This is a genomic window from Pseudoalteromonas sp. SG44-5, from assembly GCF_014164175.1.
In the GTDB taxonomy this organism is placed as follows: Bacteria; Pseudomonadota; Gammaproteobacteria; order Enterobacterales; family Alteromonadaceae; genus Pseudoalteromonas; species Pseudoalteromonas nigrifaciens.
The window spans coordinates 1-55,375 of record NZ_JACJES010000020.1; the positions used below are offsets into that span (position 1 = coordinate 1).

At 40.6% G+C, this 55,375-nt stretch carries 47 protein-coding genes, 1 tRNA gene and 2 pseudogenes; 21 read left to right on the forward strand and 29 right to left on the reverse strand.

Features of this window, described 5'->3' with window-relative positions; translation table 11 throughout:
* Positions 1-871, reverse strand: a pseudogene (locus H5079_RS15050) (signal recognition particle-docking protein FtsY); the annotation flags it as partial.
* A 207-nt stretch (positions 872-1,078) separates the two neighbouring features.
* On the opposite strand from H5079_RS15050, the gene rsmD reads away from it, so the two are divergent.
* From rsmD to H5079_RS15120, 14 genes are all read left to right on the forward strand, one after another.
* On the forward strand, positions 1,079-1,684 hold the full coding sequence (rsmD, locus tag H5079_RS15055; RefSeq protein WP_011327064.1) for a 16S rRNA (guanine(966)-N(2))-methyltransferase RsmD: 606 nt from the start codon (positions 1,079-1,081) through the stop codon (positions 1,682-1,684).
* Positions 1,685-1,829: 145 nt separating this feature from the next.
* On the forward strand, positions 1,830-2,045 hold the full coding sequence (gene rpsU / locus H5079_RS15060) for a 30S ribosomal protein S21 (protein ID WP_002957797.1): 216 nt from the start codon (positions 1,830-1,832) through the stop codon (positions 2,043-2,045).
* 19 nt (positions 2,046-2,064) lie between these two features.
* The gene (locus tag H5079_RS15065) at positions 2,065-2,511 is read left to right on the forward strand and encodes a GatB/YqeY domain-containing protein (protein WP_041454325.1); all 447 of its coding nucleotides are present in this window, start codon (positions 2,065-2,067) and stop codon (positions 2,509-2,511) included.
* A gap of 225 nt (positions 2,512-2,736) precedes the next feature.
* On the forward strand, positions 2,737-4,488 hold the full coding sequence (gene dnaG, locus H5079_RS15070; RefSeq protein WP_011327062.1) for a DNA primase: 1,752 nt from the start codon (positions 2,737-2,739) through the stop codon (positions 4,486-4,488).
* A 125-nt stretch (positions 4,489-4,613) separates the two neighbouring features.
* A complete protein-coding gene (gene rpoD, locus H5079_RS15075; RefSeq protein ID WP_011327061.1) occupies positions 4,614-6,461 on the forward strand; it encodes an RNA polymerase sigma factor RpoD in 1,848 nt (615 codons plus the stop codon).
* Positions 6,462-6,542: 81 nt separating this feature from the next.
* Positions 6,543-7,424 (forward strand): 50S ribosomal protein L11 methyltransferase, encoded by an 882-nt coding sequence (gene prmA / locus H5079_RS15080; RefSeq protein ID WP_089367657.1) that lies wholly within the window; start codon positions 6,543-6,545, stop codon positions 7,422-7,424.
* A gap of 280 nt (positions 7,425-7,704) precedes the next feature.
* Positions 7,705-8,676, forward strand: coding sequence for a tRNA dihydrouridine synthase DusB (gene dusB / locus H5079_RS15085; RefSeq protein ID WP_172459251.1), 972 nt, complete (start codon positions 7,705-7,707; stop codon positions 8,674-8,676).
* Between the two features lie 19 nt (positions 8,677-8,695).
* Positions 8,696-8,986 carry a DNA-binding transcriptional regulator Fis gene (fis, locus tag H5079_RS15090; protein ID WP_011327058.1) on the forward strand — a complete coding sequence of 97 codons (291 nt, stop codon included), beginning with the start codon at positions 8,696-8,698 and terminating at the stop codon, positions 8,984-8,986.
* Positions 8,987-9,459: 473 nt separating this feature from the next.
* On the forward strand, positions 9,460-11,046 hold the full coding sequence (gene purH / locus H5079_RS15095) for a bifunctional phosphoribosylaminoimidazolecarboxamide formyltransferase/IMP cyclohydrolase (protein ID WP_086996647.1): 1,587 nt from the start codon (positions 9,460-9,462) through the stop codon (positions 11,044-11,046).
* Between the two features lie 103 nt (positions 11,047-11,149).
* Positions 11,150-11,974 (forward strand): class I SAM-dependent methyltransferase, encoded by an 825-nt coding sequence (locus H5079_RS15100; RefSeq protein ID WP_182684419.1) that lies wholly within the window; start codon positions 11,150-11,152, stop codon positions 11,972-11,974.
* A 16-nt stretch (positions 11,975-11,990) separates the two neighbouring features.
* On the forward strand, positions 11,991-13,280 hold the full coding sequence (gene purD / locus H5079_RS15105) for a phosphoribosylamine--glycine ligase (protein ID WP_011327055.1): 1,290 nt from the start codon (positions 11,991-11,993) through the stop codon (positions 13,278-13,280).
* Positions 13,281-13,563: 283 nt separating this feature from the next.
* Complete coding sequence (locus H5079_RS15110) at positions 13,564-14,790, forward strand: RNA-guided endonuclease TnpB family protein (RefSeq protein ID WP_182684402.1); 1,227 nt, start codon at positions 13,564-13,566, stop codon at positions 14,788-14,790.
* Positions 14,791-14,845: 55 nt separating this feature from the next.
* Positions 14,846-15,019, forward strand: a complete 174-nt coding sequence (locus tag H5079_RS15115) for a hypothetical protein (protein ID WP_162010629.1) — start codon at positions 14,846-14,848, stop codon at positions 15,017-15,019.
* Positions 15,020-15,041: 22 nt separating this feature from the next.
* Positions 15,042-15,851, forward strand: coding sequence for a DUF2797 domain-containing protein (locus H5079_RS15120; protein WP_182684403.1), 810 nt, complete (start codon positions 15,042-15,044; stop codon positions 15,849-15,851).
* On the opposite strand, the gene H5079_RS15125 is transcribed toward H5079_RS15120, so the two are convergent.
* The gene (locus H5079_RS15125; RefSeq protein ID WP_182684405.1) at positions 15,848-18,376 is read right to left on the reverse strand and encodes an EAL domain-containing protein; all 2,529 of its coding nucleotides are present in this window, start codon (positions 18,374-18,376) and stop codon (positions 15,848-15,850) included. The two genes, H5079_RS15120 and H5079_RS15125, sit on opposite strands and share 4 nt — an antisense overlap.
* Positions 18,377-18,458: 82 nt before the next feature.
* Here H5079_RS15125 and H5079_RS15130 point away from each other — a divergent pair, with 82 nt between their 5' ends.
* A complete protein-coding gene (locus tag H5079_RS15130) occupies positions 18,459-18,749 on the forward strand; it encodes a DUF4144 family protein (protein ID WP_011327050.1) in 291 nt (96 codons plus the stop codon).
* Here H5079_RS15130 and H5079_RS15135 read toward each other — a convergent pair.
* The 6 genes and pseudogenes from H5079_RS15135 to H5079_RS15160 all read right to left on the reverse strand — a co-directional run bounded on the left by H5079_RS15135 (position 18,732) and on the right by H5079_RS15160 (position 23,507).
* Positions 18,732-19,652 carry a histone deacetylase family protein gene (locus tag H5079_RS15135; RefSeq protein ID WP_182684407.1) on the reverse strand — a complete coding sequence of 307 codons (921 nt, stop codon included), beginning with the start codon at positions 19,650-19,652 and terminating at the stop codon, positions 18,732-18,734. The genes H5079_RS15130 and H5079_RS15135 overlap by 18 nt on opposite strands.
* Positions 19,653-19,768: 116 nt before the next feature.
* Complete coding sequence (locus H5079_RS15140; RefSeq protein WP_182684408.1) at positions 19,769-21,310, reverse strand: serine hydrolase; 1,542 nt, start codon at positions 21,308-21,310, stop codon at positions 19,769-19,771.
* Between the two features lie 21 nt (positions 21,311-21,331).
* Positions 21,332-21,826: a gamma-glutamylcyclotransferase family protein gene (locus tag H5079_RS15145; RefSeq protein WP_011327047.1), complete on the reverse strand. Its 495-nt coding sequence runs from the start codon at positions 21,824-21,826 to the stop codon at positions 21,332-21,334.
* A gap of 67 nt (positions 21,827-21,893) precedes the next feature.
* Positions 21,894-22,240, reverse strand: a pseudogene (locus tag H5079_RS15150) (LysE family translocator); the annotation flags it as partial.
* Positions 22,241-22,253: 13 nt separating this feature from the next.
* Positions 22,254-23,027 (reverse strand): hypothetical protein, encoded by a 774-nt coding sequence (locus H5079_RS15155; protein ID WP_182684409.1) that lies wholly within the window; start codon positions 23,025-23,027, stop codon positions 22,254-22,256.
* A 3-nt stretch (positions 23,028-23,030) separates the two neighbouring features.
* Complete coding sequence (locus H5079_RS15160; RefSeq protein ID WP_083497484.1) at positions 23,031-23,507, reverse strand: CreA family protein; 477 nt, start codon at positions 23,505-23,507, stop codon at positions 23,031-23,033.
* A 254-nt stretch (positions 23,508-23,761) separates the two neighbouring features.
* Here H5079_RS15160 and H5079_RS15165 point away from each other — a divergent pair, with 254 nt between their 5' ends.
* Positions 23,762-24,091, forward strand: a complete 330-nt coding sequence (locus H5079_RS15165; RefSeq protein WP_011327042.1) for a 5-carboxymethyl-2-hydroxymuconate Delta-isomerase — start codon at positions 23,762-23,764, stop codon at positions 24,089-24,091.
* 351 nt (positions 24,092-24,442) lie between these two features.
* Here the strand turns inward: H5079_RS15165 and H5079_RS15170 are convergent.
* From H5079_RS15170 to H5079_RS15180, 3 genes are all read right to left on the reverse strand, one after another.
* Positions 24,443-24,519: transfer RNA gene (locus H5079_RS15170), tRNA-Ile, on the reverse strand.
* A 305-nt stretch (positions 24,520-24,824) separates the two neighbouring features.
* Positions 24,825-24,983, reverse strand: a complete 159-nt coding sequence (locus H5079_RS15175) for a YqaE/Pmp3 family membrane protein (RefSeq protein WP_011327039.1) — start codon at positions 24,981-24,983, stop codon at positions 24,825-24,827.
* Between the two features lie 75 nt (positions 24,984-25,058).
* Positions 25,059-25,622, reverse strand: coding sequence for a BON domain-containing protein (locus tag H5079_RS15180; RefSeq protein WP_182684410.1), 564 nt, complete (start codon positions 25,620-25,622; stop codon positions 25,059-25,061).
* 314 nt (positions 25,623-25,936) lie between these two features.
* On the opposite strand from H5079_RS15180, the gene H5079_RS15185 reads away from it, so the two are divergent.
* Together H5079_RS15185 and suhB are read left to right on the forward strand one after the other, a co-directional pair.
* Positions 25,937-26,602: a LiaF domain-containing protein gene (locus H5079_RS15185; protein ID WP_182684412.1), complete on the forward strand. Its 666-nt coding sequence runs from the start codon at positions 25,937-25,939 to the stop codon at positions 26,600-26,602.
* A 270-nt stretch (positions 26,603-26,872) separates the two neighbouring features.
* Entirely contained in the window at positions 26,873-27,676 is an 804-nt protein-coding gene (suhB, locus tag H5079_RS15190; RefSeq protein WP_011327036.1) for an inositol-1-monophosphatase, read from the forward strand.
* 71 nt (positions 27,677-27,747) lie between these two features.
* Here suhB and H5079_RS15195 read toward each other — a convergent pair whose 3' ends face one another.
* The 6 genes from H5079_RS15195 to queA all read right to left on the reverse strand — a co-directional run bounded on the left by H5079_RS15195 (position 27,748) and on the right by queA (position 35,157).
* Positions 27,748-29,526, reverse strand: coding sequence for a GGDEF domain-containing protein (locus H5079_RS15195; RefSeq protein ID WP_220489003.1), 1,779 nt, complete (start codon positions 29,524-29,526; stop codon positions 27,748-27,750).
* 123 nt (positions 29,527-29,649) lie between these two features.
* Entirely contained in the window at positions 29,650-30,597 is a 948-nt protein-coding gene (secF, locus tag H5079_RS15200) for a protein translocase subunit SecF (RefSeq protein WP_011327035.1), read from the reverse strand.
* 9 nt (positions 30,598-30,606) lie between these two features.
* Positions 30,607-32,466, reverse strand: a complete 1,860-nt coding sequence (gene secD / locus H5079_RS15205) for a protein translocase subunit SecD (RefSeq protein ID WP_011327034.1) — start codon at positions 32,464-32,466, stop codon at positions 30,607-30,609.
* Positions 32,467-32,485: 19 nt separating this feature from the next.
* Positions 32,486-32,821, reverse strand: a complete 336-nt coding sequence (gene yajC / locus H5079_RS15210) for a preprotein translocase subunit YajC (protein WP_011327033.1) — start codon at positions 32,819-32,821, stop codon at positions 32,486-32,488.
* 26 nt (positions 32,822-32,847) lie between these two features.
* The gene (gene tgt / locus H5079_RS15215; protein WP_011327032.1) at positions 32,848-33,975 is read right to left on the reverse strand and encodes a tRNA guanosine(34) transglycosylase Tgt; all 1,128 of its coding nucleotides are present in this window, start codon (positions 33,973-33,975) and stop codon (positions 32,848-32,850) included.
* 150 nt (positions 33,976-34,125) lie between these two features.
* A complete protein-coding gene (queA, locus tag H5079_RS15220; RefSeq protein ID WP_011327031.1) occupies positions 34,126-35,157 on the reverse strand; it encodes a tRNA preQ1(34) S-adenosylmethionine ribosyltransferase-isomerase QueA in 1,032 nt (343 codons plus the stop codon).
* Between the two features lie 200 nt (positions 35,158-35,357).
* Between queA and H5079_RS15225 the strand changes: the two genes are divergently transcribed.
* Positions 35,358-37,889, forward strand: coding sequence for an EAL domain-containing protein (locus H5079_RS15225; protein ID WP_182684414.1), 2,532 nt, complete (start codon positions 35,358-35,360; stop codon positions 37,887-37,889).
* A 196-nt stretch (positions 37,890-38,085) separates the two neighbouring features.
* Positions 38,086-38,298 (forward strand): hypothetical protein, encoded by a 213-nt coding sequence (locus tag H5079_RS15230; protein WP_011327029.1) that lies wholly within the window; start codon positions 38,086-38,088, stop codon positions 38,296-38,298.
* On the opposite strand, the gene H5079_RS15235 is transcribed toward H5079_RS15230, so the two are convergent.
* The 7 genes from H5079_RS15235 to H5079_RS15265 all read right to left on the reverse strand — a co-directional run bounded on the left by H5079_RS15235 (position 38,295) and on the right by H5079_RS15265 (position 46,942).
* Entirely contained in the window at positions 38,295-39,233 is a 939-nt protein-coding gene (locus H5079_RS15235; RefSeq protein ID WP_086994795.1) for a hydrogen peroxide-inducible genes activator, read from the reverse strand. The genes H5079_RS15230 and H5079_RS15235 overlap by 4 nt on opposite strands.
* A gap of 82 nt (positions 39,234-39,315) precedes the next feature.
* Positions 39,316-40,584 (reverse strand): inorganic phosphate transporter, encoded by a 1,269-nt coding sequence (locus H5079_RS15240; RefSeq protein ID WP_041454322.1) that lies wholly within the window; start codon positions 40,582-40,584, stop codon positions 39,316-39,318.
* Positions 40,585-40,623: 39 nt separating this feature from the next.
* On the reverse strand, positions 40,624-41,301 hold the full coding sequence (locus H5079_RS15245) for a TIGR00153 family protein (protein ID WP_011327026.1): 678 nt from the start codon (positions 41,299-41,301) through the stop codon (positions 40,624-40,626).
* Between the two features lie 148 nt (positions 41,302-41,449).
* On the reverse strand, positions 41,450-42,151 hold the full coding sequence (gene phoU, locus H5079_RS15250; protein ID WP_011327025.1) for a phosphate signaling complex protein PhoU: 702 nt from the start codon (positions 42,149-42,151) through the stop codon (positions 41,450-41,452).
* Between the two features lie 42 nt (positions 42,152-42,193).
* Complete coding sequence (gene pstB, locus H5079_RS15255; RefSeq protein ID WP_011327024.1) at positions 42,194-43,021, reverse strand: phosphate ABC transporter ATP-binding protein PstB; 828 nt, start codon at positions 43,019-43,021, stop codon at positions 42,194-42,196.
* A gap of 22 nt (positions 43,022-43,043) precedes the next feature.
* Entirely contained in the window at positions 43,044-44,693 is a 1,650-nt protein-coding gene (pstA, locus tag H5079_RS15260) for a phosphate ABC transporter permease PstA (protein WP_011327023.1), read from the reverse strand.
* 14 nt (positions 44,694-44,707) lie between these two features.
* The gene (locus H5079_RS15265) at positions 44,708-46,942 is read right to left on the reverse strand and encodes an ABC transporter permease subunit (RefSeq protein WP_182684415.1); all 2,235 of its coding nucleotides are present in this window, start codon (positions 46,940-46,942) and stop codon (positions 44,708-44,710) included.
* Positions 46,943-47,299: 357 nt separating this feature from the next.
* On the opposite strand from H5079_RS15265, the gene H5079_RS15270 reads away from it, so the two are divergent.
* On the forward strand, positions 47,300-47,806 hold the full coding sequence (locus tag H5079_RS15270; protein ID WP_011327021.1) for a glycine cleavage system protein R: 507 nt from the start codon (positions 47,300-47,302) through the stop codon (positions 47,804-47,806).
* Between the two features lie 266 nt (positions 47,807-48,072).
* On the opposite strand, the gene H5079_RS15275 is transcribed toward H5079_RS15270, so the two are convergent.
* The 5 genes from H5079_RS15275 to H5079_RS15295 form a co-directional block, all read right to left on the reverse strand.
* Positions 48,073-48,528: a hypothetical protein gene (locus H5079_RS15275; protein WP_011327019.1), complete on the reverse strand. Its 456-nt coding sequence runs from the start codon at positions 48,526-48,528 to the stop codon at positions 48,073-48,075.
* A 141-nt stretch (positions 48,529-48,669) separates the two neighbouring features.
* Entirely contained in the window at positions 48,670-51,786 is a 3,117-nt protein-coding gene (locus H5079_RS15280; RefSeq protein ID WP_182684417.1) for an efflux RND transporter permease subunit, read from the reverse strand.
* An 8-nt stretch (positions 51,787-51,794) separates the two neighbouring features.
* Entirely contained in the window at positions 51,795-53,543 is a 1,749-nt protein-coding gene (locus tag H5079_RS15285; RefSeq protein WP_182684418.1) for an efflux RND transporter periplasmic adaptor subunit, read from the reverse strand.
* A complete protein-coding gene (locus tag H5079_RS15290) occupies positions 53,533-54,858 on the reverse strand; it encodes a TolC family protein (RefSeq protein ID WP_011327016.1) in 1,326 nt (441 codons plus the stop codon). The genes H5079_RS15285 and H5079_RS15290 overlap by 11 nt, the downstream gene beginning before the upstream one ends.
* A 91-nt stretch (positions 54,859-54,949) precedes the next feature.
* Positions 54,950-55,321 carry a hypothetical protein gene (locus H5079_RS15295; protein WP_011327015.1) on the reverse strand — a complete coding sequence of 124 codons (372 nt, stop codon included), beginning with the start codon at positions 55,319-55,321 and terminating at the stop codon, positions 54,950-54,952.
* Positions 55,322-55,375: the final 54 nt, after the last annotated feature.

A 55,375-nucleotide genomic window follows, 5' to 3' on the forward strand; every position in this document is an offset into this window, starting at 1 on the left:
GCTCAGCTTCAGCTTCAGCTTGCTCTGCTGCAATACGTGCTTGCTCTAAACGCTCAGCTTCTGCTTGCTCTGCTGCAATACGTGTTTGCTCTAAACGCTCAGCTTCTGCTTGCTCTGCTGCAATTCGTGCTTGTTCTAAACGCTCAGCTTCAGCTTGCTCTGCTGCAATACGTGCTTGCTCTAAACGCTCAGCTTCTGCTTGCTCTGCTGCAATACGTGTTTGCTCTAAACGCTCAGCTTCAGCCTTTTCCACTGCCGCTTTTTCTTGCTCAAGGCGCATCTGCGCTTCTTGCTCTGCTAAACGCTGCTGTTGCTCTAGCTGTAATGCATGAGCATCTGCTTGCTGTTTTGCGAGTAACTCAGCATTGGCTTTTTCAATCGCTAGCTTTTCAGCTTGCTCTCTCTGTGCTTGCTCGGCTGCAAGCTTTTGCTGCTCTAAATTCTCAGTTTCAGCTTGCTCTGCTACAATACGTGCTTGCTCTAAACGCTCAGCCTCTGCTTGTTCTGCTGCTGCTTTTTCTTGCTCAAGGCGCATCTGCGCTTCTTGTTCTGCTAAACGCTGCTGTTGCTCTAGCTGTAATGCATGAGCATCTGCTTGCTGTTTTGCGAGTAACTCAGCATTGGCTTTTTCAATCGCTAGCCTTTCGGCTTGCTCTTTTTGGACTTGCTCCGCTGCTATTTTTTCTGCAGCCTCTTGCTCCGCTTTTTCAGCGGCCAGTCGCTGTTGCTCTAAATGCTCTGCTTCAGCTTTTTCTGCTGCTAAGCGCGCTTGCTGTTGGTTATCGGCCTCTTGGGCACTTTGTTCCGCTTGTTGTTTTTTATCTGACTTACCAAAACCTAACCAAGACAGTAATTTACTTTTTTTTGCCATACTTGCTAATAACCACTTATAAAATTCTGATAAACTAACGATAATAATAGTATGTGCGTTAACTGCTATTTTAAACTGTTTAAAGGCACAATCTATTGTCCAGGATGCTTATACTACCACTTTTAATGCAGTTGAAAAATAATACGCTATGATATGATTGCAATATTATCTGAGCTAGATAGCAGATACCAATTTTTAGTGAGCTAAATGAGAAAAAAAACAACGCAAAATAAAGTAACTAGCAAATCCAGCGATGGCTTTATTAGAGTGATCAGTGGCCAATTTAGAGGCCGAAAGCTGCCCGTCAAAGACGTACAAGGGCTGCGCCCAACAACTGATCGTATAAAAGAAACTGTGTTTAATTGGTTAATGCAAGATACCCGAGAGGCAAATGTGCTCGACTGTTTTGCCGGTTCTGGCGGTTTAGGTTTTGAGGCACTGTCGCGATTTGCTAAAAGCGCTACTTTTGTTGAACTTGACGCTGCTGCAGCAAAGCAAATTGAGCTAAACATTAGTACTTTAAAGCTGCAAAACGCACACGTAAAACATACCAATACACTGGCATTTTTAGAGCAAATTAATAGTAATGAGCCATTTAATCTAGTTTTTGTTGACCCGCCATTTCGTAAAAACTTGGCACAATCGAGCGCTGATTTACTAGAAAACAATCAATGGCTAAGCAGTGACGCTTTAATTTACATTGAGGTGGAAAGCGAGTTAAGCACCTTTACTGCACCAATCAACTGGTTGTTAATTAAAGAAAAAAAGGCTGGGCAAGTTTTTTGTCGTTTGTATCAACGCCAAGTAAATTAACACTGTTTTAGATGCCAGCTTTCTGTTAATATTATCCTTTACATGTGGTGTTGCTTCGGATTACAATACCGCACCATTTTTGAACCACTTGATCAATGTTTGATCAACTTGAGCAACGCTCATAATTTAGGTAGGTGAATTTTTAATGCCAGTAATTAAAGTAAGAGAGAACGAACCGTTTGACGTAGCACTTCGTCGCTTCAAGCGTTCATGTGAAAAAGCAGGAATCCTTTCAGAAGTTCGTCGTCGCGAGCACTATGAAAAACCAACAGCTGAGCGTAAGCGTAAAAAAGCTGCTGCAGTAAAACGTCACATGAAAAAACTTTCTCGTGATAACGCACGTCGCGTTAAATTATACTAATATATTAGGTCTTGTATAAATGAGCCTTTTAATAACGCTAAAAGATGCGCAAAAAGATGCGATGAGAGCCAAAGACAAATTACGTCTTAACCCTATTCGCATGGTACTTGCTGAAGTCATGAAACGTGAAAAAGACGAGCAAATAACACTAGACGACGCAGGTATTACCTCCGTTATAGTGAAGCTTGTTAAACAACGTCGTGACTCTTACACTCAGTACAAAGATGCTGGGCGTGATGATTTAGCTGATATTGAAGCCAATGAAATAGTAGCACTTGAAACTTTCTTACCTCAAAAATTGAGTGAAGAAGAAATAATTGCTCTCATTGATGCGGCTATTGCTGACACTAACGCAGCAGGTATGCAAGACATGGGTAAAGTAATGGGTATAATCAAAAGCAAAGCTGAAGGTCGCGCCGATATGGGCAAAATCTCTGGTTTAATTAAGCAACGATTAACAGCCTAGTACTCCCACATACATTAAGTATGATTGAAGTAAACCGAGCCTAGAGCTCGGTTTCTTTGTTTTTGTATCCGATTTGTGTTCAAATCTACAAACGTGCTATTTGCACCCGCCCTATTTAATAGCAATTAATATATGCGTATAAAATCGCTTGGTTTTATTTGTAGGGTTATAAATTTAATCTCGCTTTCATTGTTATTCTAATTATCTCAGGACGTTATTTTACTAATGGCTGGAAAGATCCCACGTAATTTTATAGATGACTTGCTTGCCAGAACCGATATTGTCGACCTGATAGACTCAAAAGTCGGTCTTAAAAAAGCCGGTAAAGACTACCAAGCTTGCTGCCCTTTTCATAACGAAAAATCGCCTTCGTTCACCGTCTCCCAAGATAAACAGTTTTATCACTGCTTTGGCTGTGGCGTTAACGGTAATGCTATTTCGTTTGTTATGGAATACGAAAAACTTGAGTTTGTTGATGCTATTGAAGAGCTTGCAAGTTTACTTAATTTAGAAGTTCCCCGTGAGCAAGGTAGCGGCTCGGCACCTGAGCGTACTGCAGCGCAAAAACGCTCTGATTACGATTTAATGCTCCATACTGCAAGGTTTTATCAACACCAGTTAAAGCACCATAGTAATTCTGCCGCTGTTATTGAATACGTTAAAGGCCGGGGCTTAAGCGGCGAAATAGTTAAAAAGTTCATGATAGGTTATGCACCAAGTGAATGGGATGGTTTGTGCCTACAACTTGGCCGTAACAAAGAACAAAAAGAGCAATTGGTAGAGCTAAAACTCGCCTCAGAAAAAACACCTGGCAGACAGTTTGACTTTTTTCGCGATCGATTAATGTTCCCTATTCGCGATAAACGTGGCCGCGTAGTTGCCTTTGGTGGGCGCGTAATGCAAGCCGATCAAGGCCCTAAATATTTAAACTCGCCAGAGACACGTATTTTTCATAAAGGCTTTGAACTCTATGGTTTATATGAAGCTAAACAAGCACACAAAAAGCTCGACCATGTACTGATTGTTGAAGGCTATATGGATGTGGTGGCGCTGGCAGAGCAAGGTATTGAATATGCCGTTGCAGCACTTGGGACAGCAACAACCAGTGAGCATATGCACACTCTATTTAGAACAACAGATAAAGTAATTTGTTGTTACGATGGTGACCGTGCAGGGCGTGATGCAGCTTGGCGTGCGCTCGAAAACGCACTGCCTTATTTAAATGATGGTAAAGCATTAAACTTTGTATTTTTACCCGACGGCGAAGACCCCGACTCCTTAGTACAAGCCGAGGGTAAAGATAAGTTTGAACAACGCTTAAATGCAGCCGATGATTTCACTAAAGTGTTATTCAATAAGCTCAGCCTAGAAATAGATTTAACGCTTGATTCGGGTAAAGCCAAGTTACTTAGTGCCGCATTACCATTAATTGAAAAAATTCCTAGTGAGTTTTATCAAGAAAATATTCTTGAGCAGCTCGGGCGATTAATTGGCCGTACTCGTGAGCAACTCAATAATCGCTTAAAAACACCTAAGCAACAGCATTCAATTGAGCGAAAATTTAAAATAACCCCCATGCGCCAAGCAATCGGTATTTTAATTCAACATCCGCAAATGGCTAAAAGCGTGCCCTATTTGCCCGATTTAGCACAAATGAATATTGCCGGCATTGGTTTGCTACTGCGCTTACAACATCAAGCGTTGCAAAAAGAAGATGTTACCACGGCGCAGTTGCTCGAATTCTTTAGAGGCACTGACGATTATGACCCGCTAACTAAGCTGGCAACGTGGCAACATCAAATAAATGAAGAGCGTTTAGAGACTGTTTTTCAAAATACTTTTAAATTTATTGAAGATCAGTGTTTAAATTATCGACTAGAGACCCTATTAATAAAGGATAAGACGCAAGGTCTAAATAGCGATGAAAGACTTGAATGTCATTTGTTAATGACAGCGTTAAAAGCGACTAACAGCTAGTCAAATTTGATTTAAACTGTTATACTACGCTATTCACTGCGTCACATTATTCTAGTTTAGCTTTAAGGCAAACTACATGATGGCGCCTGTTGTATCAACTTATCAGAGTGGAAGAAAAAATCTCTATGGATCCAACTCCTCAGTCACAATTAAAACTTCTGATTCTAAAAGGTAAAGAGCAAGGCTACTTAACTTTTGCAGAAGTAAATGATCACCTTCCACAAGATATTATAGACTCAGATCAAGTAGAAGATATCATTAGCATGATTAATGACATGGGTATCAAGGTTAGCGAAAACGCGCCAGATGCCGATGAACTAATGATGCAAGAAACAACGACAGACGAAGACGCAGCTGAAGCTGCCGCTGCAGCCCTTGCGACCGTAGAAAAAGAGATCGGCCGCACAACGGATCCGGTACGCATGTACATGCGTGAAATGGGTACTGTTGAACTTCTGACCCGTGAAGGCGAAATTGTAATCGCTAAGCGTATTGAAGAAGGCATTAACCAAGTACAAATTTCGGTTGCTGAATACCCTGAAGCAATTACTTACCTACTCGAGCAGTGGGATAAGTTTGAAGCAGAAGAAATGCGCCTTAGCGATATTATCGTTGGCTTTATTGATCCTAATGAAGACACAGCGCCAATTTCGGCAACTAATATTGGTTCAGAATTAAGTGCAAAACAACTTAATGACGACGATAAAGACGATGACGACAGCGACGAAGATGATGAAGACGAAGAAGAAGTAGACACAGGGCCAGATCCTGAAGAAGCACGTGTTCATTTTGAAAATTTACGTGATTTATATAATAAAGCACGTGAAACGTTTGAAGCTAAAGGTCGCTCGCACCCAGATTCTCTTGCCGCTATATTTGAAATTGGTGAGTTATTCAAAACCTTTAAATTAATACCTAAGCAATTTGATCGCATGGTTAATAACATGCGTGAAATGATGGACAGAGTTCGCGTTCAAGAACGTCTTATCATGAAACAAGCAGTACAAATTGCTAAGTTACCAAAGAAAACGTTTGTTAAGCACTTTGCTAATAACGAAACGGATGCTACTTGGGTTGATTTAGAAATTGCAGCTAACGAAAAGTACTCGGCAAAACTTGAAGAAGTTAAGCCTGAGATCATTCGTAGTCTTAATAAATTACGTGTTATTGAAAGTAGCACTGGCTTAAATATTGAGCGTATAAAAGACATAAACCGTCGTATGAGTATTGGTGAAGCTAAAGCTCGCCGTGCGAAAAAAGAGATGGTTGAAGCTAACTTACGTTTGGTAATTTCAATTGCTAAAAAATATACAAACCGTGGTTTACAGTTCTTGGATTTAATTCAAGAAGGTAATATTGGTTTGATGAAAGCCGTTGATAAGTTTGAATATCGCCGTGGTTATAAGTTTTCGACTTATGCTACGTGGTGGATACGCCAAGCAATTACGCGCTCTATTGCTGACCAAGCAAGAACGATCCGTATTCCGGTACATATGATTGAAACGATTAATAAACTTAACCGTATTTCACGTCAAATGTTACAAGAAATGGGCCGTGAGCCAAATCCAGAAGAATTAGCTGAACGCATGATGATGCCTGAAGACAAAGTTCGTAAGGTACTTAAAATTGCTAAAGAACCAATTTCGATGGAAACACCGATTGGTGATGATGAAGATTCGCATTTAGGTGACTTTATCGAAGATACAACCATTGATTCGCCAATTGATTCGGCAACTATGGAGTCGCTTCGTGGCGCAACTAACGACGTACTTGCTGGCCTAACAGCCCGTGAAGCTAAAGTACTGCGTATGCGTTTTGGTATTGATATGAATACCGACCACACCTTAGAAGAAGTAGGTAAGCAGTTTGACGTAACACGTGAACGTATTCGTCAAATAGAAGCAAAGGCGCTGCGTAAATTACGTCACCCTTCTCGCTCTGATTTACTGAAAAGCTTTTTAGACGCTAAATAATAAGCGGCTAATACATATTAAAACTAAAAAGGCCGCTCTTGCGGCCTTTTTTCTATTTACCCCCTTTATCTGGAAATAAACATGGCTTGGATCCAAATTCGTATTAACGCCAACGCTGATAACGCTGATTTAATTAGTGATCTACTAGTTGAAGCTGGTAGTGCATCGGTTACTTTTATTGACGCCAAAGACACGCCTATCTATGAGCCTAAAATAGGCACTGTGCAATTTTGGGCCGATACTACGGTAATAGGCTTATTTGATGCTAATCACGATATGGATAGCGTTGTAGCGCTGTTAAACGCAGATAAATCAGTTGCGCAAAATCTAACATATAAAATAGAACAACTTGAAGACAAAGATTGGGAACGTGAGTGGATGGATAACTTTCACCCAATCCAATTTGGCGAAAGACTTTGGATTTGCCCAAGCTGGCGCGACATACCGGATCCTGATGCAGTAAACGTATTACTCGACCCAGGCCTTGCATTTGGTACCGGCACTCACGCTACTACCGCATTGTGTTTAAAATGGCTAGAAAGCCAAGATTTAACCGGTAAAACCGTGGTTGATTTTGGTTGTGGCTCGGGCATTTTGGGCATTGCTGCTATTAAACTTGGCGCAGAGCGCATGATTGGTATAGATATAGACCCGCAAGCACTAGAAGCGAGCTTAGATAATGCTAACCGTAATGGTGTTGCCGACAAATTAGAAGTATACCTGCCAGAAAACCAACCTGAATTTAGTGCCGATATAGTCGTTGCTAATATTTTAGCGCAACCGTTACGTGAACTACATAGTGTTATTTTAGGGTTATTAAAACCCGGTGGCAAAATAGCTATGTCGGGAATTTTAACCGAGCAAGCGCAATCGGTTGCCGATGTTTATGCCCCCTTTATTGAGCTGGACGACATTGCTATTGAAGGTGATTGGACCCGTGTAAGTGGCACTAAAAAAGCATAAGCACTGCCCAACGCTATTTAGAGCTTTTACTTAAAACAAGCATCTGAAGCCTGTATTTAACAGGCTTTACCATTTATTTACAAAATAAAATTTATCTCTATTTTATACTAAAAATAAAAGCTGCTTAAATTTCAAACAAATAAACCGCTTTGTCATACGGTTATCAAATGTCAATACGAAAAGGGCAAAAAAAAGTTACTTTTGTTCAATTTATAGCCTTTGATTTTTGCTAAAAAAACCGTAAACTTAGCGCCCCTTGAAAAGAGGCCTATTGAATATAGTGCGTATCGGTAAATACCAACTTGAGAATAACGTAATTGTCGCGCCTATGGCCGGTATTACAGATAGACCATTTAGACAACTTTGTCGCCGCTTAGGTGCGGGGCTTGCTGTGTCTGAAATGTTATCATCGAATCCTGATGTTTGGAAAACCGAAAAATCGATGAACCGTATGGATCACAGCGGTGAGTCGGGAATACGCGCGGTGCAAATTGCAGGAGCTGATCCTGAACTTATGGCACAGGCCGCACAATTCAATGTTGCTAATGGTGCACAAATCATAGATATCAATATGGGGTGCCCAGCAAAAAAAGTGAACAAGAAACTCGCTGGCTCTGCTTTATTACAGTTTCCTGAACTTGTGGAAGAGATTATTGATGCAGTCGTTAATGCTGTTGATATACCTGTAACACTTAAAATCCGTACTGGATGGGATCTGGATAACCGTAATGGTGTAGAGATTGCGAGAATAGCTGAACGTTATGGCATAGCGTCACTTGCCGTACATGGGCGCACACGCGCATGTATGTACAAGGGTGAAGCTGAGTACGCCACGATTAGGGACATTAAACGTTCGGTGTCGATTCCTGTGGTTGCAAACGGTGATATTACATCACCAGAAAAAGCAAAGCAGGTATTAGATTATACGGGTGCAGATGCCATTATGATTGGCCGAGCCGCCCAAGGTCGCCCTTGGATATTTAGGGAGATAGACCACTATTTGCGAACCGGAGAGCATTTACAGCCACCTGCTATTGCAGAGGTGCGCAGTATTTTAATGGAGCATTTAACTAATCTCCATACGTTTTACGGTGAGCCAATGGGAGCGCGAATTGCTCGTAAGCATGTATCTTGGTATTTGCAAACCCATGACCGTGATGGTCAGTTTAGGCGAGTATTTAATACGATCGACAACCCACTTACACAAGTTGACGTATTAGAGCAATACTTTAAAACACTAGCAGCTAACTAAGAAAGAAAGAGATTAAATAATGTTCGAACAAAACGTGACTTCTCCATTTATCACTAACCCTCATGTTCAGGCACACGAGAAACCGCAGCCATTACGTGACGCAGTAAAGAAAGCTGTTCACCACTATTTAAAGCAGCTTAACGGTCAAGATGTGCAAGACGTTTACGACCTTGTTCTTTCAGAGCTAGAAGCGCCATTACTGGAAGAAGTAATGACGTATACACGTGGTAACCAAACACGTGCAGCAATTTTACTAGGTATCAACCGTGGTACTTTACGTAAAAAGCTTAAAAAATACGGCATGAACTAATACTTTTTGTATTGACTGGTAAGCATGCTTACTAAGCCAATACATAGGGTATAAATTAATAGCTATTTATGGCCGTTAATTTATATAAAAGCACCTTAGGGTGCTTTTTTTATGCCTGCTATTTAACCTGATTTCCAGCTAGTAAACCTATCTTTAGCAGCTATTTTCAACGCACTGAGTTAGTTATTTAATAAGCTAAAATGCTCATGTTTTAGTTGGTTGGTGTCACTAAGCGTTAGTATTATTCATGTAGATTGGCGTTGCCTTTTAAGCTAAATTTAGGTTAAGTACTCAATTATGCTAGTAATAAATGCATAACATAAGGTTTAACCTTAGTTAATCCATAAGGAGCTGCATTATTGCTACAAGTGCTAATTGCAAAATGCTCACCCTTAATAAGTCGTTTTTTGAGTTGTTATCAGTTAAAATGCCCGCTTCTAAGCTAGCTCATAAACTGAGGAAATCAAACTACAATGGATACACATCGTCCCATTCGTCGCGCACTATTAAGTGTGTCTGATAAAACCGGTATAGTTGAATTTGCCCGCGCATTAGAAGCGCAAGGTGTTGATATTTTATCAACTGGCGGTACCTGTAAACTACTTGCTGATAACGGCATAAAAGTCACTGAAGTATCAGATCACACAGGTCATCCAGAAATCATGGATGGCCGCGTAAAAACACTTCATCCAAAAATTCACGGCGGCATTTTAGCGCGTCGCGGACAAGATGAAAGCGTAATGGCAGAAAACAATATTTCTGCTATCGACATTGTTGTAGTTAACTTATACCCCTTTGCGAATACTGTCGCTCAAGAAAACTGCAGCCTTGAAGATGCTATTGAAAACATAGATATTGGCGGCCCGACTATGGTTCGCGCAGCGGCTAAAAATCATAAAGACGTTACTATTGTGGTAAACGCCAGCGACTACGACCGCGTGATCAGCGAAATGCAAAGCAACAAGGGTTCTACTACCTATAAAACCCGTTTTGACCTTGCTATAGCAGCCTACGAGCACACCGCTCAGTACGATGGCATGATTGCTAATTACTTCGGTAAAATGGTTCCTGATTACACAGAGGAAGCCGCCGAAGATACTAAGTTCCCACGCACTATCAATATGCAGTTCACTAAAAAGCAAGATATGCGCTACGGCGAAAACTCGCATCAAGACGCGGCTTTCTATGTTGAAAACGATATTGTTGAAGCTTCAGTAGCAACAGCAACTCAGCTGCAAGGTAAAGCGTTATCTTTCAACAACATTGCTGATACCGATGCTGCGCTTGAGTGTGTTAAAGAATTTGACGTACCAGCCTGTGTAATCGTAAAACATGCAAACCCATGTGGCGTGTCTATCGGTAGCAATATTCTTGAAGCATATGAACGTGCTTTTAAAACCGACCCTACGTCGGCATTTGGTGGCATTATTGCCTTTAACCAAGAGTTAGATGCAGCAACCGCAGAAGCAATTGTTGAGCGTCAATTTGTGGAAGTAATTATTGCACCTAGCGTATCTGACGCTGCAGCAAAAATTGTTTCGGCTAAACAAAACGTACGTTTATTAGTATGTGGACAGTGGACAGGTAAAGCCGCAGGACAAGACATTAAACGCGTTAATGGCGGTATTTTAGTCCAAGACCGCGACTTAGGCATGGTAACGCAAGGCGATTTAAAAGTTGTATCTAAGCGCCAACCTACTGAGCAAGAGCTTAAAGACTTATTATTTTGCTGGAAAGTAGCTAAATTTGTTAAATCTAACGCCATTGTATATGCCCGTGACGGTATGACAATCGGTGTAGGCGCGGGCCAAATGAGCCGCGTTTACTCGGCTAAAATTGCCGGTATTAAAGCAGCAGATGAAAACCTTGAAGTTAAAGGTTCAGTTATGGCATCGGATGCATTCTTCCCATTTCGTGATGGTATTGACGCAGCTGCAGCCGCTGGCATAACGGCAGTAATTCAGCCAGGTGGCTCAATGCGTGATGCAGAAGTGATTGCCGCAGCAGACGAAGCTGGCATGGCAATGGTACTTACTGGTATGCGCCACTTCCGCCACTAATCACTTATAGAGCTAAACACTGAAGTTTGAGTTTAGCTCTGTTTGTTTGCAATCAATTAACGTATTCTGATTGTTCATTAAACTAACAGTGAAGAATAAAATGATGAAATTTGCTTTAAAATCTATACTTGTCGCCACTATTGCGCTTAGCTCTGCAGCAAGCTTGGCTCATACCCACAGTGAAAACTCATTAGTTGCTAATGCACTTAATGATGAGCAGCGCGCTGCTAAAAACAGTGAGCGTGACAAGTTTCGTCATCCAGCACAAACGCTGGCATTTCTTGGCTTAAAGCCGAATATGAGCGTGGTAGAAATATCGCCCGGTGGTGGTTGGTACAGCGAAATTTTAGCGCCTGTACTCAAAGATAATGGCAAATTTTACGCCGCGCATTTTCCAAAAGATGCGACTGGCTTTTATCAGCGTTCTCGCTCTGAGTTTGAACAAAAAGTAACGCAAGACCCACGCTTTAGTAAAGTAATAGTAACTGAGTTTGCTCCTGTTACTCACACCGAACTTGCCCCTGCAAATAGCGCCGATATGGTACTTACCTTTAGAAATGTGCATAACTGGTATATGGGTAAAAATAAAGACGGCGCACTTAGTGCGTTTAAATCTTTTTATACCGCGCTCAAGCCAGGTGGCACCTTAGGTGTAGTAGAGCATAGATTGCCTGAAGCACGCGCCGATGACGATCAAAAAAGCAGTGGTTACATGAAGCAAAGCTACGTAATTGAAATAGCTAAACAAGCTGGGTTTGAATTAGTTGCTAGTAGTGAAATAAATGCTAACCCAAAAGATACAGCCGATCACCCTAAAGGGGTATGGACGCTACCACCAAGCTTACGTTTAGGCGAGCAAGATGCCGATAAATATAAAGCTATTGGTGAGAGTGACCGCATGACGCTGAAATTTAAAAAACCGCTTTAAATAGGAATTTTTCGCCATGAATGTTTTAGTCATTGGCAGCGGCGGCCGCGAACACGCTCTTGCGTTTAAAGCCGCTCAAAACACCAAAGTAAACACAGTCTTTGTAGCCCCTGGTAATGCGGGCACAGCACTTGAGCCAAAACTTGAGAACGTTGCAATAAATGTTGACGACTTAGACGGTTTACTTCAGTTTGCACAACAAAATAATGTTGAGCTTACTATTGTAGGCCCTGAGATCCCGTTAGTATTAGGTGTGGTTGATAAGTTTCGTGAACACGGCCTAGCTATATTTGGCCCAACAGCGGGCGCAGCTCAGCTTGAAGGATCAAAGTCGTTTACTAAAGACTTTTTAGCGCGTCACAATATCCCTAGTGGCGATTACCAAACCTTTGAACAGGTTGCCCCTGCCCTTGCTTATTTAAAAGAAAAAGGCGCGCCAATTGTAATCAAAGCAGATGGTTTAGCCGCAGGTAAAGGCGTTATTGTTGCGATGACTGAAGCCGAGGCTGAAGATGCTATTCGTGACATGCTTGCGGGTAATGCTTTTGGTGATGCTGGTAGCCGCGTAGTTATCGAAGAGTTTTTAGAAGGTGAAGAAGCGTCTTTCATTGTGATGGTAGATGGCAAAAACGTATTACCATTTGCCACTAGCCAAGATCATAAACGCGCTTACAATGGCGATGCTGGCCCTAACACTGGCGGTATGGGTGCTTATTCACCTGCGCCAGTAGTTACCGATGAAATTCATCAGCGTATTATGAACGAAGTGATTTACCCAACGGTAGAGGGCATGGCGAGCGAGGGTCATCCGTACACAGGCTTTTTATACGCTGGCTTAATGATAGATACCGATGGCACGCCAAAAGTAATTGAGTATAACTGTCGTTTTGGCGACCCGGAAACTCAACCTATGATGCTACGTTTGCAATCAGACTTAGTCGAGTTAATTGAAGCGGCTAATCGTGTTGAACTGGATAAAACCACCATTGAGTTTGATCCACGTGCAGCCGTTGGTGTAGTACTGGCCGCTAAAGGCTATCCTGGTGATTATCCTAAAGGCGATGTTATATCGGGTTTACAGGTTGACTACCCTGCTGGCGAAAAAGTATTTCATGCTGGTACTAAACAAAACGGTAATGACGTAGTAACTGCGGGCGGACGTGTATTATGTGCCACCGCACTGGGTAATACCGTAACCGAAGCGCAGCAACGCGCTTACGAGCTAATAAAGCAACTCAGCTGGGATGGCATGGAATATCGTACTGATATTGCTTATCGTGCTATTGCGAGAGAGCAAAATAGTTAAATATAACCTATTGGTTAATATTACTATTAAATGTAAACATCAAAAGCGCAGCTTGTCTGCGCTTTTTTAGTGCTACACTATTTGAAAGGATCAAAAAAAGCACAGCATAATTTGGAATTTAAAACGTTACGTTATCATGCGCTAGCCGCAGCAATACTTATATTAATATTTTTTATCAACTTTTGCCGTAAAACACCGCTCCTTTAGGTCGGTGATATAAGGCAGTAGTCGCGAAGCGACTAAGTGGGTTGTTCCTTTTTGATTGACTGTATATAATAACAGTATGGTTATTCGCAAAGCTTATAAATTTCGTTTAAAAACAACACCCGATATTAACGCTAAAATGGTGCAATATGCGGGAAATTGTCGATTCTTGTGGAATAAAGCCTTAGCGATTAACTTATTTAAGTTACAGAATAAACAAAAAATTTGCTACTACCAAGAGTTGGATTTCTTTTCCAAACTTTGGAAAAAAAGCGAGGAGTATGGCTTTTTAACACTATCGCCCGCACAAACTATCCAACAAACATTAAAACAGCTTGAACGCGCCTTTAAAGACGCATTCGATAAAAACCAACCACTCAAACGGATGCCTACTTTTAAGAAAAAAGGAGAGGTGAATAGCTTTAATTTTCCTCAAGGCTTTAAAATCGACAAGAATGGGAAACGTATTTTTTTACCTAAAATCGGTTGGGTTAATGTTAGAAAAAGCCAAGCTATTTTAGGAAAAGCTAAAAACGTCACTGTTTCACAAAAAGGAAAGCACTGGTTTGTTTCAATCCAAGTTGAACAAGAAGTAGCACCACCTAAGCACCCATCAAACGCCATGATTGGGGGAGATTTAGGCGTGAAACGCCTAATTACCCTTTCTGATGGCAGTTTTGTGGAGCCGATAGATACCAGTAAACAGACAATCAGGATCAAACGATTACAGAAGCAACTTGCTAGAAAAGTGAAATTTTCAAGTAACTGGAAAAAATTAAAAGCAAAGATCACAACATTTCATACGAAAGTTGCCAATATTCGTCATGACAAATTACATAAGATCTCAACACAGTTGAGCAAAAGCCACGCAATCATCGTGCTAGAAGATCTTAAAATTAGAAATATGACGAAAAACAGCAAAGGCAACAGTGAGCAGCATGGAAAAATGGTGAAACAAAAATCTGGCTTAAACCGCGTCATTCTCAATCAAGGATGGGGAATGTTTAAAGAAATGCTGAAATATAAGCAGGATTGGCTCGGCGGTCAGGTTATTTTTGTTGATCCGAAACATACCAGTCAAACGTGTCCGGCGTGTGGTCATCAATCAAAAGATAACCGATTAACGCAGTCTAAGTTTGAATGTGCGAAGTGCGGTTATCAAGATAATGCGGATCATGTTGGCGCATTAAATATTTTAGCGCGAGGTCATCGCGTTCTAGCCTGTGGAGAGATTGACATTAGTCAGCTTGTTGAAGCAGGAACTTGCCTTATGAGTGATCACAAGGCCCCGATGGTTTTAAACTAATCGGAATCCCCCTCCTTTCCTGAACTTGTTCAGGCGCTTGGCGAGGTGGTGGAGGATGTCAACAATTACTATTGAAGGGGTAGAAACGCAAGAGGTTCACGACTTACTTAAAGGTATGAACGCCGATCACGCACAAGGATACCTTTACGCCAAACCACTCGCGTATGACGATTATTTACAGTACTTAAACAGCCAATATAATTTAAAAATGTTAGACTCCCCTTTTTAACATCTTTAGGGGCCAAGTAAAGATGCAAGGCACATTGCGTAAATTAAAATCGAGCTTAACCGAGCCGGTACAATATCACTTACCTGTGGGTGAGCACTTAGTCGACTTAAATGCATTTATAGGTAAAGAGCTAACGCTTACTTTTAGCGGCACAATTTTATGCTCTAGCTGTGGTAAAAAAACCAAAAAAAGCTATTCTCAAGGCCATTGCTTTGTATGCATGCGCAAACTTGCTAGTTGCGATATGTGTATTATGAAGCCAGAAACCTGCCATTACGATCAAGGTACTTGCCGCGAGCCAGAGTGGGGAGAAGAAAATTGCATGATCCCGCATTACGTCTACCTCGCTAATACCTCAGGACTAAAAGTGGGTATTACTCGCCACACGCAAATACCAACTCGCTGGGTTGATCAAGGCGCTACCCAAGCATTGCCTATTTTTAAAGTGCAAACACGGTTGCAATCAGGCTTAGTAGAAGTGGCATTGGCTGAATTTATTGCTGATAAAACTAATTGGCGCAATATGCTAAAAGGCCAAAGCGAAGCGCTAGATTTAAAAGCTGCAGCCGCTGAGCTTATTCCACAAATTAGTGCAAAGCTAAATGAGCTAAGCGAGCTATTTGGCGCAACAGCTATTGAACAGCTAGATGAAGACGTAGTTGATTTAAACTTTCCGGTAAGCGAATACCCAACCAAAATCAGCTCGTTTAACTTTGATAAAGACCCAGTAGTAAGTGGTGTTTTACAAGGAATTAAAGGTCAGTATTTAATTTTTGAAAAAGGCGTTATTAACATTCGAAAATTCACCTCTTACGAAGTAACCGTAGGCTAAGTGCCAGTTGGTTGAGTGCTCGCAGATAAGTCGTTCAACCGATAAAAATCAAACCATTGCCGCTGCGTTAACGGGCGGCAATAGTAATACCCCTGTATAACATTACACCCTAAGCTAATAAGGTAGTTTTTTTGAGCTAGCTGCTCAACTCCCTCTGCCACTACCATTAAGTTTAAATTGCTTGCCAGTGCAATAAGCGCTGCAACTATTTGGCTATTGCCATATTCATCAGGGATTTTAGCAATAAAGCTCGCGTCTATTTTTAATGTATCAAAAGGCAGTTTAGTTAAATAACTCAATGCCGAGTACCCGGTACCAAAGTCGTCTAATGCTATATGCACGCCCAGCTTTTTTAGCTGCTGCAACTGCGTTTTAGCCTGTGTAAATGAGCTAATAAAGCTGCTTTCTGTCAGTTCTATTTCAAGTAAACTACCGGGTAAATTATAATGTTTAAGCATAGTGCCAATATTGTTTGCCAGCTTGCCTTGGCTTAAATGACATGCCGATATATTAATTGCTAAGCGCCCAGCCACCAGTCCTTCTTTTTGCCATAGCGTTAGTACTTTACCCGCCTGATTAATAACCCATAAATCTAACCGCACTATCAACCCTAGCTCTTCAGCAAGCGGAATAAATTGCGCGGGCGATATCATTCCCAAATCGGGGTCGTGCCAACGCAATAATGCCTCAACGCCCATAATCTGTTCACTTTTAAGGCATTGTTTTGGCTGAAAATACAATTCAAATTCGTTATTATCTAACGCATGCTGAAAACGACTCATCATGGCTAGGCGCTCTAGCGAGCGAGCATTCATAGAAGGTTTAAATAATTGAAACGAATTACGCCCCACATCTTTTGAGCGATACATAGCAATATCGGCATGCTTTAGCAGTGTTTCGCTGTCTAGGCCATCATCAGGGTAAACAGCCGCGCCAATCGAAGCTGTTACACCTACTTCAACATGGTCTAATTGAAACGGAGAGTTTAAGTTATTTAGTATTTTGTCAGCTAAATTAGCTACTGCATCAATCTTATTTATTTCGCACAGCACTACAAATTCATCTCCCCCTAAACGCGCTAAGGTATCGCCTTCGTTTAAAGTAGCCTCGATACGCGCAGCAACCAGAGTTAATAAACAATCCCCTGCGCTATGGCCTAAACTATCGTTTACTTCTTTAAAGCGATCTAGATCGATAAACATCACCGCCAATAAATGCTGGTCGCGGTGAGCTGCAGCCAAAGCCATTTTGAGCCTGTCGTTAAACAAACGTCTATTTGGTAGGCCCGTTAATTCATCAAAATAAGCCAACTGCACAATTTTATCTTCAGCATTTTTTCGCTCGGTAATATCACTAAAAATTGCCGCATAAATAGCATCTGAATTATTAGGCTCTTTAATTTCAATTATAGTTAACCACTCTATATAAATATCGCCATTTTTTTTACGATTACAAATTTCTCCCTGCCACACGCCCGTTTTGTTGATTGCATCCCACATTTTTATATAAAAGCTTTTATCATGCCGCCCAGAGCTCAATATACTTGGGCACTTACCTATAACTTCATGTTCTTTATAGCCGGTCAATTGGGTAAATGCTGGGTTTACTTGCATAATAGTGCTGTTGCTATGGGTGATCATTATGCCGTCGAGTGATGAATCTATTATTTTATTGGCTAAATATAGGTTTCGCTGCGAGTGCTGTAGGGCTAAATCTCGTTGCACTAATACTTTTTCTAGCTCAGAACAATACGCACTTTCAATTTCATGTATTAAATGTTCGAGTGACAACACGCCTTTAATTTCATCTTTGTCGCTCACCACTAAATGCCGTACTTGGCTATCTAACATTAATTTGTAAGCATCAAACAGGCTATCTTGTGGGGTTATTTTATAAAGCGGCCGACTTGCTAAATCCCAGCACACACTCTGCTCGCTCTGGCGTGTGATCAGTTGTAATAAATCGCGCTGCGTAATAATGCCATGTTCTTTTTGCTGTTGATTAAAAACTAAAATAACTTTTTCGCTGCGTTCACGCATTAGTTTTACCGCTTCATTTACCGCTAATGAGCTAGGTACAATTGTTATGTTTTTAGTGTACTGGTCGTTAATAGTGCGAAACTGTAAGTAATGATCAAGCCCTTGATTGCGCACAATATCTGTAATGCTAATTACCCCACACGGTACGTTGTTGTTATCGGTAACGAGTAAATGCCTTACACCATGCTGATGAAAAGTTAGTGCGGTATCACTTAATAATTGCTGGCTAGGGACACTTAAAACCGGGCTCGTCATCACATCTTTAATGCTAGTGCTTGTAACTGCAGGATTGGTAAAGTCGAGTTTTAAACAGTCAGTTTCTGTCCAAACACCTAATATGCGTTGTTGCTGCGCAATAAATATTGCACTGATATTATGTGCCCGCATTAGTTTAACCGCATCAATTAATGGCGTATGCTTGCTACAGGTTATTACCTTATTAGTAAAAATATCACCTACTTTTTGAAAACGGCTACTGTGTGGCATTATTCTACTCCCTAAATTTGCACTAATAAGCGAGTATAAATCGAGCAAATATTCCCCCTTTGATGTAGGACAATAAATAAGCATGTCGTATCCAAAAATTATTATTTATAACAATGAAATTGAGTTAGCTGAGCAGCCTGATGAAGTAGATGATTTTGTATATGCGATGGATGAGCTGCAAAAAAGCAGAATTATTATTTTAGATAGTAAGTATAGTTATACAACATTAAGTGGCGAGCCAAAAACAGCCATTAGTGCCATTGAATTAGCAGATTTAGTGAAAGATTATTTGCTAAAAGAAGGTCAGTGTTGCCTAAGTAAAATTAAGCAGCTAACACCTGAGCAAGCATTTGCGTTACTCATAATCGACTAACGCTTTTACATGTGCAATTGCACTGCGACCCAATGCAGAAAGCGCATACCCCCCTTCTAAATACGACACTATACCACGGCAATTATGCTGCTCGCTAAAGCGGGCTAATTGCTCGGTTAGCCAGCGGTAATCTTCCTCTACAAACTTTAAACTAGCCATATCATCTTCGAGGTGAGCATCAAATCCTGCGCTAATAAATAACATGTCAGGCTTAAAAGCATTTAGTTTAGGCAGCCATTGCTGCTCAAATACCGCTTTTAAATCGTTACCGTCGCTGGCAATTGGCAAAGGTGAATTAACTAACGTGGTGTTATTTTCAACCACCGTATTGGGATAAAATGGATGCTGAAATAAAGAGCAAAACAGGACGTTTTTATCATCTATAAATATATCTTGAGTGCCATTACCATGATGTACATCAAAATCAACAATAGCAATGCGCTTAACCCCTTTGCTTTGTGCATATTTAACCGCAATAGCAAGGTTGTTAAATACACAAAAACCGGATGAGGTAGTGCGATTTGCATGATGCCCCGGCGGGCGCACCGAGCAAAATGCAGCATCAAGGTTGCCCTCTAGTATTTCATCTACCGCTAAAATACCGGCTCCTACTGCACGCTCAATTGCTTTTAATGAATCGGGACATAACCAAGTATCACCGTCTAAATCGACAAGCCCTTGGGTAGGTATTTTACTTTCAACAGAGTTAACTAATGATTCGTCATGCGCAAGTAAGTAATGCTCTCGTTGCGCTTTAGGCGCTTGCTTTTGCTCAATAGCAATATCTAACCCGCTTGCTAGTAAGCGATCGTTAATAGCATCTAACCGCTCTGGGCACTCTGGGTGATCATCAATCATTTTATGTTTACGACAATGAGGGTGAGAAATAATTGCGGTACGCATAAAAGCTCCTAACTGTATCATTAAACATAATATAACAAAGCCACCCGTGGGTGGCTTTGCGACTTTGGTGTATACCCTTTACACTAGATATAGCAAATTAGGGATAGCAAAAACAGTTATTTTGCTGTTAATTTTAAATTTCTAAAGTCAAAACTAAAGTCGGTTACTTGCGTTGAAACTGCACGCATTTTAGCGCTACTCACTCTATTTTCTGTATTCATATTAAAATTAATAAACGCATCAGCCTCAAGTAGCTTTTCATCCCACTTAACAATAAAAGTATTGCCAGTGTAATGCTCAAGTGAGCCTTTTAAGCCCTTGGTATGGGTAAAATCAATATGTAATTTGCCATCAAGCTGCTCAATAATTACATCGCCATACCAATTATCGTGCAATGTACCAGTGTAATTAATATTAGGTAGTTGCGGTTGATAATCAGCTGGTGCTGCAGGCTTTGCGTTAGCGTATGCTTTCTCTTTGCTTTCAAAATGCTTTTTAGCTAAGTCTTCAACCCAATCTTTATCTTCAAGCTCAAGCGCATCTTCAAGCACTTCGTGAGTTACTGCCGCTAGCGCACCAAATGCTTGCTGATTACTTAAAATAACAATACCGAGTTTTTTTTCAGGTAGTAATGTAACCTGCGACACCATGCCTAAAATACCGCCACCGTGACCAAGCTTTTTAAAGCCGTGGTAGTCTTCAATACTCCAGCCTAGCCCGTAACCTCTAAACTGCTGATGATACGCCTCAAACGTGCTTTTAGACGCCATAGCCGTTATATGTGGATGCCACATTTGCGCTTGTTGTTTTTCGCTAAATAACTGCTCGCCATTTGGCATTGTGCCACCAGCAAGTTGCGTACGTAGCCATTGGCTCATATCGCTGGCACTTGAGGCTATTGCCCCAGCGCCTCTAAAATCTTCTAGGTAGTTAACAAAAAATGGATGGAGTTGGTTATCCATCGGAATATGCCCCGTTGCCCAGTTTTTATTGCTACTTGGAATGCGCGAAAACCCCGCTCGCGAGTGAGTCATATTTAGTGGCTGTAACATGTTTTTTTCGATGTAATCGTTCCAACTCATCCCAGATACGCGTGCTACCACTTCCCCTGCGGTAACAAACATTAAGTTGTTATACGCATATTGGCTGCGAAAGCTGCTGGCCGGTTTTAAGTATTTTAAGCCTGCTAAAATATCATCAACCGACTTGTCGGTACTTGGCCAAATCATTAAGTCGCCTTGCCCAAGCCCCAACCCACTGCGATGACTCAGCAGATCGCGAATACGCATTTCGCGGGTTACGTATGCGTCATATAGTTGAAATTCTGGCAGGTGATCAATCACTTTATCGTCCCAGCTCAACTTACCTTCATCAACCAACTTAGCCAGCGCCGCACTGGTAAATGCTTTGGTGTTAGATGCAATGCCAAACAAGGTGTCTTTATTAACCTTATTACCGGTGTTTATATGGGTTACACCAAAACCTTTAGCAAATATCACTTTGTCGTTTTCAACAATAGCAACTGCCATTCCTGGCACATCAAAACGTGCCATGGAGGTTTTAATTACCTGCTCTATTTTATTGGTATCTACCTGTGCCCAGGTACTAAACGTAGCCCCTGCTAATAAAGCAATTGTGGCAAACTTAATTAACTTCATTGTTATCCTTTTTTATTATGATTATTTTTGATGTACTGCAAATTCAATTTCAGCACGCTCTAGGTTACTGTCGCTTTTTTGCGCGCGGTTTAATATTGCATCACTGTATGCTTTTGGAACGCCAGCTTCAAGCGCGCCGCGATGAACGTGTTTAATATACCAGTCGTAGGGTAGCGCTTCACTGTCATGGGTATTGGCAATATAGCAATGAGCGTTAACGTCTTCGCCGCTTAAAAGCTTTACGGTTATATTTACGCAGTCGTAACCTGCACCTTCTATACCATCTAAAATGACTTTTTCGGCATCACTTATTTGATAAACAACCCCATAAACTAACGCATCCTCTGCATCACTTGGGCTAATACTGCACTTACCTGAGCCATCTTTAAAATACATATCAAAGGTTAGCTCATAACCTTGTAATACGGCTGTACCAATGCGCTTAGCATTAGGCAAGCGCGCCAGTAAACGGTGAGACGACATGTTAGAGCCAAACGAAAAATTATAAAGCGACATACCTACTCCTAAAATTAAATAATGTAACTTGGTTTTAAATTACAACACGAATAGCCAAAGCTATTAAAATAAAAAACAAGGTGGCTTTAGGGTTTAATGCATTGGTTAAAAAGCCGCGCCGAAAGGCAAACCAAACGGGCTCTGCTGGCACCGTTTTGTTGGCAATATTATCATTTAGATTTGCCCCCGGTTTGGCTGCTCGCAGTGCTTGCACTCCCAAATAAGCTAAATAGGCACCGGCCAAGTATTTAAGCCCCATAAAATAGCCGCACCAACACCTGCACTAGTCCAAAGAGCATTGCGCCTACCTTGCTGCACACTTTGCTTTAATACCACAGCAAAATCGGGCCCTGGGCTTGCTACTGCAAAAAAGTGCGCTACGGCAATCAGTAAAAATTCGTCTAAGTAATTCACACAATATCTCTGCTTAGTTTGGCATATACGCTAATAACAGCGGGTTAGCTGAGTTATTGACTAATGCTTTAATTTCTTTTTGCGCTTTTTTAAATTGGCCGCGCAAATGCGGTTTTAAATGCTGCTTAGAGCGTTTATCATTTTTAAAGTAACTCACTAACGCATGCATAAATACCGTATGGGTTTCGTTCAACGACGCTTCGCGATTTGCATAAGGGTTATAACACGAGCCACAGCCGCCCTTAAAATGATATACCGTATTGCTCATCATTACCCCAAAGCCTAAAAAGCAAGCCAGTGCATCAGCAGCTTGCGCTAAGTAGTCTTTTCCGCCCGGTGGTAATACGCCTACATGATGAATTAAAATAGTCGCTAACGTTCCAGCAAAACTGGCAACTAAGTCTTGTGGCTGGTTTACTTGATTTGGATTAAACGAAATATTAATAGCCTGGCTAGGCGGTACAATTAATTTAGCGCCTTCGCCACGTAGTTGTTGGCTAAATTTAAACTGTGGAAAAACCTGTGGAGTGAGCTGCTGCGGTGCAACTAGTTGAATAGGCCACGCTGTCATACCCGCATAACTACTTACGCGGTTAAATACCTTAGTGGCCATTTCTTCAATACTCGATACCGAGTCGGGAAAGAACTCAACCGTGGGCAAAGTGATTTGCGTATGCTGGGTAAAAAACTCAACATCAAAGTTTTCAACTGCCCATATAAAGGTATCAATTAACCATTGCTGCTCTTGCTCAGCCAGTAATGGTTTGGGCTTAAATAACGCTAACATAGCTTACTCTCGCTCTTGCCCAAGCGCCCATTGCCATGCTTGTGTATTGTATAATGGCACAGTAGATAACGCATGATGATGACTCCCCGTAGACTCTTTAGTCGAGTACGACAAATACAATAAGGTATGTGCTTTAGCATCGTAAATACGACGCACTTTTAATGATTTAAACAAAATACTTTTAGATGATTTAAATACCACTTCCCCAGATTTACTCCGATCAATCTGCTGCAATTGCTCTGCGGTAATAACCCCGGTTTGCCGACACGAAATTGACATATCAGAAGGATCTGAAAAATCTAAATTAGCTTCTATATGGCTAATATGGCACGTTACCCCAGTGACTAAAGGGTCTTGTTGCGAATTTACAATTACATCCTTGGTGGTAAATAACCCAAGGCTTACAGAGGCAACATCATCTGAGCACGCTGTTAAGGTAAGCATACCTGCGAGTAAAAAGCTGACTTTTAAATACTTCATCGTGTTCTCCAACATACTTAAAGAGGGATACGGTTTATTCTTCTATACTAAACGTATTTACAGCTACAAAACACATGTTGTAAAAAATAAACATTGCGCTATATACATTCACCTTTGCCGCACCATAACACTTCTTAATGGCTAATTGTGCAAAACAAAAAGATGCTAATTCAGCATTGTAGGGGTTAGCGGGTAACCTGGTATTTGGTATAATAAGGTTCACACATGTAGTAACTCATAATAGGAACGCCTAAATGCCGCACATTATTATTGAACACTCAGAAGACCTCCCTGTATTACCACAAGTACTTGTAGAAAAAATTCACAACGCCGCTTTCCAAAGTAATTTATTTGATTTAGAAACCATAAAAACACGCGCTATTTCCTATCAGCAATATCTACTTGGCGCAGGCGGGTCGGGGTTTATACATATTGCGGTACACATTTTGGCGGGACGTTCTATTGAGCAAAAACAAATGTTAAGTGAGCAACTACTTGAGTGTTTAAAAACCTATTGCAGAGCATCAGACAGTTTAAGCGTTAATATTTACGATATTGAACATGAGATCTACCGTAAAAATTAATTTATTTTACCCGTCACATTAAATTAGTGAACAATTCTAGTACCAAAAAAACAGCTTAATCACTAATCAAAGTCATAATGTATAGTGACCTATAGGCTATTTCTAACGCGGTTAATTAGCTACTTAATAAGTCAGAATGATCATGTTATTAATAATATAGGTATTAACTTAAAAGCGTTAATAAGTACTCTGTAAAAAATCCCTAACTAGGGATTTTTTATTGCCGTAAAACAATTCTATTTATTATTTTATAATGAAACAGGCAAAAATATACTTAAAGTGTAATTAACACAACATAGAGCTATTCATTAGTTAATGATTGGAATGATTTTTAGTAGGTATATTTAAAAGTGGTGGCCCCTCCCAGACTCGAACTGGGGACCTAACGATTATGAGTCGTGTGCTCTAACCAACTGAGCTAAGGGGCCAACTTTTTGTATAACTGTAAACAGTTAATTTTTTAAGAAGCGTTTAGTCACATAGCGACTAAAGCGGGGTGCAGTATAAAAAGTTTTTAGGGGCTTGTCACTAGCAAAAGTCTTTATTTTAACAATCAATGGTCTAACTGCTTAAATAGTAATCTTTTTATGGGTGTAATATTAAGATTTGCAGAATTTAGGGTAATACTGGCAGCTAAGTAAAAATGAAATGGAAGGCTGTATATCGCGTAATTTACAAATTGAGCTTTAAACAAGCAACTTACAGCTTATATTACGCGACAAACAGAAATGAATTATTTTTTTGCGATAATGTATATTGCATGTATTACTCCAGGGAAGTAACCAAACAACGTAAGTAAAATATTTATCCAAAAATGTAAGCCTAAACCCACCTGTAAAAATACTCCCAGTGGTGGCAATAAGATTGAAAAAATAATACGTATAATATCCATAAATATTCTCCTTATTTATAAACTAAAAAACTTATAAGCAAAAACCCAGCAGAGCTGGGTTTTATAAATGCTATGTTACTTTGCAACTATCGTTAGTTTATCTACTACGTCGCGAACATCTTGAGCATTTTTAGCAATTTTTACTGCAAGCTGTTTTTCAGCATCTGAGTTCACTGTACCGGTAAGAGTAACTACACCGTTGTCAGTATCTACATCAATGTTTGTACCACCAACTTCTGAGTTAAATAAATAACGCGTTGTGATGACTGTGGTAATTTTAGCGTCGGTTAAGCCGCTACCATCATCATCTTTCATGTTGTCATGGCTTTTACTGTTCATGTTTTTCACAACAGTAAGCTGGTTATCAACATCGGTTACACCATCTAAACTCAGTACAAGTTCTTCTGCTAACTCTTTGTCGAGTTCGCTATTAACTTTACCTGTTAGTATAACTTTGCCATTTTTTACATCAGTGTTGATGTCAAAGTTATTGAGGTTAGTGTTCATAAGAAGCACTGTTTCAGCCTTACCATCAATCCAAGCATCTTTACTTTCATTTTCCCAGCTGCTCGCTTGAGCACCCATAGCCGTAGTACCTAAAACTAACGCCGCAATGATAGATTTGTTAAATGTTTTCATAATCTTTCTCCTTTTGATTAAAGACACTTTAACTAATGCCAGCTTTAGGCCAACTTTAATAAATAAGTAAAATCAGATAGTTAAGGCGGGATATAAAATAACTTCACTTTGTATACATCACTTTTTTACCGACTTATCGGTAAAAAGTTCTCAGTAGTGAAAATAGCTAGATAATTACCATTTTGGTTAATGGATCGTTAATATAACAAAGTCACAAATAGGCTAAAAACATAACAAGCTGATTAATAACAATAATATTTTTGGTATGTGCTTTGCTTATATAGTGACAACAGTAAAATAAAAGGAATACCCTAATGAGCGTAAAAATAACAGACCGCCCGCTAGAGCAAGTGCGCGAAGAAGTGATTGATCAACTAATTTATAATTACAGCCACGGAGTTATTTCTGTTGAAGCATTTGAAAGGCGTTTAGATGAGGCAATGGCTACAAATAATAATGAAGCCCTTGTTAGCTTAGTTGAGGATTTAACCCTTAATACTGATCATCAATATAATGCCCAAAAGCATTCGCAATTTTCACCCAATTACAGCGCTCAGCAATTTAGCCAGAGTGACTTTACATTACGCAGTATTTTAGGCTCCAATGAAAGAAGTGGCCAGTGGATTGTGCCTAAAAATATTTACCTGACTAACTTTATGGGCTCGGTAGTACTTGATTTTACCGATGCTATTTTTACCCACCAAGAGATAACGATTCATGTTAACTGTATTTTTGGCAGTGATGAAATATACGTACCAGAACACGTTAATGTAGTATCAAAAATGTTTAGCATTATTAGTAGTGTTGAAAATAAAACAGTGGCACTTAACAAGCATCAAGGCCCGACCATCCATATTGAGGGAAAGGCTATTATGGGCTCGGTAGAAATAAAGATTAAGCGCACCATTAAAGAAAAATTTATTAGCTTTGCTAACCAATTAAAAACCCAACTTGGTGGTAAAAGTGGTACTCCAATGTGATGAACTACCTATAAAAGCATGTTCATAGCTTTTAACTTGGGCCCAGGTTAAAGAGTAAAAAACATGCTACATTTTTAAAGCACTAGAACACATTTAAAAAGTGCTTTGCAGATTCATCAATGCTGAATTTCTATAAAATGCTCTGCACATCAAGCAAGTATAAAAAACAAACAAAAGTATTTAGGCTTTGTTGTTTACTTTATGGCAAAAGTCGCTAAAATACGCCAGCTAAAATATATAAACGTTCTTTTACAACCCAAAGGTAATACCATGCATCCAATGTTAAACATTGCGGTTCGCGCTGCGCGTAACGCAGGCAAAATTATACTTCGTGCAAGTGAAGATTTATCAAAAGTTGAAGTTCAACAAAAAGGCACTAACGATTTAGTGACTAACATTGATAAAGAGGCTGAAGCTATAATTCGCGACACCATTTTACGCTCTTACCCTGATCACTGCATTGTTGGTGAAGAATTAGGCGAGCATAAAGGTAAAGATGCAGATTACCAATGGATTGTTGACCCGCTTGATGGCACAACTAACTTCATCAAGGGTATTCCTCATTTTGCGGTTTCTATCGCACTTAAAGTAAAAGGTCGTTTAGACCAAGCCGTTATTTATGATCCAATTCGTGGTGAGCTTTTCACTGCCTCTCGTGGTCAAGGCGCACAACTTAATAGCAAACGTTTACGCGTTTCTAAAACAGTTGATTTAGGCGGTTCAATCTTAGCTACTGGCTTCCCTTTCAAGCAAAAACAACACCTAGATGCATACACAGAAGCGTTTAAAGCTTTATTCATACATACTGCTGATATCCGTCGTGCGGGCTCTGCTGCGCTAGACATGGCTTATGTTGCTGCTGGACGCGTTGATGGCTTTTTCGAAATTGGTTTAAAACCTTGGGATACTGCTGCAGGCGAGCTATTAGTAAAAGAAGCAGGCGGCATGGTTGTAGATTTTGCTGGCGGCGTAAACTATAACAATAGTGGTAACATTATCTGTGGCGCACCTAAGCTAACTCAAGCAATAATTCGCGAAATTCGCCCTGTATTAACTGAGTCATTACTGCGTTAATACAAATTGCATGGTTTAAAAAAGGAGCTTAGGCTCCTTTTTTGTTGTCTGCAAAAAATTATTTATAACGATTAAACTGCTTGTTTTTCTAACCTAGCAACCACACTACTTGGCTTACTACGCTGACATAAAAACAAATGGCTATGAGCAAAGCGCTTTGCTGATTTTTTAGCATTACTTGCCAATGCTGCAACCTGATGGCTATTCTTATAATGGTGTAAATCGGGAGTAACTAAGCCTATTGCCAGTGTTACTAATGGCACAAATTGTGGCTTCCCTTCTCTATTTGCACTCCAATATCCCTTATTTTTAATATGTTCGGAACTAAAAAACACCTGTGATTCTATTTCAAATTGGCGAATAATATGCTCGCACACTGCGGCAGCATTATTATCATCAAATAGCACCATAAAGTCATCGCCGCCAATATGGCCAACAAAACTGTTTGTATTACTACACGCCTGCATCGTAATATTTGCTAATAGTTTAATTACACTATCGCCGCTAGCATAACCAAACAAATCATTAAACTGTTTAAAATGGTTCAAATCTAAATACGCCAATGAAAACGCCTTTTGTGTAGCTAAACGCCGCTCTATGGCATCGTTAAGAGCTAGATTACCGGGTAACATAGTTAATGGGTTAGCGTGCTGCGCATGACGAATTTTTTCATCTGTTATATGTTTTAATATGTCGCGTACTGGCACAATGCCTAAATACTGCTGCCCTCGGGTGATCACTATATGGCGGCGAATATCAAAGTCGCATTCGGTAATTTGCTGACTAACGTTATCTAGCAGCTGGTTTTCATCTACCACTAGCGGTTGCCTGTCCATTACTACAGTGGCCGCACGCTTGTCATACAAAGCATGGCCATAGGCCGCTGCAAACACTTCACTAAGTTGCTCTTTGTGGAGCAAGCCAATTGGCTGACACTGCGAATTAATTACCACTAGGCTGGCAATTGATTTATCTCGTTCAAATAGCGCATGGGCGTCTTTACAACTGGTTTCGCTATCAATAGTTTGCTGCGCTACTGCAAGCCAACCAATAGCCATAGAGTTATTTAACTGGTTTGTATTTGCGGCAAAGCTCAGTGCTTGAATTTGCCTTGCTGAAAGCACATAACTTGGTTTATTACTTGGTCGTTCAAGCAAAAACCCTTGCACATAGTTGATACCCATTCCTTCTAACACAGTTAGCTCTTCTGCTCGCTCAATTCCCTCTGCAATCACTGTCGTATTGGTTACTTTTGCCAGAGCTGTTATTAACTTTAAAAACTCTTTTTTAACCACACTTTTATCGCAATGATCGATAAAATAACGATCGATTTTGACAAAGTCTGGGCATAACTCCGACCATTGCTTTAACCCAGAATACCCCGTACCTAAGTCATCAATTGCAATAGTGAAGCCTAAAGAGCGGTAATGTGCCATAGTTTTTTGTAGTAAAAACTCATCCTCGACCCTTTCTTGCTCTGTTACCTCTATCACCACCCGATGAGCTGCTAAACCAAACTGCTTAATGAGATGCAGTGTTTCGCCTTTAGGATGACTTGGGTCGAGTAACGTTTTAGGACTAACATTTAAAAATAGTTTGCCCTGCAGCTTCAAATGCACAAAGTTCTCAATAGCTTTAGAGCGGCACAGTAGCTCAAGCTCTGAAATAAGACCATATTGATGAGCCACCTGAAACAGTGTATTAGGCATTTCTAAACAGCTATTTTTAGGCCCTCTGCTGAGTGCTTCATAACCGAGAATGGTCTGCCTGCTAATATCAAAAAGCGGCTGAAACAAGGTGGTAATTGTGCCATTTTCTAAAATTTCATTTAATAATTTACGCTGCTTCATTATTGCTAAGCTCTATTACGATTTACTCAAGGTAAAGTAGCAAGCGAATATGACATTTTTATGGCAATCTGCAGGCAATAAAAAACCGCCCAGATGGGCGGTTAATATCGGCTTACAAATCTATTACGGCATAGCGTCTAGATCAGCACCTTCTTTTTCAATCACTTCTGGTATTAAATCTTCTTTACTGACGCCAAGTGCAATAGCAACTGAGCTGGCAACGTAAATAGATGAATAAGTACCAATAAACACACCAAATAACAATGCTGTAGCAAAGCCATGAATGGTTTGACCGCCCCAAATAAACAAGGCAATTAATACTAAAATAGTGGTAATTGACGTTACTAAGGTACGATTAAGCGTTTGTGTTAAAGAAATATCGATAATTTCTATCGTGTCATCAATACGTACTTTGCGGAAGTTTTCACGAATACGGTCAGATACTACAATGGTATCGTTTAGCGAGTAACCTATTACCGCTAATATAGCCGCTAATATGGTTAAATCGAACTCTAAACCTAATACCGAAAATAAGCCAACGGTAATAATAACATCGTGAATTAAGCCGCTTACTGCGCCTACTGCAAAACGCCATTCAAAGCGAAACGCTACATAAATCAAGATACAAATAAGCGCAGTTAACATGGCCAGGCCACCCTGCTCTTTTAGGTCTTCACCTACGCTTGGGCCAACAAACTCAATACGGCGCATTACTACGCTTTCGTCTGCTAGCTTTAATGCAGCAATAACTTGGTTACCAATAACTTCAGCTTTTACGTCATCGCCGCGCGGCGCTAAACGAACTAAAATTTCTTGGCTTGAACCAAACAATTGTACCGATGCATCTGCAAAGCCATTTTCGGCAAGTACATTACGCACCTTTTTAAGATCTGCAGGTTGCGAAAAGCCAACTTCTACGGCAGTACCACCGGTAAAGTCTAAACCAAAGTTTAAGCCTTTAGTGAAAACCGATATAAATGCCGCTAAAATTAATAACGTTGAAAAACCCATTGCCACTTTACGAAGAGACATGAAACGTAGGGTTTTGCTACCCAATTTTAAAATTTGCATGGCTACTCCTTAAATTGAAAGTTTATCAACACGTTTACCGCCGATAAATAAGTTGATAATCGCACGTGTACCAACAATAGCTGTAAACATTGACGTTAAAATACCAATTGCTAACGTAACCGCAAAGCCTGCAATTGGGCCAGTGCCCACAGCAAACAAAATAACGGCAGCAATTAAGGTGGTAATATTGGCATCGAAAATAGTGCTAAATGCACTGTCATAACCAAAATGAACGGCTTGTTGAGGGCTACGGCCATCGGCCAGCTCTTCACGAATACGTTCAAAAATAAGTACGTTGGCATCAACCGCCATACCTACAGTTAGTACAATACCGGCAATACCAGGCAAAGTAAGCGTTGCGCCTGGAATTAACGACATAACACCAATAATAAGTACTAAGTTAGCAGCAAGCGCAAGGTTAGCAACCATGCCAAAGCCTTTGTAGTAAATAAGCATAAATGCAAGTACGAATGCAAAACCAAGTGCTACCGCGGTCATACCTGCTTCAATGTTTTCTTGCCCTAAGCTTGGCCCTACGGTGCGCTCTTCAACTATTTGAATTGGCGCTACAAGTGCACCAGCACGTAGTAATAAGCTTAAGTTATGTGCTTCTGCTGGGTTATCAATACCGGTAATACGGAACGAGCGATCAAGGCGTGCTTGAATAGTTGCTACGTTAATAACTTCTTCAACCTTAATAGGCGGAAGCGCTTTACCGTCGGCATCTTTTTTACCTGATGGTTTGTATTCAATAAATACCGTGGCCATGCGCTTACCAATAGCTCGCTTGGTAAAGGCATTCATTTTTGCCCCACCTTTGCTATCTAGCGTAATACTTACTTGCGGGCGTTGGTATTCATCGCTACCTGATTGCGCGCCAGTAATATGGCTACCTTCAAGAATAATACGTTTTTTAAGTACCACAGGGTAACCGTCACGGCTCATGATCATTTCAGTACCCGGTGGGATACGACCTTGAGCAGCAGCGCTAATATCGGCGTTTTCTTCTACTTCGCGAAACTCAAGTGTGGCCGTTGCGCCTAAAATCTCTTTAGCACGAGCAGTATCTTGAATGCCGGGTAGTTGCACAATAATTCGCTCAGCACCTTGGCGCTGTACGTTTGGCTCAGCAACACCAATTTGGTTAATACGGTTACGAATAATCGTTTCGTTTTGCTTGATAGCGTAATCACGAATTTCTTTGAGTTTTTGCTCACTCATAGTCGCATAAAATGCGTTATCGTTACTGCTATCATCTATGTATACATTTAATGGATACTGCGTCTTTAAGAAGCGCTCTGCAGCGTCTTTATCTTCTTCGCTGCGCATTTCTACACGCATACGATCAGAGCCCGCTACACGGCGAACACTGCGATAACGAAGTTTTTCTTCACGTAGGTCGCTACGAAAGTCTTCTTCCATTTGCTCAAGCTGGTTATCAACGGCTGTCGCCATGTCAATTTCCATGGTGAAATGCACACCACCACTTAAGTCTAGGCCTAGCTTCATTGGGTTGCCGCCAACCGCTTTTAACCAAGCTGGTTGCGCTGGAGCCATGTTTATAGCAGAAATGTAATCATCGCTAAGAGAGTTACGCAATAAATCTTGCGCTTTTAGCTGCTCTTCAACGTTTCTAAAGCGAACGAGTATTTGCCCATCTTCGAGTTTCGTTGATTTAACACTAACGTTATGTTTTTTGAGGGTTGCGTTTACTTTGTCTATTACACTGAGATCAACATCAGCACCTTTAGCGCCAGAAACTTGTATAGCCGGATCGCGACCATACAAGTTTGGAGAGGCGTATAAAAGGCCAACGGCTACCACAGCTAAAACAAGTAAATACTTCCAAAGTGGAAACTTGTTTAACACGGGGTCGTCCTTATTATTTTTATAGCGACTTCATTGTGCCTTTTGGCAATACCGCAGTTACGGCTGATTTTTGTACTGTTACTTCTGCTTGCTCGTTTAATGAGATAACAACAAAATCTTTATCATCTGCAATTTTTACTATTTTACCCACTAAACCGCCTTGGGTAAGTACTTCATCACCTTTAGCCATCGCGCTCATTAAGCTTTTATGCTCTTTAACACGCTTAGCTTGCGGGCGATAAATCAAAAAGTAAAAAACCAAACCGAAAATAGCTAACATTATTAGCATTTCCATTCCGCCACCGGCAGATGCAGAACCAGTACTTGCGTGGGCATTCGAAATAAATAAACTCATGATACTTCCTCTTTAATTTTTAAAATTTAATTTGTTATATCTGCAAGCTCTGGCACGTCTTGGCCACGGCGAGCATAAAAATCCTGAACGAACTCATCTAACTTACCTGCGCTAATTGCGTTACGTAAGCCTTCCATAACACGTTGATAATAACGTAAGTTATGAATAGTGTTTAATCGTGCGCCTAAAATTTCGTTACATTTATCAAGGTGATGTAAATAGGCACGTGAGTAGTTTCCACAGGTATGGCAATCACACTCAGGGTCAAGCGGGCCAGTATCTGTTTTATGTACTGCGTTACGTATTTTAACCACACCTGTGGTTATAAATAAATGACCATTACGAGCGTTACGGGTTGGCATAACACAGTCAAACATATCAATACCACGGCGTACCGACTCAACTAAGTCTTCTGGCTTACCTACACCCATTAAATAACGTGGTTTGTCTGCTGGCATTTTGTACGCGCAATGATCAAGAATATTGATCATTTCGTTTTTCGGCTCACCTACCGATAAACCACCTAATGCATAGCCATCAAAGCCTATTTCTTCAAGTCCGGCTTGCGATTGTGCACGTAACTCTGGGTACATACCACCTTGAATAATACCAAACAGTGCAGATGGGTTGTCGCCATGGCCTTCTTTTGAGCGTTTAGCCCAGCGAAGTGACAATTCCATTGAATCTTTAGCTTCTTTTTCGGTAGCAGGGTATGGTGTACATTCGTCAAAAATCATCACGATATCTGAACCCAAGTCGCGCTGTACTTGCATTGATGATTCTGGCGTCATCATAATTTTCTCGCCATTTACTGGGGAGCTAAATAATACGCCTTCTTCGGTAATTTTACGCATAGCACCTAGGCTGAACACCTGGAAGCCACCTGAGTCAGTTAGAATCGGGAAATCCCAATTCATAAACTTATGTAAACCACCGTGTTGCTTAATGATTTCAGTGCCTGGGCGCAGCATTAGGTGAAACGTATTACCTAAACAAACTTGCGCGCCTGTTGCTTTTACTTCATCCGGTGTCATGCCTTTAACAGTACCGTAAGTACCTACAGGCATAAATGCTGGAGTTTCTATTACACCACGGTCAAAAATCAAGCGGCCGCGGCGCGCTTTACCGTCTGTAGTGTCTAATTCAAATTTCATATTGTCCTCAATGTCGGAAAAACAGTCCAACAAGCTATAATTTAACCGCTCGATTCTACCCTTTTTACTGCGTTAATACTATTAACTGCGGTAAATTCAATGCTGATTTAAAAGCAAATAGCCAGCTTAAACAAGTAAATTTTGTGGTGTTTATTTACGGGTTAAAAACATCGCATCGCCATAACTAAAAAAACGATACTGCTGCTCTATGGCGGTGTTATATGCGCCCATAATATTGTTTTGTCCGGCAAAGGCACTTACCAGCATGATAAGCGTTGACTCTGGTAAGTGAAAGTTCGTTATCATGGCATCAACCACATTAAATTGATAACCCGGATAAATAAATATATCGGTATCACCAAAGTAAGTATCTAACTTACCACCGTGTACTTTTGCTGCAGATTCTAGAGAGCGTACAGACGTTGTACCTATGGCAATAACACGCCCACCATTGGCTTTAGTGTTTGCTACAGCAGCAACCACATCATCTGGCACTTCTATGTATTCTGAGTGCATAATGTGCTCATCTACCGTGGCAACACGCACCGGTTGAAACGTCCCCGCTCCCACATGCAGTGTAACAAAAGCCATTTGTACGCCTTTATTTTTTAGCGCGGTCATTAACTTATCGTCAAAATGCAAACCGGCGGTAGGAGCCGCAACCGCTCCAGGCTTTTCGCCGTACACGGTTTGATAACGCTCACGATCGGCTTCGTTATCAGGGCGATCTATATACGGCGGTAATGGCATATGGCCAATATCATTTAATATATCGAGTACGTTTTGGCTATGCTCAAACTCCAGCTCAAATAAGGTATCGTGACGCGCAACCATGGTTGCTTTTGCCTTGCCTTCAAGAATTACTTCGTTGCCTGGCTTTAGCGATTTACTCGCGCGCACATGTGCCAGCACTCTATGCTCATCAAGCACACGCTCTACTAATACTTCAACTTTTCCGCCTGACGCTTTTTGACCAAACATACGGGCAGGTATTACTCGCGTGTTATTAAACACCAACAAGTCATTTTCGTTAACTAATTCAAGCAAATCACTAAATACTTTGTGCTCAACTACACCACTTGGGCCATCTAGGCTCAATAAGCGGCTACTTGTTCTGTCTTGCTTAGGAAAACGAGCAATTAATTCGTCGGGAAGGTCAAAGCTAAAATCAGCCACGCGCATAGTTGGTAATCCACATCATTTAAAGTCGCGCCAAGTGTATATCTATCGCTTATGAAGCTCAAGAAATCAGGTAAATTCTCATTAAATTACACTTGTTTTACTGCATTTATTATCATGCCGTAAATACGCTTGTCCTAAGCGGTAAATATCATTACTCTTACTCTTTTGAATAATCGTGATTTTTTAGGGGTACTCTAAACGTGGTAAATCAGCTTAAATTGCTAATATTAAACGCCAGCAGTGCTGAGCGTGGCACTATTCGAGCCACTTTAGAGAAATTAAATGTTTTTGAATTTATAGAAGTATCTGATAGCCAACAAGCTTTAAAAATATTAAAAAAACAAGCCGTTAATATAATTATTACTGGCCTTGATGTAGGTAAAATTGATGGCTGGCGCTTCTCAAGAATGATCCGCTCGGGCTTATTAAATACCCCTAAAAATACCCCAATCTTACTTATTCCCCCTATTTATTGTGAACGAATAGCTGAAACTACTGCCCGCAGCTACGGTATTGATGCAGTATTACCTTTTGAGCGCCAAGACATGCTGCCGCAAGTGCTGGCAAGTGTGCTCGCTAACCATTTAGAAAAAAGCAGTCGTTTAAACCTCTTACTGTTAGAGCCGACTAACACTAAAGCCAATGAAATCAGCAAGCCGTTACTGCTAAACTTTTCGATTACCCATGTTACCTCGAGCCAAGCCGCGCTTAATGCTTATAACCAGCAACAATTTGCAATTGTTTTACTTGATGCAACCGCTGCAAGAGCAGAAGAGTCGAGCGTGCTAGTATCTGAAATTTTACAACATAATCCTATGCAAGCAATTGTAACTATTATAGATAGTGATGATGCTGATTATGCGGAGCAGCTTTTACTTTCGGGTGTCACCGACTTTATACGTGCCCCATACGATCCGCCATTTTTAAATAAAGTATGCGACCATGCAGCGCGTCGCGAAGACTTTATGGTGAGCTACGCTGAATTTGCTAACAAAGTAGAGCAACTGAGCATAAGCGAAGTGCGATACCGAGATTTATTTTCTGCGCATCAACGTATTTTATTGCATTTAAATACTGTCGTTCTAGAACTTGATCAGCAAGGGCTTATTCGCTTTATCAACCCAGCGTGGGAAGCATTAAGTGGCTTTGGTGTTAAATCGACACTACAACAGCAATTAACTAATTTTTGTATTGCTGAATGCCAAGTAAAACTACAAGCAACAATAGACGACATTCTTTGTGGTGGTGAGTACAAACAACAAGTTGAAATAAGGCTACAACATAAAAATGGCAGCCAAATTTGGGTTGAATGTCGGCTGCAGCTCATACAAAACAGCCATAATAACGCCACTATTACCGCCACAATCGACAATATTCATGAACGAAAACAAGCGGAACTGCAGCTGCGCCATTTAGCACTTCACGATACGCTTACTGGCCTGCATAATCGCTATTACTTTGACCAACAGCTGAATCGTATTTGCCAACCTCAGCACACCCATTCAGATATTGAGCACGCGCTTATTTATATCGATTTAGATCACTTTAAAATAATTAACGACAGTAAAGGCCATCAACAAGGCGATATTGTTTTAAAAGAAGTAGCGCAATTATTTATAACAAACATAAGTACCGAGCATTTAGTGTGTAGAGTTGGCGGCGACGAATTTGCTGTGATCCTCAAATATACCAACTTGCTTGACGCTCATTTAATTGCCGAAGGTATATGTAACGCAATTGAACAAAATCAATTTAAGTCTGAGGAGCAAATATACTCAATCAGTTGCTCAATTGGTTTAACTCAAATTACCGAAAAGAATTGCGACCCGAGCGAATGTTTAAAACAAGCTGATATTGCCCTGTATATCGCTAAAAATTTAGGTCGTAATTTAGTACATTGCTATGCAAAACAAGATGCCCATAACAATACGCTACAAACGGGTTTAGAGTGGGGTCATGGTATTCGCCAAGCGCTACAACAAGACAGCATTGAACTGCATTACCAACCAATTTGGGATTTTAGGCGCAATGAAGTTGCTTACTTTGAGGTGCTGCTGCGCTTAAAAATAAATGATGAACTAGTTTTTCCTAATCAATTTATTCCTTCATTAGAAATGCTAAACGATACTTTTTTAATGGATCAATGCGTTATTCGTAACACAATTGCTAATGTTGCCCTCTACCCAGAACTTAACCAAGTAGCTATAAATCTCTCTGCGCAGTCATTTTTAGATGAGCGTTTAGTGCCATTAATAGAGTCAAATTTAGCAAAGTATCAGGTTTTACCAACACAAATAATTTTTGAAATTACCGAATCTGCCAGCATTAACAACTTAGCAGCTACGCGTAAAATGATTGAAAAACTCAATATTTTAGGCTGCCACTTTTCGATTGACGATTTTGGCACCGGCTTCAGTACTTTTAACTACTTGAAACAACTGCCAGCACAGCATGTAAAAATTGATGGCTCGTTTGTTTGCGATATGCTCAACGACCCTATTGATTTAGCACTAGTAAAGGCCATTAACGACATTAGTCATTCACTCGATAAGCGCTCTGTGGCTGAATATGTAGAAACCGAAGAAGTATTTTTTGCATTAAAAGAAATTGGCGTTGACTACGGCCAAGGCTATTTTATAGCTCGCCCTATGCCTATTAAAGGTGTTAAAAGTGAACTTGAAAAGATTTTAAAAAATAAAACGTTTTACCAACAACTACCTAGCAAAAAATAAACAGCTGTAAACAAAATTAAGCTCTTTACTACTATCATAATTATCTTTCTCGGCTATACTTTACTTACAAATCAGCAAATGTCGCGCAATTAATAGGATAAGCGCAAAAAAACATGACATTATAAATCAGCCCAAATAAGACGACAATTTGTTGGATGTTGGATGTTGGATGTTATTAGAGTTTAAGGAGGTAAATATGACACAGCTAGTTGTTTTATTACTACTTATGCATTTTGCAATTGCGTTTCAGTGTTACCGATATGCACACATTAAAGGTTATCCGGTTCGGGTATTTACTGTATTAGGGCTAGTGCCTTACTTTAATCTGGTTGTTTGGGTTTATTTACTTTTTTTACCTAAACTAGAACCATATGAAAGCCATAACCATGAAAACAAGCAGCTATCTTAGCTGCTTGTTGCTGTCTCTTTAGCAAAGTCTAAACTACATTGGTGTTTTAAAAACACCTCTAATTGCTGGCTGAACAATTTAAAGTCGCGAATTCGTCCGGTTGTTTTACGCCACAAAATACCAATTTCACGGTATGCCTCATTCGCCGATGGAGTTGCTAGCATATTTTTATTATCTAAAATGCCGGCATTAATCGCCATTTGCGGTAAAAAGGTCACCCCCAACTGATACTCCACCATGCTCAATAAAGTATGTAAGCTGGCTGCTTCAAACGGGTTTATGCAGCTGACACGGTTTAAATGACATGCACTAAGCGCGTGTCCGGTCATACAGTGCTCACGTTCTAGTAAGAACACGCTGGCGTCGGGTAATAAGTTAAAGTCTTGCACGTTCTTTGCTGGCGTGTAGTCTTTGTGATGTACCAAACTAAAATGATCTCTAGCTAACACCTGAGTATGAAACTTATCGGTTTGATACGGCAGTGCTAATAAGGCTAAATCTATCTGACCATGCTCTAATTTATCGAGTAACTTATCGCTAGTATCTTCTACTAATACCAGTTCTAAATCGCAAAATTCTTGCTTACAAAAGTGATACAAAGGCGCGGCAATAAAGCTCGCAATAGTAGGAATAACCCCTACGGTTAACTTACCACTCAGCGGCGTTAAAAAGCTTTTAGTGAGCTCTTTTAAACTAATTGTGTCGTGAATAATTTTGCGCGAACGTTCAACTACTTCCTCACCAATGGTGGTAAACATTAAACTGCGGTTTTCACGTTCAATAAGTTGGCAGCCTAGTGTTTCTTCTAAGTTTTGAATGGCTGTACTTAATGTTGATTGGCCAATAAAGCACGCACTAGCAGCGCGGCCAAAATGTTGATATTGATGTACTGCAAGTAAATACTGCAGCTGTTTTATACTCGGAAGATTAGTCATTTTGTCTTTCCACAAATAAAAAGACCCCAACACCTAGGGCATTGAGATCTTTTCAAGCTAAAAGTCTTTAAGTACTTTTTTATTAAACCCCAAATGCGGTTCTTAGTACGTAGAAAATAACAATAGCAAGGCCTGCGCCCACTGGCAATGTAATTACCCAAGAAACTACAATGTTTCTAATAACACCCATGTTCAGTGCGGCAATACCGCGTGCCATACCTACACCTAACACCGCACCCACTAAGGTTTGCGTAGTTGAAATTGGTAAGCCTGTACCAGATGCAATTACAACAGTTGAAGCAGCAGCTAATTCAGCAGCAAAACCACGGCTAGGGGTTAAATGTGTGATCCCTTCGCCAATCGTTTTAATTACTTTTTTACCTAAAATAGCTAAACCGGCCACAATACCAAAACCACCTAGTGGTAATATCCACCAAGCAATAGCCGCTTGTTTTGCAATTTCACCGTTGTTTTCAACAATACTTACCACAGCCGCAAGAGGACCAATAGCATTAGCAACGTCGTTAGAACCATGAGCAAATGCCATACAACAAGCCGTTAAGACCATAAGTACTGCAAAAACTTTTTCAACGTTATTAAATTGCATTTTTTTATCGGCCTGAGGGTCGATTTTTAAACGTGAAATTGCAATTTTACCAATAAAGCCTACTACTACTGCAATCGCAATAGATAGACTAATACCTTCCACTGTGCCTAAGTTAATACCAATATGTTTTAAGCCTTTTTTAATTGTCACAAGTGACATAATAAAGCCAGCTAAGCCCATATAAATTGGCACGAAACGTTTAGCATTTTTAAGCGGAGTAGCCGTATCAAAAATAAGCTTTTGTGCGCTCATAAATATTAAGTAGGCAATAAAACCCGATATAGCAGGCGTTACTATCCAACTACCAACAATTCCTGCAACCTTGTTCCAATGAATCGCTTCACTGCCTACTGCAACTAAAGCAAAACCTATAATAGCGCCAATAATAGAGTGAGTAGTTGATACTGGCCATCCTAAGAATGATGCCATTAATAGCCAGGCGCCTGCTGCAAAAAGCGCAGAAATCATACCTAATATCATTAATTCAGGAATATCCATAAATGGCGTTGAATCAATAATGCCATTACGAATTGTCGATGTAACTTCGCCGCCGGCCAAGTAAGCACCTGCAAACTCAAAGATCATCGCGATAAAAATCGCTTGTTTAATCGTTAGCGCTTTAGAGCCTACTGATGTGCCCATTGCATTGGCAACATCATTTGCGCCAATACCATAAGCCATAAAAAAGCCAACTGCTGCGGCAATTAAAATTAATACCGTGCCGTAAGATGCAATGATATCCATTGTGTAACCTTAATCTATCGTTTTTGAACTGATTTTAAATTAACGAGCTAACATCAGCTCAAGACGTGATCCTACGCGCTCTGCAATATCTGCAAGCTCGCCAACCCATTCAATGATCTTATATAAAAACATCACATCAACCGGGTTTAACTCACCTTCTACTGCGCGTAGTTGGCGGCGTATTTTAATTTGCATTTCATCCGTGTCTTGTTCTATGGCATCCAATTCAACGAGCATTTTTTCAACCAAGGCCACTTCGCGACCTTTAAAACCTGTTTCTAATAGCTCTTCTAACTCATTTATCGCATTAGATGCTTGTTTAGTAGCATCAACACAACGTGTTAAATAAGCTAAAAAGTCGATTTGAATTACTTTTGGTATGATCATCTCACGACCAATTACACGCCCTGCAATGTCTTTTGCTTTATTGGCAATTTTATCTTGCTGGGTTACTAATTCGAGCAGATCTGTACGCTCTACCGGCATAAATAATCCACGCGGTAGTTGTAAACGTATATTTCTTTTCATTTCATCGGCTTCACGTTCTAAATTACGAATGGTTAAACGTAGCTCTTCAGCTTGTTGCCATTCTTCTTTAAATACGTGATTAAAAAAAGGAATCAAAGCTTTACTAGCTTGATGAACCTTTCGAATATGTTCTTCCATTGGTTTGATAGGAGATTTTGCAAATACTCCTAGAAACGCGTTAGTTTGCATAACTGACCCTTAAATCAATTTAGTATGCTGTGCGGCATGAATTTTACAGTATTAAGCTCGATTGTGAACGCTTTTTATTGCTCAACCGCCAGCAAACTAAAAAAAAATTATAATTCGTCGTTGTAATAAAAAGGACTAATTAAAAAAATTATAAAGACTTTTCTATATCTTCTTGAGATGTATGACGAATATCTTTTCCATTAACAAAATAAATAATATATTCAGCAATATTTTGACACCGATCACCAATGCGTTCTAATGAACGAACTGACCACACTAAATCCATAATTTTCGGGATTGAGCGCGGGTCTTCCATCATATAGGTCATAATTTGACGAATAATGGCTTCGTACTCTCTATCAACTTTAGCATCCTCTTTGTGTACTTCAAATGCACGTTGTACGTCCATACGTGCAAATGCATCAAGTACATCGTGCAACATTTTTGATACTTGGCGTCCCATATTTTCAATATTTACTAATAAAGCCTGTTGGTCTTTAGTAAATGAATCTAATGCAACTTTAGCAATTCGCTTTGCTTCATCGCCTATACGCTCTAAATCAGCAATGGTTTTTGCAATAGCCACCACTAAACGCAAATCGCTTGCAGCAGGCTGACGCCTGGCAATAATTCGCGTACATTCTTCGTCAATACTTACTTCCATTGCATTAACTTTATAATCATTCTCTCGCACTTTTTGCGCAAGCATAGCATCATTTTGGCTCACTGCATCTAACGCACTGTTAAGCTGTTGCTCAACCAGCCCGCCCATACTAAGCACAAGGTTGCGTACGTTTTCTAATTCTTGATTAAAACGGCCAGAAATATGCTTATTAATGTTATGTTCCATCGTTATTATCCTATCAATATTGTACACATAATATCGGCTGAATTAGCCGTAACGACCGGTTATATAGTCTTCTGTTTTTTTCTTATTAGGCGTTGTAAATAAAGTATTGGTGTCTGAGTATTCAATTAGCTCCCCCATATACATAAACGCCGTTTGGTCAGAAACCCTGGCGGCCTGTTGCATATTATGGGTAACAATTACCACTGTAAACTTGCTCTTTAAATCGTTAATTAGCTCCTCTATTACTAAAGTAGAAATAGGGTCTAGTGCCGAGGTAGGTTCATCAAGCAGTAATACTTCTGGCGAAATAGCAATTGAGCGCGCAATAACTAAACGTTGCTGCTGTCCCCCCGACAACCCAAAAGCGCTGTCGTGTAGCCTGTCTTTTACTTCATCCCACAGCGCTGCACCACGCAATGATTGCTCAACTACTTCATCTAATTTACGTTTGTCTTTAATACCTTGTAAGCGCAAACCATAAACCACATTTTCATAAATTGATTTAGGAAAAGGGTTAGGTCGCTGAAATACCATGCCTACGTTACGACGCAGCGCCGCTACATCAACGCTTTTATCGTAAATGTTTTGTCCATGTAGCAGTATTTCACCTTCTATGCGGCAAATATCAACTAAGTCGTTCATGCGGTTAATACACCGTAATAAGGTTGATTTACCACACCCCGACGGGCCAATAAAGGCTGTTACCTGGCCCTTTGGAATATTCATATTTACTTTACTCAGCGCTTGTTTATCGCCGTAGTAAAGATCGAGATCTTTAATCTCTAACGCTGTTTGCTCTGTGGTTAAATTGTCTAAGTCTAACTTCAAGCTGGTATTGGCTTGATTTACTTTTGGAGCGACTGAAATCATGTTTGTTACCTATTAAATCTTATTAAAGCTCAAGCGATCTGAATTTTTCACGTAAATGATTACGTATACCAATAGCGGTTATGTTGAGGGTAATAATTACCGACACTAATAAAAATGCCGTTGCATATACCAGCGGTCGCGCCGCTTCAACATTCGGGCTTTGAAAGCCAACATCGTAAATATGAAAACCTAAGTGCATAAACTTTCTGTCTAAGTGAAAGTATGGAAAGTTACCATCAAGCGGTAACGTAGGTGCCATTTTTACTACACCCACCAGCATTAATGGCGCTACTTCACCTGCTGCACGCGCAACAGCCAGTATTAAACCGGTCATAATTGCTGGGCTTGCCATAGGTATAACAATACGCCATAAGGTTTCTGCTTGTGTGGCACCAAGCGCTAATGATCCGTGGCGTACCGTACTTGGAATACGCGATAGTCCCTCTTCAGTGGAAACAATAACCACAGGCAAGGTAAGTATTGCCAGTGTTAAAGCCGACCACATAACACCTGGTGTACCAAATACCGGAGTAGGTGATGACTCAGGATAAAATAATTGGTCAAGGCTGCCACCTAGCATATAAACAAAAAAGCCTAAGCCAAATACACCATATACAATAGAAGGTACACCGGCTAGGTTAATTACCGCAATACGGATCATCTTAGTTACCGCATTTTTAGCCGCGTATTCATGCAAGTAAATTGCAGCAACCACCCCAAATGGCGTCACAATAACAGCCATTAGCATAACCATAAACACGGTACCAAATATGGCCGGAAATACGCCACCTTCGGTATTTGCTTCGCGAGGGTCATCTGATACAAACTTACCTAATTGGATAAAGTAATGGCCCAGTTTGGTTAAAAAGCTCATGTCGTTTGGAAACCACACATCTAATACTTGATACAATGGAATGGTGACTATTTCGCCGCGCATATCTTTAACCATAACTTGGTCGCGCTGTGCTTGTTTACGCAGTGCAAACAGTTGCTTTTCGAGCACCGCATACTCGGCACGTAGTTCTGCACGCGCCTCTGCAAGCTCAGCAACACGTTCGTCTGTAAGTTCATTATCAAGTAAGTAGGATTTTTCTTTTAGCCTTAAACGTTCCAGTTCATAGTTAATATGACCAATATCACCGTTTTGTAAATCAAGTGCTTCGTCGTTTAAATCAACTGCCCGTTCAACCAGCTTATGTAAATAGGCTACCTTATCGCCGGTAACAGGTTGTCCGTCTTCAATTACGCCTTCTACGTAGCCATAAAAATTACCATTTTTGCTACGCTCAAACACGGCAAGGGTGGTAGGCGTTGATTGGTTTTTTATGTCGGTGTTTAATATCCAACGAAAATCTAAATCTACATATTCACGGTTACCTGTTTTAATTAATAACCGCTCAAATTCTTCCCTATCATATGCCGAAACATCAACACCGGTTGCCGCTAAACGCGCTTTGGGTACCAATTCTCGATCGTAAATTTCACCAATAATAGTTTGTTTTGCAATTGAGCCTTCCAGCTCAAATTGCACTACCTCAGAAGGCCAGAAAAAGCTTAACCCTTTCCACGCTATCATAGCTAATAAACCAATTACTGAAATTAAGCTGATGCTCACCGCACCACCGGTCATCCAAATCCAAGGAGAACCAGACCTAAACCACTGCTTTACCATGTCGTGTTCTCCACTTACATTGAGCTGTATTTTTCACGCAGTTGCTGACGAACAAACTCAGCAATGGTGTTAAAAACAAAGGTAAATATAAATAATACAAATGCTGCTAAAAACAATATTCTGTAATGCGAACTACCCACTTCCGACTCTGGCATTTCAACCGCAATATTTGCCGCAAGCGTACGCATTCCCTGAAACACACTCCAATCCATAATCGGGGTATTACCGGTTGCCATAAGCACTATCATGGTTTCGCCTACTGCGCGGCCAAGGCCCATCATTACCGCAGAAAATATTCCAGGGCTGGCGGTAAGTAATACCACGCGTATCAGTGTTTGCCACTGTGTTGCACCCAGTGCCAGTGAGCCATTAGACAAATGCTTAGGCACGCTAAATACCGCGTCTTCCGCAATCGAAAATATAGTAGGAATTACAGCAAAGCCCATCGCAATACCCACTACCAAGGCATTACGCTGATCGAAGGTCATGCCAAGCTCGTTAGTTAAATATTGGCGCACGTTACCATCAAACATCCACAGCTCAACAGTTTCGCTCATCGCAAACGAAAACCAACCAATAAATAACACTACCGGTATAAGTATAATGGCATGCGATCCTTCAGGAATTTTATGGCGAATACTGGCTGGTAATTTAGTCCAACCAAGCGCAGTGGCCAAAATACCTAAAGGTAATAACACCAGTAAGCCAACTATGGCTGGTAAGTGCTGCTCTATTAAAGGCGCTAACCATAGGCCCGCTAAAAACCCCAAAATAACGGTAGGAAGTGCTTCCATTATTTCTACCGTTGGCTTAACCACTTTACGCAGTTCACTCGACATAAAGTAAGCGGTATAAATGGCAGCAGAAATCGCGATAGGTACGGCAAATAGCATGGCGTAAAATGCCGCCTTTAAAGTACCAAACGAAATAGGCACTAACGAAAACTTAGACTCAAAGTCGTCACTGGCTGAGGTTGATTGCCAAATATAACCTGGCTCTGGGTAACCTTCGTACCACACTTCTTGCCAAAGTGCTGACCAAGTAACTTCAGGATGTTCGTTATGAATTTCTAATACGGTTAGTTTGTTGTCGGCAACAATTAGCGCTGCATTTGCACGCGGTGCTATAGCAAAGTTTTTAATTGCTCCTTCGCTTACTTTGCCTTGCCACAATTTTGCTTGGCTTGTGGTGTAATAAACACCTAACTCACCATTACTACTGGTAGTAAAAAAGGTACGGCGGTAAAACTCAGTAAATACGTTTAACTTACTTTGCTTTGTTGTTTCAAATGAACGAATTTTTTGATATTCACGGCCGCTGTCGGTATTTATTTCAAACCACTGCGATACCTTTCCATTATCGTTTGCCAACATAAGAGAGTTAGCGCCCGCAAGTAATTGCGCCGCAACAATATTAGCGTTTTCTTCATTGGCAGACAGTAATTGAATTTGCTCTACTTCGCTTGGGTCGCGCGTATCGTAAACATAAATTTGATTAGCTGAGCGCACAAATACTCGGGTAGTATCTGGCGACATAAGTAACTCATCTACTCGCCCAGCAACATCTAGCTCGGTGCGTTCCACAAGCCATTCTACTTCGCCGCTAAACATGTTTTCTTCAGCAACAAAGCTACTAAATAAAACGCGCTTGTCGGCTGTTAGCGCAACAACGGCTGTTTTGTCTTCAAAGTGGCTAAATGCAAAACGCTTTATAGCAGCACCTTGCTCGTCTACCTCTAAAGCAAGTTCGCCTAGCGGATAATCTAAACGCGGAGTTAATTTACGTTCGTTATTTGGAAACGTCACCATAAATTTAGGAATAACAATTTTTACACTGCCATTTTCTAAACCATATGCATATTGCCCCTGAAACGGTGCACTGGTAGCAAAGCTACTCACATCGCTAGGCAGGGTTACCTCTAGCGTTTTTAGCTTTTTACCAAAGTTAGCTTTTTCAACACTATAAAAGTCAACACTCCCTTGCTGGCTTAATAAATAAGCAACTTCAGTTTGTTCCTCAACGCCTACTCCCACTATTTGCTCTGCGTTTGTAAGATTAAAACTGTCGCGCTTTTCAACTTTAGCTGATTCAAAAATTGGCTGTACTATATAAAGAAGGTAGAAAAAAATTAATAGCAGCGCTATTAATACCATTACTCCACCTACGGTTATGCCAAACTGGGCAAGTCGGTCTTTAAATAGACGGCTTCGATCCGTATTAAAAGTCGGCTTATTCGGATTGGAAGTCATCAAAACATCCTTTAATCTTAACGTTGCAGTGATTATATTTCATCAAAGTGACAGTAATGTTACAGCGGTAATAATTATTTACCGTGTAATTTAAATATCTTTAAGATCGAATAGCAGCCGTGTTTATGCAGTATTGATGAACTAAATATTATATTTATTGGACAAAGTATTTATCGAGGTCAATACTCAGGAAGCATTTAGTTAATAATTATGGTTTGTTGCAAGGGCTGCACTGTAGGATTAAAGGTCTAACTTTAGCAACTAAATCATAATATTTAACCTGAACTCTGAATAGAGTTAAACAACACTTAATGCCTATGCATTACCTTATTTGGGCTTTAAAGAAGAGAACTATTTATGAAGCAGTTGGTTATAACCATTTTAGGACAAGATCGTCCTGGTTTAGTAGAGAGCATTTCATCCGTTATTTTAGAAAATCATGGCAACTGGCTAAGCAGCAACTTGAGCCATTTGCTCGGTCACTTTGCAGGTATTATTCAGATTGAAGTTAGCGAAGAGCATTTTCAGGCACTGCAAAATGCGCTCAATGCTCTGCCTAAACTTGATGTACGTATTGAAACAGGCAATACAGAAATAGAACCCGCCACACGTGAGCAACTTAACTTTGTTATTACCGGTAACGATCGCCCGGGTATTGTGCAAGAGCTTGCAAGTGTAATTCGTCATAAAGGAGCCAATATTACTCACTTAAACTCAAGGCAACAAAGCGCACCTAATTGGGGCGTGCCTATTTTTAGTGCTGTTGCTACAGTAACACTACCTAATGGGTTGAATAAAGAAGAAGTAATTAATGCATTAGAGTCGATAACAAGCGACTTAATTGTTGATGTAGAAAAGGTTTAACAAAATAACGGCGCTACACACCATAGTGTAGCGCCGTTATTTTTATTAGTTTTAACTGTATATAAATTTACATAACCTGAACTCTGGTTAAGAGATTTACTAACGTATTGAATCATAGTTATATTTAATTTTATTTTCTCTAGCTAGAAATTTTCAGTGAAAATAAGGCGAATTTACGCGTCAATAGCTGGCCTATTGCAAGAAAATTCAACGCCGTTAACGCTGAAAATAGCTGCTTGAGATAAGTTTGTTATCCGGAGAGCAGGTTACATATCTATATGTCGGTTTATGCTTTGTACCATTTGTTTTAATCCTTGGTACTCAAGCTGCAGTATTTGTCCGAGTTTTTCTTTGCCGTCTGCAGTTTGTGTTTTTCCCTCTAAGTACTCATAAGCATTTATTACTTTTTGATGCTGATCAGACAAATAGCCCTGGATAGCTTGCTCATCTAATTGGGTACTTCGATCTAAATCAGTAAAATTCAGTAGCTCTGGATTTTCTGCAAAATACTCATAGCAGTAGGTATCTAACGTATTTATGGTGGTGATTGCTTTAAAGCCAATTAAATCTTCAGCGAGTTTTTTTTCGTATTTAGTACAGTAATCAACTAATTGAGTATTATGCTCACCTAATAGTTCCCGCACACTAAAAAAGTTGGCCGCCATTTGTGTATGAAACAAGATAGTCCAGTCATACATTTGTTGAATTGTTTTAACTTGCATCTGCATTCCTTACTTGAGCTGAGTAAACATAGTAATGCGTAAATCGTGCCATATAAAAAAGTGAGCAATATCAATAGTAAAGTTGCAGGCTATGTAACTTAATACTGTTTTTCAGTATAAGTTACATAACCAATGTAAATATTATAGGTCGCGTTTGCGCCACAATAAATACGTTGCCGGTATTACTAATAAGGTTAAAACAACCGCACTAAACATACCCCCTACCATAGGCGCTGCTATGCGGCTCATTATTTCACTGCCCGTGCCAGTGCCATAAAGTACCGGTAATAAACCTATCACTATAGTAGCTACTGTCATCATTACGGGGCGTACTCTTAGCCCTGCGCCCTCTGTTATTGCTTGCTTAAGCTGCTCATAATTAAGCGGCACACCAGTTTGTTGTGCTTGGGTAATTTTTTCTTGGTAGGCCTGATTTAAATACACCAGCATGATCACCCCAATTTCTACGGCCACCCCTGCAAGTGCAATAAAGCCCACCCCAACAGCCACCGAAAAGTTAAAGCCTTCTAGGTACATTAGCCATATTCCGCCAATCATCGCCAACGGTAAAGTAACGATAATAATCAATACCTCCGCAAAGCTTCTAAAGTTCAGATACAGCAGCACTACAATAATGGCTAACGTTAGTGGTAATACGTAAGCAAGCTTATCTTTAGCACGCTGCATATATTCATATTGCCCAGCCCAGGTAATTGAATATCCTGCTGGTAGTATCAATTGCTCATGCAAAATTTGCTGGGCGTTTTCTACATATGTACCAATATCAATATTTTCTATATCAATAAAGCTCCAACCATTTAAGCGGGCATTTTCACTTTTTATTCCGGCTGGGCCATCTTCAATAAATACTTTAGCAACATCGGCTAAAGCTATACGCTGCCCGGCTGGAGTTACAATAGGAAGTAACATTAGCTCCTCAGGTGAATCGCGGTAACCTTGCGGGTATCGTAAATTTACCGGATAGCGCTCTTGCCCTTCTACGGTTTGGGTGACATTTGTGCCGCCAATAGCAGTAGCTACAACTTGCTGTATATCGGCAATATTTAAACTATAGCGCGCCGCTTTTTCACGGTTTATATCTACCTTAATATAACGCCCACCAGCAACTCGCTCAGAATAAACGGATGCCGTACCCGGTACATCTTTTAAAATGCTTTCAATTTGTTGACCTATTTTTTGAATTTCACTCAATTTAGGGCCAGCAACTTTAATCCCCACCGGGGTTTTAATGCCGGTTGCTAACATATCAATACGGGTTTTTATTGGCATAACCCATGCGTTAGTTACCCCAGGAAACTTCACTAAACTATCTAGCTCTTTTTTGAGTTTATCTAGGGTCATACCTTCGCGCCATTGATCTTTAGGCTTGAGCTGAATAAAGGTTTCTATCATGGTAAGCGGCGCTGGATCTGTGGCGGTTTCTGCTCGCCCTACTTTACCAAATACAGTTAGTACCTCTGGCACAGTGGCAATTAATTTATCGGTTTGCTGTAACAACTCCCGTGCTTTACCAATCGAAATACCTGGATAAGTAGTTGGCATATACATTAAATCGCCCTCATCAAGGGGGGGAATAAACTCGCTCCCCATTTTATTTACAGGATAAAAGCCAATCACTGCAATCAACGTAGCTAAGGCCAAAGTTGCTTTAGGAAACTTAAGTACTGCGTTAAGTAATGGTTTATAAGCATTTACCAGCATGCGGTTAACCGGATTTTTTTGCTCTGAAATTACTTTGCCGCGAATAAAGTATCCCATAAGTACCGGTACTAAAGTAATTGCAAGCCCAGCAGAGGCAGCCATAGCATAGGTTTTAGTGTACGCCAGCGGGGCAAACATACGCCCTTCTTGCGCCTCTAAAATAAATACCGGCATAAAACTTACCGTAATTATCATTAAGCTAAAAAATAATGCGGGGCCGACTTCACTGGCCGAATCGATCACCACTTGCCAGCGGTTCTCATCGGTTAGTGGGGTTTTTTCCATATGTTTGTGCATATTTTCAATCATCACTATAGCGCCATCGGTCATAGCGCCAATTGCAATGGCAATACCGCCAAGCGACATAATATTGGCATTAATACCTTGCCAATACATAATTAAAAATGCTGTTAAAATACCCAGCGGTAGAGTAATAATCGCTACTAAAGATGAGCGCACATGAAACAAAAATACAATGCAAACCAAAGCAACCACAACCAACTCTTCGAGTAATTTACTGCTTAAGTTATCAACTGCATCTTTAATCAAGTTGGAGCGGTCGTACACGGGTACAATTTCAACTCCCGCTGGTAACCCTTTTTTTAATGACTCGAGCTTTGCTTTTACCAGCTCAATGGTTTTTTGCGCGTTTTCACCGTATCGCATTACCACTACGCCACCAGCCACTTCGCCTTCGCCATTAAGTTCGGCAATACCACGGCGCATTTGCGGCCCTAGACGAATATCGGCCACATCACGCAATTGCAGTGGTGTGGCATTAGTATTTACACCTAAAGGAATCGCTTCTAAATCGGCGACACTTTTAATATAGCCGGTGCTAGTAACCATGTATTCAGCCTCGGCCATTTCGACTACCGATGCGCCCATTTCTTGATTGCCTTGGGCAATGGCAGTTTGAATTAAGCTCAGTGGAATGCCATAAGCTCGTAACTTATCGGGGTCAACCGTAACTTGGTACTGTTTTACCATGCCCCCTACTGAGGCAACCTCAGATACGCCAGGTACGGTTTGTAATTCAAATTTTAAAAACCAATCTTGTAAGCTGCGTAATTGGCTAATATCGTGTTGATTAGTTTTATCTACCAGTGCATATAAGTAAATCCAACCAACACCGGTGGCATCGGGGCCAAGCTCTGCGCTGGCTGTAGCTGGCAAGCGGCTCGCTACTTGGCTTAAATATTCTTGTACTCGGCTACGTGCCCAGTACAAATCGGTTTTTTCATCAAATATTACATATACGTAAGAGTCTCCAAAAAATGAAAAGCCCCTTACTGTTTGCGCTCCTGGCACCGATAACATTGCGGTGGTAAGTGGAAAAGTAACCTGATCTTGCACTACTTGCGGTGCTTGCCCCGGATACGAGGTTTTAATAATTACTTGCACATCTGATAAGTCGGGCAAGGCATCAACTGGGGTATTTTTAACAGCAAATAAGCCCCCGCCAATTAAAATAACGGTCAGTAACAACACAAAAAAGCGATTAAGAACGGACCAACGTATAATTGCAGCTATCATATTGCCTCCTAATGCGCGTTATGCAATTGCATAGTGTGATTACCTGATGCGCTTGTAGAGTGCTCACCATTTATGTGGCTAATCACAAACTCCCCTTGCTGCAAACTAAAGGTAAAGTTTATTTGTTGCTGCGCTGCAAGTGCGGTTAAATCTATATCATCTGCAAAGGTAAAATCGAGCCTTGCAGGTTCGCGTCCCCATTTTTCTATTGCACCACGGCTAATATTTGCTATGCGCTGTGCTTTATCAATACTGTTAATTGTGCCCAAAACAGTTGCTGTATTTTTTTCGCTATTTGTTACTGTGCTTTTCATTATATGAATAGCCGTTAATACATAACTGCCATCAGCTTGCTTAGTCAGCTCAAAATGTAATGTTTGGCCATTTTCAAAAGCAGTAAAGTCAACATCATCAGCAACCGTAAAGTCCATTGTCATACTAGGCCAATCAAGTTCAGCTATCGGCTCATGGCTAATATTAACCATACGATGTTCCGCCATAATGCTATTAACAATGCCCTCGCTCCATACAGAGCTAACAGCTTGAGGGGCTTGCATGCGTTTAAAGTCTGAGCTTTTACTTGATTCTGAATCTAATAAAAATTGCGCCGAAACCACCACGTCATCATCTGCCATTATTCCTGATAATATTGCGGTGTTTTTACTGTCACTTCTGCCCATTTCTACAGCCACAGATTTAAAGTGCCCCTCGCCCAAGGCAACCACTACACGGTTTTGGTTACCGGTGCGGATCACCGCTTCTTTAGGGACTACTAATTGCGCTTTATTGGCTTGAGTATGAATATTTACTTGGGCAAACATATTAGGCTTAAGTTTATGGCCTTCGTTATTAAAGCGCAGGCGCACTCGCAAGGTCCGGTTTTTAGCATCGAGTGTTGGGTAAATATAATCCACTTTACCCTGCCAGCTTTGGCCACTTAAATAATCAAGCGTCATACTTACTGGCTGGCCAATCTTAATTAGCTCAGCTTGGCGCTCAAACACTTGCGCTTCAACCCATACCTCATCAAGCTTACCAATACTCATCATAGTGGTGCCGGGGTTAACATAAAAACCTTCGCGCACATTTAGCTCTTCAACTACGCCACTTTGAATGGCATAAAAGGTAATGTTTTGCATTACTTGTTTACTTTTTTTCAGCCGCTCTACAAAATCATCCGATATATTAAGTGACTTTAAGCGTGCTTTAGCTGCGCGAATAAGCACCTGATTGTTACGATTGAGCGCTAATAGAAACTCTTCTTGGGCATTCACTAATTGCGGTGAGTACAAGGTATAAAGTGGCTCACCTTGCTCAACACTGTCACCGGCTGCTTTGATATAAAGCGTTTCTAACCAACCCTCTACACGAGGGTGAATATGAATAAGTTGATCTTGATTATATTGCACATAGCCAACCGTTTTAACTTCATTTTGTAACGCTTTGTACTGTACTTTGGCGATTCTTACCCCGAGATTATTAACCACCGCTGGCGAAATAGTCACAGCACCTGGACCATCTAAATTGCTACTACTGCCTGGTGCTTCATCGTAAACAGGCACTAAATCCATGCCCATTGGCGAAAGCCCGGGTTCATCACGTCGATAATTACTATCCATGGGTGCTACCCAGTACAGTGGTTGTTTTTCTGTGCTTGCTTTAATATCAGTATTGCTCGCGGGCATAAGCGATAATACTAATGCCGTTACTCCACCACCCACTACAGCTGCTATTAATAGTTTTAAATTAGTATTCACGATTTTGCTCTCCTAATTGCTCAAGCATCACAGCAGCGTCTTGGCTACTGGCATAATAATTTAGACGAGCAATAATAATTTGTTGGTCTATTTGAATATTTAAGCCGTCAATTTTGGCATTAAGCTCACTAATACGAGCACGCATAACTTCTGAAAAATCACCGTCGTCCCGCGTGTATGCATTGAGTGTGGCTTGGGCTTGCTCTGCCATTTGCGGTAATAACTTAGTTTGATAAAGCGTATCGCGTTTTTGTAGCTGCATTAATTGGCTAAACTCTTTGAAATACATCCCTTTTAACTTTTGTAGCGCTATTAACTTTTGAGTTTTAACTGCTTCAGCTGTCGCTATTGCAGCGTTAACTTGCTGATCTTGGCGGTTACTAGTAAATAACGGCAAATCAATACTTACCCCAACAGAGAGTAAATCGGCTCGTGAGTCTCCCATAGGCGTATCACCTCGATGGCTATAGCCCATATTTACTCCAAACTGCGGCTTATAACTTTGCTTTGCGAGCGCTATTTCTGTTTGCTTAGCTGTTACTGTTTGATCAATAGCAACAATCGCGGGATGCGCCATAAGTAACGACATTAGCGCCTCAAATTCCAGCGTGGTAAAACTAATTAACGGCTCAATAGCTGTGTTTTTAGTACTTACTGGTTGAGTTAGCATGCTCATTGGCAACCATTGCGACAGCCGTTTTTTAGCACTTTCAAGTTGCTGCGCTAGCATTACTAATTTATCTTCTAGGCGAGTGAGCTCTAACTGAGCGCGAATAATATCTTGCTGACGAGTTTTGCCTAGCGAGCTGGCATAACTTGATTCGGTTATATCAATCAGTTGCGAAAATAAGGCTTTATCTTGTTCGATAAGCGCAATGCTGCGCTGAGCTCTGTACGCATTAAGCCATGATTCAATAACAATTGTTTTTACTTGTGCAAGGCGATCGGCTCGCAACCAAGGATGTTGCTGCGCAGATTGTGCTAAGGCTTGCTGTTTTAATGCTAGGCTGTCGCCACGACTAAACATTTGGCTTACACCAATACTTAGCTGCGTCATACCTTCTTGATCTAAAGCAAAACCATCGGTTGGCACGCCCATTAAACCCAAAGTTAATACCGGATCAGGCAAACTACCTGCGGCTATACTTTGTGCTTGCTCTGAGGCTTGTTGGTACTGGCTTGCCTTTAGCCAAGGCTCATGGTTTAGCGCATACGAAAGCGCCTCATCTAGGCTAAGTTCATTGCTGTGTGCTGAGATTGCAGTTCCTAGCATTAGCGCTAAAAAACTGACTTTAAATACTGCAAAGTGATTCATCACTTACTCCACTAAAATTAAAAGATTAATTTAGAGGCAGAAAAGGTGAATTAAACGACTTGACCTAATTTTAGGTACACCTATCCTGCAATTAAGCAGACATAGGGGGGCGGTATAGCGAGCTGACTAAATGGTGTTGGTTTTGTGAGGGATAGAGCTGTATTTTTTCAGAAATAATCAGTGGGGTGCTAAATAAACCATCAACACTCAACATTGAGTACGCTGAACAAGCATTAATTGGGCAATTACATTCTTGCTCGGTTGCTGCATCATCGCAACAGTCCATATTCATCATACTGACTGACATTTGCTGATGTACTTTTTCAGTTGCAACATTAGTTGCAGCATGCTGTGTTTGGCTCATGTGCGGCATTTCACATAGCATAGCAACAGACGCAACAGCCTGACCCACAAGCGTGAGTAACATAGCGATGATCAGTAAACTAGAGTAAATGCGTTGCAAAAAGTTGCCTTATTGAGGTTCTAGGTTCTAGGTTCTAGGTTCTAGGTTCTAGGT

Excerpts from the sequence above, each read along its gene's own strand:
- H5079_RS15185 (WP_182684412.1), top strand. The coding sequence starts at position 25,937 with ATGAGCGTAAAAATAACAGACCGCCCGCTAGAGCAAGTGCGCGAAGAA.
- H5079_RS15165 (WP_011327042.1), top strand. The coding sequence starts at position 23,762 with ATGCCGCACATTATTATTGAACACTCAGAAGACCTCCCTGTATTACCA.
- H5079_RS15175 (WP_011327039.1), bottom strand. The coding sequence starts at position 24,983 with ATGGATATTATACGTATTATTTTTTCAATCTTATTGCCACCACTGGGA.
- rpsU (WP_002957797.1), top strand. The coding sequence starts at position 1,830 with ATGCCAGTAATTAAAGTAAGAGAGAACGAACCGTTTGACGTAGCACTT.
- H5079_RS15160 (WP_083497484.1), bottom strand. The coding sequence starts at position 23,507 with ATGAAGTATTTAAAAGTCAGCTTTTTACTCGCAGGTATGCTTACCTTA.
- H5079_RS15140 (WP_182684408.1), bottom strand. The coding sequence starts at position 21,310 with ATGAAGTTAATTAAGTTTGCCACAATTGCTTTATTAGCAGGGGCTACG.
- H5079_RS15110 (WP_182684402.1), top strand. The coding sequence starts at position 13,564 with ATGGTTATTCGCAAAGCTTATAAATTTCGTTTAAAAACAACACCCGAT.
- H5079_RS15245 (WP_011327026.1), bottom strand. The coding sequence starts at position 41,301 with ATGCAAACTAACGCGTTTCTAGGAGTATTTGCAAAATCTCCTATCAAA.
- H5079_RS15235 (WP_086994795.1), bottom strand. The coding sequence starts at position 39,233 with ATGACTAATCTTCCGAGTATAAAACAGCTGCAGTATTTACTTGCAGTA.
- phoU (WP_011327025.1), bottom strand. The coding sequence starts at position 42,151 with ATGGAACATAACATTAATAAGCATATTTCTGGCCGTTTTAATCAAGAA.
- H5079_RS15125 (WP_182684405.1), bottom strand. The coding sequence starts at position 18,376 with ATGCCACACAGTAGCCGTTTTCAAAAAGTAGGTGATATTTTTACTAAT.
- H5079_RS15275 (WP_011327019.1), bottom strand. The coding sequence starts at position 48,528 with ATGCAAGTTAAAACAATTCAACAAATGTATGACTGGACTATCTTGTTT.
- H5079_RS15280 (WP_182684417.1), bottom strand. The coding sequence starts at position 51,786 with ATGATAGCTGCAATTATACGTTGGTCCGTTCTTAATCGCTTTTTTGTG.
- H5079_RS15155 (WP_182684409.1), bottom strand. The coding sequence starts at position 23,027 with ATGTTAGCGTTATTTAAGCCCAAACCATTACTGGCTGAGCAAGAGCAG.
- H5079_RS15065 (WP_041454325.1), top strand. The coding sequence starts at position 2,065 with ATGAGCCTTTTAATAACGCTAAAAGATGCGCAAAAAGATGCGATGAGA.
- fis (WP_011327058.1), top strand. The coding sequence starts at position 8,696 with ATGTTCGAACAAAACGTGACTTCTCCATTTATCACTAACCCTCATGTT.
- H5079_RS15270 (WP_011327021.1), top strand. The coding sequence starts at position 47,300 with ATGAAGCAGTTGGTTATAACCATTTTAGGACAAGATCGTCCTGGTTTA.
- H5079_RS15240 (WP_041454322.1), bottom strand. The coding sequence starts at position 40,584 with ATGGATATCATTGCATCTTACGGCACGGTATTAATTTTAATTGCCGCA.
- pstB (WP_011327024.1), bottom strand. The coding sequence starts at position 43,021 with ATGATTTCAGTCGCTCCAAAAGTAAATCAAGCCAATACCAGCTTGAAG.
- H5079_RS15290 (WP_011327016.1), bottom strand. The coding sequence starts at position 54,858 with ATGAATCACTTTGCAGTATTTAAAGTCAGTTTTTTAGCGCTAATGCTA.
- H5079_RS15145 (WP_011327047.1), bottom strand. The coding sequence starts at position 21,826 with ATGTCGCTTTATAATTTTTCGTTTGGCTCTAACATGTCGTCTCACCGT.
- tgt (WP_011327032.1), bottom strand. The coding sequence starts at position 33,975 with ATGAAATTTGAATTAGACACTACAGACGGTAAAGCGCGCCGCGGCCGC.
- H5079_RS15115 (WP_162010629.1), top strand. The coding sequence starts at position 14,846 with ATGTCAACAATTACTATTGAAGGGGTAGAAACGCAAGAGGTTCACGAC.
- H5079_RS15230 (WP_011327029.1), top strand. The coding sequence starts at position 38,086 with ATGACACAGCTAGTTGTTTTATTACTACTTATGCATTTTGCAATTGCG.
- prmA (WP_089367657.1), top strand. The coding sequence starts at position 6,543 with ATGGCTTGGATCCAAATTCGTATTAACGCCAACGCTGATAACGCTGAT.
- H5079_RS15130 (WP_011327050.1), top strand. The coding sequence starts at position 18,459 with ATGTCGTATCCAAAAATTATTATTTATAACAATGAAATTGAGTTAGCT.
- H5079_RS15195 (WP_220489003.1), bottom strand. The coding sequence starts at position 29,526 with ATGAAGCAGCGTAAATTATTAAATGAAATTTTAGAAAATGGCACAATT.
- suhB (WP_011327036.1), top strand. The coding sequence starts at position 26,873 with ATGCATCCAATGTTAAACATTGCGGTTCGCGCTGCGCGTAACGCAGGC.
- rsmD (WP_011327064.1), top strand. The coding sequence starts at position 1,079 with ATGAGAAAAAAAACAACGCAAAATAAAGTAACTAGCAAATCCAGCGAT.
- yajC (WP_011327033.1), bottom strand. The coding sequence starts at position 32,821 with ATGAGTTTATTTATTTCGAATGCCCACGCAAGTACTGGTTCTGCATCT.
- H5079_RS15100 (WP_182684419.1), top strand. The coding sequence starts at position 11,150 with ATGAAATTTGCTTTAAAATCTATACTTGTCGCCACTATTGCGCTTAGC.
- H5079_RS15120 (WP_182684403.1), top strand. The coding sequence starts at position 15,042 with ATGCAAGGCACATTGCGTAAATTAAAATCGAGCTTAACCGAGCCGGTA.
- pstA (WP_011327023.1), bottom strand. The coding sequence starts at position 44,693 with ATGGTAAAGCAGTGGTTTAGGTCTGGTTCTCCTTGGATTTGGATGACC.
- dnaG (WP_011327062.1), top strand. The coding sequence starts at position 2,737 with ATGGCTGGAAAGATCCCACGTAATTTTATAGATGACTTGCTTGCCAGA.
- rpoD (WP_011327061.1), top strand. The coding sequence starts at position 4,614 with ATGGATCCAACTCCTCAGTCACAATTAAAACTTCTGATTCTAAAAGGT.
- secF (WP_011327035.1), bottom strand. The coding sequence starts at position 30,597 with ATGCAAATTTTAAAATTGGGTAGCAAAACCCTACGTTTCATGTCTCTT.
- purD (WP_011327055.1), top strand. The coding sequence starts at position 11,991 with ATGAATGTTTTAGTCATTGGCAGCGGCGGCCGCGAACACGCTCTTGCG.
- H5079_RS15265 (WP_182684415.1), bottom strand. The coding sequence starts at position 46,942 with ATGACTTCCAATCCGAATAAGCCGACTTTTAATACGGATCGAAGCCGT.
- H5079_RS15180 (WP_182684410.1), bottom strand. The coding sequence starts at position 25,622 with ATGAAAACATTTAACAAATCTATCATTGCGGCGTTAGTTTTAGGTACT.
- purH (WP_086996647.1), top strand. The coding sequence starts at position 9,460 with ATGGATACACATCGTCCCATTCGTCGCGCACTATTAAGTGTGTCTGAT.
- queA (WP_011327031.1), bottom strand. The coding sequence starts at position 35,157 with ATGCGCGTGGCTGATTTTAGCTTTGACCTTCCCGACGAATTAATTGCT.
- H5079_RS15135 (WP_182684407.1), bottom strand. The coding sequence starts at position 19,652 with ATGCGTACCGCAATTATTTCTCACCCTCATTGTCGTAAACATAAAATG.